Here is a 55918-nt window from a genome sequence, read left to right as displayed (position 1 = left end):
GCCGGCCGCGTCGGGTCGGACCCCGCCACGGCTTCGTTTTCGTTCTGAGGGCGAGCCGGCGGCGAAGCGCCAATCTCCCCCCGTGTGGGGGAGATGTCTGGCAGGACAGAGGGGGGCGCTGTCCCGCCAGCGTATCAGTCCACCGCGCCCAAGCCTGCCGCGATGACAATATGTTGGCAGACATTGTCGATGTCGCGGATAACATCGTCACTCCAGAACCGAAGGACTGTCCAGCCATCCGCTTCCAGGCGCTTTGTCCTGACTGTGTCGGCCACCGCAGGACCTGCGTCGCCGTGCTGCGACCCATCAACCTCCACGAAGAGCTTTTTGCCCGGGCAGGCAAAATCTACAATGTAGCCAGCGATCGGAAATTGCCCGCGAAAGCCTAGACCCATCAACCTATGCGCGTGAAGCTCGTTCCAGAGCTTCAACTCTGCATCGGTCATTATCTTGCGCATCGATCTGGCGTTTGCGCGGGTTCGCGGAGGCAATGGCGTATGAGGCATTGTCAGTGTTCGATGTTGAGGATTGTGCTCTACGGCGCCCCCCTCTGTCCTGCCGGACATCTCCCCCACGTGGGGGGAGATTGGCCGCTTCGCTGCTTTCGCCAATCTCCCTCCGTCGCGATTTGGCCGCGCTCAGCGCTGAGCCCGCTAAATCCCCGAGCCGTCCAACTGCTGGGCGTCGTCGCCTTGCCAGGGCGCCGGCATCGAGGCGCGGCTGAGGTTGGCCGTCGGCAGCGGCATCCAGCATTTCAGCTCCGGTTCGGCGTATTCGATGACGCGTCCGGGCGAGGAATCCGACGCGCGCCAGCCTTCGCTGGCGAACTGGTCGCCGCGCGACCAGTAGGCGAGATCGACTTCCGCCGGCCCCTGTTCGGACGGACGAACCGTGACCAGGATGCGGCTGCCATCCCTCGGCGCCGTCGACATGTGGCGCCACCGTTCGGGCTCGTCCATCGCAATTCCTCCTCGCGCCTGTGCGTCGGGCAAGTCCAGGCCAGCCATGGGCATCCCCGGAAGTGCTCTTCGGGTGAAGTGTCGCCTCGCGATCCGGGCCGGTCAACCCCGGCTTTGCGCCAGCATACGGGTTTCAGTTGGCGGATCCAGCGCCGGGGCTCGACAGGCACCGCGAAGCTGGCTGTTGCCGCGCGAGAAGAACCAGGGGTGGCGACCGGCGCATACTGAATGGAGAGAACTTGAAGGCGCCGGCCGCCATTGGGGGCGTTGGGGACGCATCACATTGGGGGGTGATGCAGGGTCAGGCTACGCGGATGCCGGATGCCTTCAATCGGAACGCGGGCCCATGGTGAACATCTGGTTACTATCCACAGGCCTTGCCCGGGCCGGCGTTGGCGTCCGGTTCATTTCGCCTGGGCGAGTTGCTGCTCCACGAGGTCGAGTTCCTTCCGGTAAAAGCCCTCGAAGCCGGATGAGTAATGCTGCTCGCGGAAGATGTCGCGGGCTGAGATGAAGGCGTCGCGGGCCGCCAGCAGGCTCGCTCTGTCGTGCGTTCTTGTGCCGATGGCGACATCGGCGCCGGCCGCGTCCTCGACGAAGTGTTTCAGGCCACGCGCCAGGCGGGGACCGTCGCCATTGGGGATCGAGCTGACCTCGAAGCCGAGACTGCCGAGCAACTGGGCGACGGCACGCGCGTCGTTGGCCGGGTTGGGAAGCGCGGGCAGGGACTGGTATCTGGACTCGCCGATGACCAGCGCCACGCCGCGCAGCGGCCTGGCGTCTTCAGCGGACGCCGGCCATGCCAGCAGCAGCTGCATCAGCAGCAACGCCGCGAAAGCGATGACGCGATGCCAGCCCGCCATCCACAACCCCGATAAGCCCAGCCCATGCTAACCGGCACAAAGTGGCGGCTCAATGACGGATGTGGGTTGCTTCCGATCGGCGGTACGAAGAGAGTTGGTCGGCCAAGAAAGCGAGGCGAGATCTTCCGAGAAGATCAAAGCAGAGACCATCCAGCACCGGCCCCGACATGAAACTGTATTTTAGCCGCAATCCCAATCCTCGCCTCGCGGTCGCTGTGGCGCGCACCCTGGAGGCGAAGGTCGAGTTTGAATTCGCCTCGCCGTTTGCGCCGGGGCAGGCCGACCGGTATCGCCCGCTCAATCCAAATCTCTCCTTGCCGATACTGGCAGGTCCAACGGGCAGCTTGTGGGAGGCTGACGCCATCGCGTGCCGGTTGTCACGTGACGCGCATTCGGATTTCTGGCGCACCGGCGACGATGAACCCGAGATGATCCGCTGGCTGAGCTGGGGCAAGGAGAACTTCGTGCGCGCCTGCGACACCGTGCATTTCGAGCGCGGGACCAAGCAGCGCTACGGGCTCGGGCCGATCGATCAGGAAAAGATCGGGGAGGGGCTGGGAGAGTTCGGCAGGGCCGCCGGGATCCTCGAGGCCGAGCTCGTCCACCGGCAATGGCTGGCCGGGAATGCTGTGTCCTATGCCGACTTCCGCATGGCGACGTTCCTGCCCTTCAACGATGTCGCCAGATTGCCGCTCGGCGACTACCCATCCGTCGCGCGCTGGTATCGCCAGCTCGAAGCCATCGACGCCTGGCACGACCCCTTCAAGGGACTGGACGCGCCGCCCTTGCCGCCGGTCAAGCCGGTATAGCCAGCTCTCCAGGCGGTCAGGCTGGCTGAAGTGTGGCGATTTGGCCGCATAGGTGTGGAACACCGGGTGGGCGGCGATGGCACGCTCGACGGGCCGCAGGCAGGTTGATAAGCCCTCTCCTCAAGGAGAGTCGAGACATGACCGTTGCGATCGAGATGGGACACACGACCGCCGGCGCCCCGGCGACCCTGGATCTCGAGGAACTGCTGGCGACTCGCCTTCTGGTGCAGGGCAATTCGGGATCCGGCAAATCGCATCTCTTGCGGCGTCTCCTGGAGCAGAGCGCGCCCTGGGTGCAGCAGACCATCATCGACCCCGAAGGCGACTTCGTCTCGCTGGGCGACCGTTACGGCCATCTGGTGATCGATGCCGAGGAGCATACCGAGCGCGGCCTGCAAAGCGCCGGCGAGCGGGCGCGCATCCATCGCGTCTCCACCGTGCTCAATCTCGAAGGGCTCGACGCCGAGAACCAGATGCGGCGCGCCGCCGCCTTCCTCGGCGGGCTGTTCGAGGTCGCGCGCGACCACTGGTACCCGATGCTGGTGGTGGTGGACGAGGCGCAGCTGTTCGCGCCGGCGGTGGCCGGCGAGGTTTCGGACGAAGCGCGCAAACTCTCGCTCGGCGCCATGACCAATCTGATGTGCCGCGGCCGCAAACGCGGGCTTGCCGGCATCATCGCCACCCAACGGCTGGCCAAGCTCGCCAAGAACGTCGCGGCCGAGGCTTCCAATTTCCTGATGGGCCGCACCTTCCTCGACATCGACATGGCGCGCGCCGCCGACCTTTTGGGCATGGAGCGGCGGCAGGCGGAGGCGTTTCGCGACCTGGAGCGCGGGCAGTTCATGGCGCTCGGCCCGGCGCTGTCGCGCCGTCCGCTGGGCTTGCGCATCGGCCCGACCGATACAAGCCCGCGCAATGGCACGCCGCGCCTGATGCCGTTGCCGGAGTCAGCGCTCGAGGACGCGCGCGCGATCATCCTGGCCGCGCCGCCGCCCGAGACCGTGCGGCCGCAGCGCCGGTCGTCGCCGGACCTGCTCGATCAGCTGATGGCGGCGAAATCGGCGGCGCTGGAGATCCGCCCCGAACCGGCGGAGCCGCAAATCAGCGCCGAGGACCTTGCGGAGCGGCGGGAGCGGGTGGACCGTGTGCTGCGCGCCATCCTGGCGCAGCCTGACGCGGGGTTCCGCGTCATCGGCGTGCTCTACCAGGAGTTCGTGGTCCGCTGCCGCATCGAGGGCCTCGCCTCGGTCGTGCCCGACCTGCCGGAGTTTCGCCGCATGCTGACGCGCGCCCGCGCCGGGCTGGGTTCCGACATGGCAGCGGGCGATGACGCCTGGCAGGATGTCTCGGTGCGCGCCTCGCTGCTGCCCGACGACATGCAGGGCGTGTTCATGATGATCGCGCGCGCGGCCAAGGAAGGCTGGCCATGCCCGAGCGACGCCGCCATCGCCCGCGCCTATGGCTCCCACTCGCTGCGCCGCGCCCGGCGTCTCTTGACCTATATCGAGGAGCAGGGCCTGATCGTCTGCCAACTCGACGGAACCGGAAGGCGCACCGTGACGCTGGTGGAACTCGCCTGGGCGACCGCGCCGGGCGACCCCAATGCGGGGGAGGTGGAGCAGGGGAGTTTGGCGCTGTGAGGGGGGCAATAAGAAATGCCCTCAAGCCGTGGCTATAGCCAAACGGCAAATGCAGCGCCAAAGTCTGCCTTGTGCCACGAGCGGACAGCCTGTGCACCGACTTCCAATGTCTTGTTTTGGGCCGACTGCCGACCGTCCGCTGCTAGTGGTATGCAACCCGAAAAGCGGACGCACGGCGACCCAGATGTCAAAGTGAACGCGTCTGCTGAGCCTCGGCTTCTGTACCGCTGGGCGATAATCGACCTGAAGGATAGCGGGCTGGAGAGCGTTGCGGTCGATGGAGCAAAGGTCGCCGAGGGCGATCCAGAGCTATTGCTTAGGGAAGTGCGGAAACGGCGAAGACGTTTGCATATGCCGAGCCGATAATGTCCACATCCGGCACGGCAGAATTGACACGCGCCTATGAAACTGCGGCTCGCGACACAGCCAGGACGCAAGCCGCATTGGCTGCGCAAAGGCTGCCGAATCTCCTAAACAAGACTTTCCCCTAGAAGCCAACGGTTTCGCGGGCGGCCAAAGTCTCAGCGAGGCTTCTGGAGGGGCATGGCGATCTCCGTCGACGGGTCGCCGCAACGCGTGCCACCCTAATGGGACGCGAGTCGACCAGGGACGGAACTCGGTCATCGATCGGATCCGGGAGGAATCTTCGACGCGGAGGGACTCCCACTGTGAGCGACAATGATTCATGGGCCGTCGCTATCGTGTCGAATTTGACCTTGGACAAATCTTTCGCTTCGACGACATGCGACAAGGGCTCTTTGTCAGTCAGGAGAAAGAACAAATGAAAACCATCATTGTCGCTTCGCTGGGGCTGGTACTTGCTGGCTGCGTCGGCGAAAGTCGCTACGTTTCCCTTCCTGGTTACGCCTTCAAGACCAAACCCGGGTGTAAGCGCCACGAACCTCCTTCAAAGTTCGATCCTAACTGCGATTGTCCCGCGAAGGGAATCAAGAACTTCACCCCCCCGCCGTGTCCCTTGTAACGCAGGATCCGCCACACGCTCTGCCGACACTCTTGAGGATCGAGCATCTGTTAGGCGTGCGGATTTCAGCTTCGCAAAGGCCGCGATGGTTACGGTTCGGAACCGCCTCTCGCGGGCAAGAACTAGTTTGGAAGGAGGAAGTCATGGGCAGCGATACCCCTCATCGGAGCGAAAGACCTGACGTCTCGCCGAGAAGTGAACTAGGTCGCCGGATCGATACGGCGGCGTGGGCAGCATTCCTAATCTGGTTCGGAGCCTCGATCCTCGCCAATGTCGGATGGGGATGGTTTCTCGCCGGCCTTGGCATCATCGTTCTTTCGGCTCAGGCGACCTTGCGGATAGCAAGCGAAAAGAATGACGGCCTTTGGCTGATCTGCGGGGCTGTGTTTATTGTCGCAGGCATCTGGGAAATCTTCAACTTGCAGTGGCCCCTGGCCCCGCTTCTCATAATCCTGCTTGGGGTCGGCCTTCTTTGGCGCGCGTTCTTCAGCGGGCCAAGATCAACACGCTGAGCAGTCGCGAGCAACCACGCCCCTCAGCCCTGTGCTTGGATGTCGGCTTTGGGGAAGCGGCAAAACTAATCTAAACGTCTGAATTGCGGCGCCTTGCTGTCTGTCCGCAACGGGCCATCTGCAGCCTGACTGCTTTCGGGGTACTGCCACAGATAAGCGGCCGTTCGGTTCGCGCCTGAGGAAGTTCAACTCTGGCTATTGCCGGATCGAACTTACCCTCATTGCGACGCTTCAGCCCGTTTAGCTGCTCGAATCAGGCGCCTGTTAGACGCAGGGCCTAAAGACGCCGACATCAACCATCATTGACTGGGATCGGCTTCAGCCGCACATTTAGTCTCGCCTGTCTCAGTGAGCTGTTTCACACCGGTGTCTTGCTGGTTGCAGTATTCAATGGCAACCAGGGCTGGAGAGTCATCGACTGGCATCTGGAACAACCGCGGCTGGGATTATGAGATGGCTAGACTTGCTGTTTCCGACTTGAGGCGAGGAGTTTCAATTCTCCAGGCGAATCCGTCCGATCCCCCGGCTGACGTGCCGGCGCCCGCTGGTTTCGGCCTTCCGTATGGCTTGGCCCGCATTCCGGACGGACGGTTGTTGACAGCCGACCGCAGCCAAAGCCGGATCATCGCCTGCGCCGAAGACGGCACGAATTGGGAAAGTTTCGGGTCGCAGGGTGCCGGGGTCGGCCAGTTTCAAAACCCGATGGGAGTTGCCGTCTCCGACGAGGGACGGATTTTCGTCGCCGATACCGGCAATTTCCGAATAGTCGCCATGGATGCCTTTGACGGAACCGGTTGGCAGACTTACGGCCAGAAAATTGCCGCAGGCTCCGTCGGGCCGGGCAGGTTCGCAGGTCCGGCCTGCATCCAGCACGGACCGGGTGGGCTGGTAGTGGCGGATCCAGCGGCGGCGCGTATCGTGCAGCTTGCTCAGCTCGACGATGCTTCTTGGGATGTGAGTTCGCAGGGCACGTTCCGAAATCCCGCCGCGGTCGCCGTGCTGCCCGACGGTACGATCATTGTGGGAGACCTGACACGCGAAGGACTTTCCATCATGGCCTCGCCGTCAGGCGGGATCACGGAGACGATCCTCGGGGATGTCCTGCGCTATCCGGCGGCACTTGCCGTGACAAGCGCGGATTCCTTGGCTGCATTCTTCCTTCCTACGCTTGCGCTCTGCTCTGTTGTTCGCGACGCCTCGGGCTGGAATGTGTCGCTCGACGCCAGGCTCGATCAGGTCGGCATCCGCCGGCCAACCGCCCTCTGCCAGCTGCCCTGAGGACAAGATGAGCGCGTCGATCAGAGTTCTGACCTACAATGTCCAGATGCGGTCGTGGGCCATGGAAGCCGGCGCACAAGGATCCCTGACGCCATACGAGAACGTCGAGGATCGCGCCAAGCTAATTTCGAAGAGGGTTCTCGGCAGCGAGTGGGACTACGACGTCTTGTGCTTCCAGGAAGTATTCGACGAGGACGGACGCGATGCATTGATCTCGCATCTCAAGGGCAAATACCCGTTCCGCGTCGAGAAGGCGCAAGGTGACTCGGTTTCAACCGTGTGCGCGACGCTTTTGGGTGTTGCCGGCTATGCGGCGACCATTCCCGGCGGCGCCGCGCTGTCGATTGTCGCAGGCGTCATCGGACTGATCCTGATCCCTTTCAGCAAGTTCGAAGACTCGGGTCTGATGATTTTCAGCCGCATTCCGTTCGACGGCATACCGGTCCCAGCCGAGTTGCAGGACATTGTTGGACAGGACAAGATCCCCATCGTCGCGTTCGTGGAATACGAAGACTCGGTTTGGGACGATTCCGCCGCCTCCAAGGGAGTGCTGTACGCCAAACTCGTGCAGGATGGGAAGGCATTCCATCTGCTGAACAGCCACACACAGGCCGACGCGACCGACAATGTCGAGGCACACAAGGACATACGCCGCAAGCAGCTCAACCAGGCCTTCGATCTCATCAAAACAATGACGGGCAACGTCGAGGATGCCGAGATCTTGATGTGCGGCGATCTCAACATCGACGGTATGAGCCATCCGACCACTGGTTTCCGGCAGGAGTGGACCGAGCGCTTCAACACGCCCGGCGCCCCTTTCACGAAGGTGCTGCACGACTCGTGGATGCACGAACAGTCGCCGGGCGACGTGCGCCTCGGCATGCTGACTTTGCCTGATTGGTTCGACCGGGGAATGACGGTGCACAACCAGCGGCTCGACTACGCGTTGCGCGGCCGTGGCCCACTGAACGGACGGCGGGCGATGCAGCATATGTGCATCGCCTATGACATTGCGACAGACGCGACGAATCCGACGTCCTATGTTAGCGACCATCTTCCGGTCCGCATCGATCTCGACCTTGACCGACCCTTCGCGTCGATCGCCACGTCCGAGCAGATCAACATGCCGATCGGAAGCGGCGACAAGATATTCGACGGCTTCCTCGTTGAAGGCCAGATGCACTGGATCTGCATCAAGGATCCCGGCGGCTATGCGATCGACCTTACGCTCGGCGGCCCCGACGTGAGGATGGACATCTTCACCGCCGACAATCTTTCGGTTCCGGTGAAACCATTCAGCATCCAGGACGAAGGTGGGCCGCGCCAGGAAAAGATGACGCGCTTCGCATTGCCACTTGCTCCCTTCCTCATCCGCATCGCCCATCCAAGTCGGCGCGGCGAACGACGCTACAGGGTGCGGGTCCATCGCTATGCTGGCACGAGCCGCCTGGACGCCATTCCCCTGCAGCGCAACGTGCCGTTTGTTGCCCAAGCCAAGGTCGGAGCACCGCACTCGCTAAATGACCCGTCCACGCCCGATTTCGATGAGATGGACACCGTCTGGTTCTGCGCGGCGCTCGACACCGAGCTGGATGGCAGCCTGAACGCCAACTCGACCATATCTATAAACAATTCGGACATGGATGCATTCGGTCTGCTCGTGGTCGCTTCCAAGCCCGGATCGACCGACTTGGCTCTATTGGACAAAGTGGATGCCGGCCCTGCCGTCGTCTCGCAGGTAGGCTATGACCGCCCGTTGAACGGCTATTTTCTGGCGCAACGTCGCGATCCAAGCTTTACTGCAGAGCGCTTCACCATCACGCTGAAGTCGAACGTCAGCTACCTCTACGGCAACCCGAACAACGCCGGCTCCCGCGCCCGGACGATGGCGCGCCTTTTCTGCCGCGACGAGACGGACGGCTTCCTGGGAAGCGAGGCTGGTTCCGATGACATCCAGATCAATGTCAGCGTTGGTGGTCAGCTTCGCGTTCATATCCCAAACAGCGACGAATTGGAGTTCGACGACGATTCGTTCCGCGATCTGCCTCAGATCAACATGGTTCGGTACATCGATTCGGCTGAATTCGAGTTGGTCGAACTGGACGACCTCAGCCCGGCTGACCGGACGTCAATCCAGATACCTTCCTTCGACATGCTGGCCAACACGGATAAAGTTCTGGAGGGAATAGGGGCCAGTCTCACAGTTCAGCTTTCCCTGGTCTTCAACCCGGCTGAAGACGACGATGACGACGATGACGGGGTATACGACCTTCAGATCACCGTATCGTGCGAGCCGCCCCCATAATTGGCGGCGAGTTTCCGTCTTTACCCCATAGACCGTCATCCCGCGGCAATCGCGGAGCGTTCGCTTCTGGGCGCGATCAAAGTTCAACCGAATGTCGGACTTGAGGCGCATTGCCGCCGGCACCATTGGGGCCGAGTGCAGACCGTCGGCTTCAAGACGCGAATTAGTCTGAAGCGGGTGTTGAGGCACCCCGCCTGCATAGCCGTGAATAACCCGAAGCGGTCATTGCGGATGCCAGTTTGCGTGCAGGGTGGCGAAAGAAGAATGGTTCAGTCGAAGAAGCCCGCATCCTCTTCCCTGAGATACTTCCTGGCGGCTTCGGCGTCGATGTCGAGGCCCAGCCCCGGCGCTTCCAGCAGGTCCACCATGCTGTCCTTCACGATCTGCGAAGGCAGGCCGATTACGAGGTCCTCCCACCAGGGGTCGGAGGCGCTCGGGTATTCGAAGGCGATGTAGTTGGCGGGCAAGGTGGCGCAGACATTGATCAGCGCGCCGAGGCCGAGCAGCCCGTTCGCGGTGCCATGCGGCGCCATCAGGATCGAGTGCATGTAGGCGTGCTCGGCGACCCATTTGAGCTCGGCGATGCCGCCAATATCGGCAGGATCGGGGCCGATGACGCGCACGGCCTGTGTCTCGATCAGCTCCTTGAAATTGTGCCGCAGGTAGATCTGCTCTCCCGTATGGATTGGCGTCGAGGTGGAGGTGGTCAGTTCCCGATAGGCCTGCGGATTGACCCACGGCACATAGTCGCCGGTCAGCATGTCCTCCAGCCACATCAGATTGTACTTCTCGACCGCGCGAGCGAACTTGATCGCATCGGGCAGCATCCAGCCCGGGCCGCAGTCGAGCGCCAGGCTGACCTTGTCGCCCAGCACTTCCTTCATCGCGATCACGCAGTCGAGCATGTGATTGAAGCCGCGCTCGCTGATCACGCCCTGATCCATGGCGCCGTGATAGCCGGCCTTCTTCTGCGTCACGCCGTAGTGGAAGCCATCGATGGTGTCCTTCATGTTGGAGTGGAACGAGATTCCTTGCTTGACCATGAAGAAGTTCTGCGGCTGCTCCATCATCCATTTGACGTCGGCGGCATAATCCTCCGGCCGGTCGCCCGTGCGCTTCTGGCGGATCGAGCCGTTGTAGACGCGCACCTTGTCGCGCACCTTGCCGCCGAGCAGTTTGTAGGCCGGAACGCCCGCCGCCTTGCCGGCGATGTCCCACAGCGCATGCTCGATGGCGGAGACGGCGGCGCCATAGGGCTTGAACGAACCGCGCTGGCGGATCTTCAGCATCACGCGCTCGACATCGGTCGGGTCCTCGCCGATCAGTGCCTCGCGGAAATGCAGCACGAAGGGCTTGAGGTAGGCCTTGGTGAACTCGACTTCCCCAAGGCCATAAAGGCCCTCGTCGGTGACGATGCGGACGATCGGGTGCTTGCCTATCACAGCGCAGCGCAGGTCGGTGATCTTCATGGCGCAGTCCTATTTCACAGACGAGAAAGCTGTCGGCGTGAGCAGCTGGCTGCTGATATTGGCAATGATCTGCCCGTCGCGCTCAGACTCGTCCCGGGCCCTGTGCCATGCCGGATCGGTGACGAAAGCCGCCCATTTCGCCTCACGCTCGGCCAGCGATTCCCAGGCGAGGAAATAGGTGAGGCGATTGCTGTTTTCGCCGATCGCCGTGGTGAAAAACCCGGCTTGGCGGATGCCATGCCTCTCCCAGATGACCAGCGTTTGGTCGGAAAAGCGCTTGAGCAAAGCCGGCAGCCTGCCCGGCAGGCAGTCATAGATACGCAGTTCGTAGATCATGGTTTCGTCCGTTTCTTTCTTCGCCTCTCCCTTGGGAGAGGTCGACACGAATGGTCGGTCGTTGGCCCTGTGAGCCTGGGGGAATGAGGGAAGGGGGGCTGGGCTAACTCCAGGTCCGGTCCCAGCTATATTCATTGTCCCAATGCTCGGTGGATTGCCATATCCCCGTGACACCCGGTTGCAGGTGCAGCGAGATTACCTCGTCGACCACGTCGTCGATCCCCAGGCCCGGCTTGTCCGGAACAGTGATGAAGCCGTCCTTCACGAGCGGCTTGGGCAGGCCGGTGACGATATCGTCCCACCAGTCGACGTCGGCGGAATGGTATTCGAGCGCCATGAAGTTTTCGGTCGCGGTCGCGACATGTGCGGCGGCCATTGCGGCGATCGGGCTTTCTGCCATGTGGATCGCCATGGCGACGCCGTGGTCCTGCGCCATATCGCCGATCTTTTTGGTCTCGAGGATGCCGCCGCTGGTGAGCAGGTCCGGGTGGATGACCGAGAGGCCGCGGCTCCTGAGCAAAGGCTCGAAAGCTTCCTTGAGGTAGATGTCCTCGCCGGTGCAGATCGGCACCGTGGTGGCGTCCTGCAACTGTCGGTACTGTTCGGTGTACTGCCAGGGGATCACGTCCTCCAGCCAGGCTGGCACGTATTTCTCGATACGGCGCGACAGGCGTATGCCGTCCTGCAGCGAGATGTGGCCGACATGGTCAATGGCGAGCGGGACCCCGTATCCGATGACCTCGCGAACCTCGTTGATATACTGCTCGAGCAGGTCGATCCCCTTTTCGGTGAAATGCAGGCCCGTGAACGGGTGCTGCACGTTCTGCGCATCGTAAGCGAGATTGCGAGCCTTGCGCTCCTCGAGCGCGCCGCCACGGCCGCGCGGATTGGCGCGAAACCTTTCGAGCGCGCCGGCGGGCGCGACCACGGCACCCGGGACATGGGCGATCTGCATCAAGCCCAGGTCCATCTTGAGGAAAGTAAAACCGCGGTTCATGCGCTCCTTGAGGCGCTTTCCGGTTTCGGTGCCGCTCGGTTTCTCGGCGTCGGTATCGCAATAGACGCGCACCTTGTCGCGAAACTTGCCGCCGAGCATCTGGTAGATGGGGACGCCATAAGCCTTGCCGGCGAGATCCCACAAGGCGATCTCGACCGCCGAGACGCCGCCGCCTTGCCGGCCATGCCCGCCGAACTGCTTGATTCGGCGAAACAGGCGATCGATGTCGCAAGGGTTCTCGCCAAGCAGCCGGCTCTTCAGCATCAGCGCGTAAGTGGCGCTGGCGCCGTCGCGCACCTCGCCAAGCCCGACGATGCCCTGGTTGGTGTAGATCTTGAGCAGCGCCGAGGTGAACGGCGCGCCGACGATCTCGGCTACCCGCATGTCCGTGATGCGAAGCTGGGATGGCTTGGAGTTCGTGTTCACCCGATTGAGCGCCGCGTCGGCTCCACCCGTCTTTGGCATGACTTATCCTCCTTCTGGTGGCTTCCGGTGGCGAGGCTTGTCGCCCGCACGCTGGCCGGCACAGAGCGTTGCTAGCCCAGTTCAATCTCGTGGGCTTGCAGGTACTCGCGGTTCATTTCAACGCCAAGACCAGGCTTCGACGTCAGCTTGAGGCTGCCGTTCGAAACGTCGAGTGGTGTGTCGATCAGGTGATCGTATTTGCCCAGGTTCCACTCCGACGTTTCGAGTTTGTAGAAGTTGGGAACGGTCATCATCACCTGCGCTCCCGCAACCACGTTGATCGGCCCCGCGGCGTCATGCGGCGAAACCGGGATGTAGTAGGCTTCGCACAGGGCGGAAATCTTCTTGAGTTCGGTAATGCCGCCGGTCCAGGTTACGTCCGGCATGATGTAGTCAGCGAGCCTGTTTTCGAGCACCGGCACGAAATCCCACTTCGTGTGACCGCGTTCGCCCCACGAGATTGCGGCACTGACCTTCTCGCGCACCTGCTTGAGGGCGTTCAGGCTCTCGGGCGGGCAGGGCTCCTCAAACCAGTCGATCTGGCCAGCTTCCTCGAGGCTCCGACAGAGGCGAATGGCGGTGGGAACGTCGAAGCGGCCATGCGCATCGATGAGAATGTCGACATCGGGCCCCGCCGTTTCGCGGATCAGAGCCGTGAGTTCGGCGGCTTCGCGCTCGTCCTTGCGGGTCATGCTGCCATCGAGGTAGCCGTCCCGCTGTTCGCGGGACAGGCCATCGGCGGTGCGGCCCTGGTGGGGGAAAGGATCGAACTTGAGCGCGGTGTGTCCGGACTCGACGATGTCCAGGATTTCGCGGACCACAGCCTCCTTGCTGGTGAACTTGGCCTGGTTGGGATGGGTGTAGAGCGCGATTTCGTCGCGTACCGGTCCGCCCAGCAGCTCGTAAATCGGCTGGCCGAGGACTTTGCCCCGGATGTCCCAGAGGGCTATATCGATGGCGCTCACGCATTCGACGGCGGCGCCGCGGCTGCCCATGTAGGTGAAGCTGCGGAAGATCTTGTGCCACAGATGCTCGATCCGCGCTGGATCCTCGCCGGTCACGGCGGCGCCGATCTGCCGCAGGATCGTGCAGAGCGCGCGGTTGGCGAGCCTGGTGGTGGTGGTGATCTCTCCCCAGCCACTCACCCCCTCATCGGTCGTCACTTCGACGAACAGGTACTCTCCCCAATAAGAAGCATCGGATTTGATCAGCCACGGCCGAATGCTCGTGATTTTCATCTCTCAACTACCTTTATCTGATGGTCAGGCTAACGATGTTCCAGATGGGAAATTCTATCCGGCCCGAGCGGCGTTGCGCGCGCGCATCTGTTCGAGAACATGCCGGCCGGAACCCTCGACATGGCGGGAGATGAGTTCGGCGGCCTTGTCTGCCTCGCCCGCCTTTACGAGGGCGATGAGCTCGCGGTGCTCGCGCAGGATCGCGGCACGCCGTGCGAGCGTGAAATTGAAACGACGGCTCACGGCTCGCAGCACTTCGCGATGCTTCCACCAAAGCTCGGCGGCATGGCGGTTATAGTGCCGCTGGTACATCACCGTGTGGAAGGCGGTATCCAGCTCGCTGTGCCTTGACGTGTCGGCGAAGTTGTTCTCTTCGATCAGGCCCTGGAGCCGTTCGAGTTCGGCGATGTCCTCGCTGGTGGCCATGTTCACGAACCATCGTGTCAGGGCCGGCTCGATCAGAACACCGATCTCGTAGATGTCGCGGACGAAATCCTGATCTATGGGCCGGACGCGCGCCCCGCGATTGGCGACAAAGGTGACAAAGCCTTCGCCCCGTAGCAACTGCAGAGCCTCTCGCACGGGGTTGGTCGAGGTGCCGTGACGCCGGGCGAGATCGGTGACCACAAGCCGTTCATTGGCGGCGAGCCGTCCCTCGATGATGTCTTCCCTGATCCGTTCATAAAGCGAGGCGCCCTCGCTGGAGGCCCCGATAGGGTCAATCCCCGCCGGCGGCTCGGCTTTAAAATCGCTCGTATCGGCCAAGGCCGGCTCCCCAATGTTAATACACGCTTTCCCCGATATCACACACGGTTTTCACAAACAATGTACGATCTAGTGCGTTGACAGGCAATCTACGATCTGAAAACGTATCAAGTGATCGAGGGGATACACTGTGTGCTGAAAAAAGCATCCTCGCGATCACAGGGCGGAGAACCAGGGAGGATACCTATGACGAGGATTATGCTCGGCAGTGCGGTCCTGCGCGGCACGGTCGTCGGTGTTTTGACGGCATCGCTGATGTCCACATCGGCGCTGGGTGCGCCGCCGGTCGACCTGAACAAGTGGTCGCCGGAATATGTGCGCTCCATCGCGGGAACACAGGATTTCGACACGGCCGCCGATTGCGGCAAAGTCACTCCGCTCGACTACAAGGGGCGGCTGACTTTCTGGTATCAGGGGGTGTTCGAGGGCGACCCCGACCTCCTGCGCCAGTACTACAAGGATTTCTTCGAGACCTTCCGCAAGACCTATCCGAACATCCAGCTCGAGGAGCAGGCGCTCACCTATAACGACCTTCTCGACAAGTTCCGCACGGCGCTCCTGGGCAATGCCGCGCCGATGGCGGTGCGCCTGCAAATCCTGGGTGGTACCGAGTTCGCCGCAAAGGGCTATCTGCAGCCGCTGAAGCCCGAGGACGTGGGGTATTCGACCGAGGACTTCTGGCCCGGCGCCTTGAAGGCCGTGACCTGGGACGGGGTGAGCTACGGCATTCCGACCAACAACGAGACGATGGCGTTCATCTGGAACGCCGACATCTTCAAGCGCGCGGGCCTCGATCCGGACAAGGCTCCGGCAACCTGGGACGACGTCGTCAAGTATTCCAAGCAGATCCACGACAAGCTCGGCATTGCCGGTTACGGCCTCGTGGCTCGCAAGAATGCCGGCAATACGCCGTATCGGTTCATGCCGCAGTTGTGGGCCTATGGCGGCGGCGTCTTCGACGAAGCCACCGCGAGTCCGACCTATAAGGAGGTTCAGCTCGATAGCCCGCAGAGCAAGGCGGCGCTGCAAGCCTCCTACGACATGTATGTTCGCGACAAGTCGGTTCCGGTTTCGGCACTCACCAACCAGCAGGCCGATAACCAGCCCCTGTTCCTCGCCGGCCAGCTCGGCATGATGATCTCGCACCCATCCGATTACAACGTCATGCTCGACCTGCAGAAGAAGGCGACGGGCACCGACAAGGACAAGGCGCAGACCGTCATCGACAACATGCGCTACGGCCTGATCCCGACCGGGCCCGACGGCAAGCGCGCCGTCGTCTTCGGCGGCTCGAACATTCACATCCTGAAGCCCGAATATGTCGAGGGCGGCAAGGTGGACGAGCCGGCTGCAAAGGCTATCATCTGCATGTGGACGAGCCCTGAATGGTCGCTGAAGATGGCCTACGCCGGCTCGAACCCGGGCAACCTCAACGGCTTCAAGACCAAGTGGATGAAGGAACGCCTGGACAGCATCAAGTTCCTTGATGTCACGACCTCGATGCTGCCATACGGCATCCCGTTCCCGGCGCTGCCGCAGTCTCCCGAGATCATGAACATCATCATCCCGGACATGCTGCAGAATGCCCTGACCGGAGCGATGACCGTCGATCAGGCAGCGGACGACGCGGCCCAGAAGGTAAAAGACCTGATGGGCGGACTCTAGTCCGAGCCGGACCTGCGATCTAACCGGCCGCGCCGATAGCGCGCGGCCGGTTCGTTCCGAAGAACAAGGGCACGCCACAGTGACGATCGTGACCGGCAAGACCGAGGCTCGCCGAAGATTGCATCCCGGTATGTCCGGCATGCTGCGGAAGATCTGGGAGCATCGCGCTGACTACGCGTATGTGCTTCCCGCGATCGCCATTATGCTCATCGTCATCGCATATCCGATCTACTACACGATCGAGCTCTCGTTCTTCAGTACGCCGCCCGGCCTGCAGCTCCGCGACAAGACCTTCATCGGCTTCGACAACTACACGGCCATCCTCACCAGTGCGGTTTTCTGGAAAGTCACCTGGAACACCCTGATCTGGACGGTGGGATCCACCTTGATCTCCTTCGTCCTGGGGTTTGCCGCCGCGCTGGCGCTCCATCGCGACTTCATCGGCCGTGGTGTCCTGCGCGCTATCCTGATCATTCCCTGGGTCATCAGCGCGGTCGCCGCCTCCTATATCTGGAAGTGGATCTACCACTCGGACTTCGGCATCATCGGCGCGGTACTGGTCGGCCTCGGACTGGCCGACCGACCGCCGAATTTCATAGACAGCGTCAGCACGGTGCTGCCCTCCCTGATCGTCGTCAATATCTGGCGCGAATTTCCGTTTGCCATGATCATGATGATGGCCGGCCTGCAGACGGTACCCGACCAGTTGCTGCGCGCCGCCAAGGTCGACGGGGCCAATGCGTGGCAGCGCTTCTGGCACGTCACCTTCCCACATTTGAGCAATGTCTCGACAGTGACGATCCTGCTGCTCGCAGTCGCCAACTTCAATTCCTTCATCATCCCCTGGATCATGACCGGCGGCGGGCCGTCGAACGCATCGCATATCTGGATCACCCACATTTATGAGCTCGCCTTCGGCCGGCAGCGCTGGGGGGTGGCATCGGCCTATTCGGTGCTCCTGTTCCTCATCCTGATGACGCTCGGCTACTTCTACGTCCGTGCGCTGAGCGGCAACGAGCGGAAAGAGCGGGGCGCATGAGCACGATTGCCGAGACAGCCCCGAGAGGCCAGACCCGCCGCCGCATGCGCGTCGACGGATGGCGGTGGGCCGGGCGCATCTTCCTCGTGTTCATGCTGCTTTACACCGCGTTGCCGATGATCTGGATGCTGATCACTTCGATCAAGTCCGGGTTCGCGGCGATGCAATTCCCGCCGCAATGGTGGCCTGACGAGCCTACCCTTGCCAGCTACCAGAAGCTGCTCGATCCGCAGAACAGCGTCGGCCAGGACTTCCTCCGCTTCTTCTGGAACAGCCTTTACGTCTCGACCGTCACGACAATCCTTTCGGTGATCGTGGCTGTCCCCGCGGCCTACGCGTTTTCGCGCTTCACTTTCCCGGGCCGGAACTTCCTGTTCTTCGCCGTGCTGCTGCGCAACATGTTCCCGGCGGTGATCTTTCTGGTGCCGCTCTTCATCCTGATGCGCGCGCTCGGGCTGGTGAACACGCATGGTTCGCTGATCTTGACCTATCTCACCTTCGGCCTGCCGCTGGCGATCTGGCTGCTCAAGGGCTTCTACGACAACATCCCGGTGCAGCTCGAGCAGGCGGCGCGCATCGATGGAGCAACGCGGTTCCAGGCCTTCATCCTGATCGTGATGCCGCTCTCGACGCCGGGAATCATCGCCACGGCGATCTATTCCTTCATCGGCGCGTGGAACGAGTACATCTACGCCTACACCTTCCTCTCCAAGAACGAACAGTTGACGCTGCCGGTCGGCATCCAGCGCTTCTTCTCGGAAAATACGACGGACTTTCCGGGCCTGATGGCGGCCAGCTTCATGATGAGCGTGCCCGTCGTGGTGCTGTTCCTCGTCCTGCAACGATACTTCGTACGCGCCCTTACAGAAGGCGCGGTCAAGCACTAGAGCCGGATGATTTCAGGTCAATTCGACCTGAAATCTGAATCCGCCTCTAAATCAAGGAGATAGAGCATGATGTCGTCCGAAAACCGCTTCACACTTTTCGGCATCATGCTCTAGGGAGTTGCCGATGGCCCACGTGGTCCTCAAAGATCTCGTCAAGACCTATGGCGGTTTCAAAGCTGTCAACAACGTCTCGCTGACGGTCAATGACGGCGAGTTCGTTGCGCTCGTCGGCCCTTCAGGCTGCGGCAAGACAACCACGCTCAATCTCGTCGCGGGACTGATCCCGATCACATCGGGCGACATCGTCATCGGGGACCGGGTGGTCAACGACCTCGATCCGAAGGACCGGGACATCGCGATGGTGTTCCAGAACTACGCGCTCTATCCGCAGAAATCGGTTTACAAGAACCTGGCGTTCCCGCTGCAGATGCGCAAACTGCCCAGGGACGAGATCGACAAGAAGGTCAGGGAAGCGGCGCGAGTGCTCGACATGACGCAGCTGCTCGAGCGCAAGCCACGCGAACTTTCGGGCGGGCAACAGCAGCGCGTGGCCCTGGGCCGCGCCCTGGTTCGAGATCCGGCGGTGTTCCTGATGGACGAACCGCTCTCCAATCTCGACGCAAAGCTGCGCGTGCAGATGCGGTCCGAAATCAAACGGTTCCATCAGGACCTCAAGGCGACCATCATCTATGTGACGCACGACCAGCTCGAGGCCGTGACCATGGCGGACAGGATGGCCGTGATGAACGGCGGCTACCTGCAGCAATACGATTCGCCGGCGCAAGTTTTCGCCCATCCCGTCAACATGTTCGTGGCGAGCTTCATAGGCAGCCCGGCGATGAGCCTTATTCCGCTGGAGGCATCGACGGCAAACGGCAACACCGTTCTGACGAGCGCGGAAGGCTGGAGCCTCGAGCTGTCTCAACGCAACGCGCGCAAGGTCCAGAAAGCGACCACCAGGAAGGTCGTGCTCGGCGCGCGACACTCGACGATCAAGCTGCACAAGAGCGCGGTCCCCGGTGCCATTCCGGCCAAGGCCTATACGGTGGAACCGACCGGAGACGTCACCTTCGTGCAGGCGTTCCTCTCCGGCGCCATCGTCAACATCAGCGTGTCCCCCAACATCGCCGTCAAACCCGACGAGCAGATCTGGCTCGAGTTCGACCAGGAGCGGATGCACCTGTTCGACGGCGAAACTGAAATGGCTCTCGAGGCCTCCTGAGACAGGGTGGATGCGTTTGGGACGGGGGCGTGAATGACGACGAGGCTCAAGATCACCGCGATCAAGCCCTATCCAGTGTGGGTAGGAACGCGCAACCAGATGCTGGTCAAGGTCGAGACCGACCAGGGCATCTTCGGCTGGGGCGAGAGCGGCTTGAGCGGCCGCGAGAGGGCCGTGGCCGGCGCGGTCGAGCACTATCGCGAGTTTCTCATCGGCCGCGACCCGATGCAGATCGGCCGGATCTGGCAGGAGCTCTATCGCAGCCAGTACTTCGAAGGCGGACGCGTTCTGCAGGCGGCGATTTCGGCCATCGACATCGCGCTGCACGACATCAAGGCCAAGGCGCTGGGGGTGCCGGTCTATGAACTGCTGGGCGGCAAGCAGCGCGACCGCATTCCCACCTTCGCCTCGACCGGTGACGAGGCCGAGGGCGATGTTGCCATCGAACGAGCCCGCGAGTTGCACGAACAGGGATGGCAGGCGATCCGCTTCTTTCCCTTTGGGCAAAACAGCAAGGACATCTTCGAGCCGCGCGAGTCGATCGGCGCTACCGCAAGGATGCTGAACAAAGCACGCGAAGCGCTGGGCGACGACGTGGTTCTCGGCCTCGATTATCATCATCGGCTGTCGGTGGCAGAGGCCGCGAGCTTCTGCAACAAGCTCGGCCGCGGCGTGCTTGATTTCCTTGAGGAGCCGATACGCGACGAGACACCGGAGGCCTATGAATCCCTGCGGACGATGACCGACGTTCCCTTTGCCATCGGCGAGGAATTTGCCAGCAAGTGGCAGTTCCTGCCCTACATCGAGCGCGGCATCCATCAGTTCAACCGGCTCGATGTCTGCAATGTCGGCGGGCTCACCGAGGCCATGAAGGTCGCCGGCTGGAGCGAGGCGCATTATGTGGACCTGATGCCGCACAATCCGCTCGGTCCAGTGTGCACGGCCGCGACCGTGCATCTCGCCGCCGCGGTACCCAACTTCGCGTGGCTCGAGACCAGGGCGCCCGAAACAAAGCTGGGCTTCGACAATTCCGACTTCTTCCCCGTGCAACCACGGCTCGACGGGACCGACTATCCGGTCGGCGATCTGCCGGGGCTCGGCGTCGAGGTCAACGAAGAGGCTGTCCAGGCGCAGAGCTTGCGTTTCTGGGAAGCGCCTCACCTGAAGCGCCGCGACGGTTCCGTCACGAACTGGTAGTTCCCTTTCAACCGGAGTCCGATAATGACGCATACCCCCGACATCACCCGTCCGCCCAAGGACCTGATCGACGCGCTAAGGGAGATCGGCGCCGCGACGGTTGCCGGCACGCTTGGCCACATGGGCTTCCGCAATCCGCACATGGTCGGTCCGGTGGCGCAGAACCACGGGAAGTCGATCGTCGGGCCGGCGCTGACGCTGCAGTTCCTGCCGCAGCGGCCGGACCTCTTTAGCGAGGGAGAATATGCCGATCCGGAGACGCAGCTGCACCGGCACGTGCTCTATCACGCGCGGGAGGGCGATGTGGTCGTGGTCGACGCGCGCGGCGACATGAGTTCGGGCGTCTTCGGGGATATGATGTCGACCTATTTCAAGGGCAGGGGCGGCGCGGGCATTGTGATCGATGGATGCATGCGCGACCGGCCCAATGTCGAAAAGCTCGATCTGCCCCTGTGGCTGCGCGGCTGGACGCCCAACTATCATGTGCAAACCAGCATCTATCCGAACGCCGTCAACGTTCCAATTGCCTGCGGCGGCGTCACGGTGATCCCCGGCGACATCATCGTCGCCGACGACGACGGGGTGGTCGTGCTTCCCGTCGCAATGGCCGCCAAGGTGATCGAAGAATCCCAGAAGCATCACGATTGGGAGGAATTCTCGCGAATGAAACTCATGCAGGGCGCGCCGCTGCAACGCTATTATCCGCTGCATGACGATGCCCGCGGGGAATACGAGGAGTGGCGCAAGACAAACCGCTTGGACAACCTAGGCTAGCGCACCCCGCCGTCGGGCGTTAGCTTTTTGATCTCGCGACCCCGCAGGGCCGTTTGCGGACTGTCCGTTTTCGGGCATAGCGAGATTGGAAAGCGGACCGACGCGTCCAGCCTATCGCGGACCGCAACGCGCCAGCGCCGGAGATAGCGCCTGGTGATCTCCAGTTGCTCTGAATGCGCGACTGGAACAGGCACTATTGGCTGGTTGGGTGGCAGGGCAACTTGCTGGCCGCCCCACCACCTGGAAGAACAGTCATCGACGCGGCCGGCTCAGCCCGCTTTGCCGAGTTGGAGTTCGTCGGCGAGCACGCGTTCGTTAGGATCGATCGGACCCAGGTTCTTGACGACCCGGAAGCGACCGCCCTGCGCCTGCGCGATGTACATGTTCATGCGAACATGGTGCTGGCCGGGAACCATTTCGGCCGGGCCACCCGGTCCCTCGCTGATCCGCGCGTGATCGAGCGCCCGGATGACCGTATCGCGCTCGACCGTGCCGGCCTCATTGACAGCCGCTTCCCACATCTTGATCGCCCGGTAGTGGCCGGTGCAGCCGCTGCCCGCGGTCAACATGGCGCTGCCGGGGAATCGGTCCTGGTAGCGACGCAAGAGCGCGCGGCCGAACGGATCCTCGAGTTCCTGATAGTAGTCGAGGCAGCTGTAGAGGCCTTCGATCTGCTCGGACGGCACGAGATTGAAGAAATTCTCGTCGAAGTAGGTGCAGATGATCTTGCCGCCGCGCTTGCCGAAACCGGCCTTATGCAGTTCGTCGAGGAACGGCGTCAGGCCCGGCGGGACGAGGGTGTTGAATACCACGTCGGTGCCGCTCGCCATGATCTGCTCGACCGTGCGCCGGAAATCGACTGTATCGAGCGGGAAATACTCCTCACCGACGATCTCGCCGCCGCTTGCGCGCACCACCCGGCTCGCCGCCTTGTTCAGCAGATGGGGCCAGATGTAGTCGGCCGACGGCAGGTAGAACTTCTTCGCCCCGGTGCTCTTCATGAACCATGGGATCAGCGGTTCGACCTGCTGCGCGGGCACCGGACCTGTGCAGAAGATCAGCGGATCGTTTTCCTGTCCCTCATACTGCTCGGTGTAGATGTAGAGCGTCCTGCCGCGCGCGACCGCCTCGCTCTTGATGGCTAGGCGGGTCGAGCTGTAGATGCCGCCGACGACCAGGTCGACCTTGTCGACATCTATCAGTTTCGCGGTCCTTGCCTTGGCGGCGCTGTCGTTGGTCTCGCCATCCTCGATGATGACTTTCACCGGCCGGCCCAGCAGGCCGCCTTTGGCGTTGATGTCGTCGACGAGCATGGTCGTCAGGTTTGCGTTGGCGACGCCCATGAAGGACAACGGGCCGGTGAGTTCGGCGATAAGGCCGATCTTGATGGGTTTCGGATCCATTTCATTTCTCCAAATCTGGGGGTTCGTCGGGGAGGCGCCGCCGCCGGTCGGCAGGCGGCGCGCAGTGCGGGACCTCAAGCCTCGTAGTGGCCGAGCAGCAGTGCCGCCTGTGGCTTGCCGACATGGCCGGCTTCCTGCAGGATCGCGGGCACCTCCGGATCCGACACGAAATTCTTCCAGCCCTCGGCGTCCCAGTCGAAGATCGCCCAGACGCGGTCGGGCTCGCTGGGGTCGCGGAAGACGGTTGCGCCGTTCGAGCCGTGCAGCCGGCGCTTGTCGGCGCCCTTGGTCGAAAAGATACGGATGAAGCGGTCGACGTCCGCCACCTTGGTTGTTGCGAGAAGCATCTGATTTCCTCCTGTCGGTCGCGGCCACCATCGGTCCGTCGACAGGATCACGATGCGCGCCCCGGAGCGGGCGCACATGGGGTGTATTCCCTATGCCTGCGTCTCGCCCGGCCGGACAAGGCCGTGCTCGACCGCGTAGAGTGCCGCGGCGGCGCGGGTGGTCACGCCGATCTTGGCATAGACGCTCTGGATATGGTGGTCCGCGGTCTTGGGCGAGATATCCAGCTTGCGCGCCGCTTCCTTCGCCGTGAGTCCAGCGGCGATCAGGCGCAGCACCTCGATCTCACGCGGCGTCATTCCGGCCAGCGGCCGGGGCGGCGCCCGGCGCGACGGCTGTCCGGCGAAGGACAGCACGGCCTCGGCGGCATCGGGGCAGATACAGCCCTCGCGAACGGCGGCGCGCAGCTGCGTTGCCGCCGCCTCGCTGGACAGCGCCTTGCGGTGCGGACGTTCCTCTCGCCACGTCTGGAAGGCTTCGGCAGCGGCCAGGATCCTTGCCGCCGGCGACAGGTCGGAGCCGTGAACCTTGCGGTGATAGCCCGAGCCATCCAGGCGTTCGTGATGGCGCAGCACGAGGGCGGCCATCGCATCGCCCTCGCGGCCGAACGAGGCCAGCGCCCGCTCGCCATAATAGGCGTGCAACTGCGCCGCGTCGCGCTCGCGGACCGACAGCGGACCGTTGCGCATCCAGGTCGCCACCGGCACCACGAGCTCGCCAATGTCATGGATGCAGCCCGACCAGCGCAGCGCGCGGACGTCAGGGTCGGGCAGCCCGATCCGCTTGCCCGCGCCCGTGGCCAGTTCCGACACCATCCTCGAATGGCCCTGCGTAAACGGCATGCGCATGTCGATCATGTCGGCGATGGCGAGGAACGCCTCGTCGCAAGCCTCCTCGTCCAGCGCCACCGGAGGATCGGGCTCGAGCGCCAGGATCGTCTCGCGGTCGACCGTCGCGCCGATGCCCTCCATCAGCGCCGCCGCGTTGGCCGAGACGAGCCGGGCCAGTTCCGCTTCGTATGGGCCATCGCCGCGGCTGGCGATGGTTTCGGCCATCCCGTCGATGCCGACCGCATCGCTGAGCGCAATGGCATCCTGCGCCAATGTGATCAGGCGCACGGCGGGGAGGACATCCTCGCCGCTCAGCCCACGCGGCAGGCCTTTGCCGTCCCAGCGTTCGTAGATCTGTCCAAGATTGCGCCGGATCTCGTCGGACAGGCCGAGCCGCTCGCCGATCCGCTGCGCGACCTCGCAATGCGCTGTGAGCACCGGGCGAGCCACGGCGATCGCCTGCGATAGCCCAGCCTCGATCGCGTTGGCCTGCGCGTCGGGCTCAAGATCGTAGTAGAGCCGCTTGAAAGCCTGGACGAAGACCCTGCCCAGCTCCGCCCGGTTGCCCATATCGAGACCGACAAGATCCTGGCGGAGCGCAATTTCGTCGCCAAAGGTGGCCGACAGGAGGTCCGTGTCGGCATTGCAACCGACATAGCGGAGCATGGACTGGTGGTAGGCGTTGCGCCGAACCTCATCGGAAACGCCAGCAAGATCGGCGATCCGCATCGCAAGCACGCAGGATTTCAGTGCGAAGTCGCGAGAATGGCCGGTGGCAAGGTCCGAAGCATAGGCGAGGACCATCATGAAATCCGCCCGGCGGATCGAGACGTCTGTCATCGCCCACCTCCCAGTGGCTCTACGCTAGCCCCGCCTGCCGTTAATGCCTAGGGAAAAATCCCACCCTGGTTGTGCTACCCGACGAGAAACAGAACGTTCCGTTTTTGGGCCGAGTGCAGGCCGTCAGCTTTGGGCCGCGAATCTTCAGGAGCGGATCTTCAAATTGGCGTGGGCATTGTCGCGGCCTGATCCCTGGCGATATTGACGGCGTGCCGACGGACACCGCGGTTCGCAACATCTACCGCTCTGTGAAAGCGCGAGCGAAGGAATCGAGCATCGGCCGTGCGAGATACTCGAAGAAAGTTCGGTCATCGGTGCTGATGAACGCCTCGACCGGCATTCCAGGGTAAAGCTGCTCCGCTTTCACGCCGGGCGGCAGGTCGGGGGCAATCTTCAGCTTGGCGCGGAAATAGGGTTCATGCGTGGCCTCGTCGATCAGCCGGTCCGCGGAAACCTGTGTCACCGTGGCTGAAATCTCAGGCGTGAGCCGCATGTTCAACGCGGACAATCGCAGTTTTGCCGGCTGGCCGACACGAACCTGATCGATGTCCCTCGTCCGCAGCCGTGCATCGACGATCAGGCCCGATGCCGTGGGCAGGATCTCCATGATCTTCTGTCCGGGGGCAATCACGCTTCCCTTGGAATTGTAGGTCGACGACACCACGATGCCCGCGGCCGGCGCCTTGATCGTTGTCCGCCTCAGCACCGCCTCGGCTGCACGAATCTGTTCCTCTATGTCGGCCAGGTTGGTGCGGACGTCGTCCAGCTTGGTCAGCGCTTCCTCCACGCGTTGCGTGGTCGCACGCTCGATCTGCGCCTGCGCTTCGACGATCTGGGTGGCGGTCGCCGCAACATCCGCCTCCAGCGCGCCGGCCTGCCCGACCAGATCGGCCTCGCTGCGCAAAAGCTGCGAATATTCGCTGCGATTGGTGAGGCCCTTGTCCAACAGGCTGGTCTTGATGCCGAGCTCTTTCTTCACGATTTCGGCCTGTTGCTGGATGGCGAGTTTCTGGGCCTGCAATCCCACGACCGACTGGCGATGCATGGCAACCCGTTGCGTCAGGATCGATTGTTCCGATCGAAAGCGGGCGAGCCTGGCGTCGAATTCCTTCTGCTGTTCTCGAACCAGAGTCTCGAAATCGTGCTGGAACGGTGCTGGCGCGGTCCCCGTGACTGGCGCAAGCCGGTCCAATCCGTCGCGTTCCGCCTCGAGCCGCGAGGCGCTCGCCCTGAGCGCGATCGACTGTCTCGTCAGCCGGTTGAACTCGGCCTGCGCGGCTGTTCGATCGAGCAGGATCAGATCCTGGGCTTTTTGCACGCGATCCCCTTCATGGACCAGCAACTCCTGGATGATGCCGCCTTCGGGATGCTGGATGAGAATGTTTCCGCCCGCCGCCGAGATCGTGCCTTGCGTGATCACCGCTCCGGACAGGGGCACGCTGACGGCCCAATAGCCGAAACACCCCGCCAGCAGTGCTATTGCGGCGTAGCCAGTGAAGGCCACCCGTCGGATGTCGGTGCGTGGTCTGCCTTCCCAGGCTAGGCTCTGCACTGCCATCTTCACGATCCAAAGCGGACGTTATGCGAGGTGCCGCGGATCGTCGTGGCGAACGATCCTGTCACCACCGTGTTGCGCTGTGGAGGAAGGCCCTTGCCGGCGGTCGACTGCCGCAACACGTCGCCGCCTGGACCGAAGGCTTCGACCACTCCGCCGCGCAGAAGCATCACGCGGTCGCAGGCCGCGGCGATCGAAGGGCGGTGCGTTATCACGATTGTCGTGACGCCCGCCGCCTTGGCGGCGGAAAGCACCGCTTCGAGCGCCGTTTCGCCGCTGCCGTCGAGATGGGTACTGGGCTCGTCCAGAACGAGAATGCGCGGATTACCGTAGAAGGCGCGCGCCAGCCCGATCCGCTGGCGCTCGCCACCCGACAGCGTCGTGCCGGATGGACCGATGGTGGCCTGGTAGCCGTCGCGCTGCGCCAGGATCAGCTCGTGCGCCTCGGCGCGCCTGGCGGCTTCGACGATCGCGGGGTCATCGGCATCCGGGTCGAAGCGGGCGACGTTCTGCGCGATCGATCCGGGAAAAAGCTCCACTTCCTGCGCGAGGTAGCCGATGTGCTTTCCGAGCTGGTTTTCGTCCCAGGTCCTGAGGTCGGCGCCGTCGATCCTGACCGAGCCGCCGGTCGGCTGGAGCGCGCCGACAAGCAATTTCGCCAGCGTGGATTTGCCGGCGCCGCTCGGGCCGATAATTGCCACCGCCTCGCCGGCGCCGATCACAAAGTTCAGCCGCTTGAGGATGGGTTCCGTGCCGAAGGAGGCATTCGGCGCGATGAAGAAAAGGTCCTGCGCGGCGATCGCGCCGGAGGGGTCCGGCAATGTCAGCTTCCGCGCATCCGCCGGACGGGCCGCAAGCGCGGTGGCCAGCCGCTTCCACGAACGCCTGGCGTCGACGATCTGCCGCCAGGATCCGATCAGCTGGTCGAGTGGCTGCAGCGCGCGCGACGACACCAGCGAGGACGCGAAGATCATGCCGGCTGTCATCTGCCCCTGCAGCACCAGCCATGCCCCGGCGCCCAGTATTGCCAGTTGCAGCATCATGCGCAGCGCCCGCGACGCCGCGCTGAAGATGGCGTTGGCGCTCGATGAACGGTCATGCAGGGTGAGCGCTTCCGCGACGTGCCCGCCCCATACCTCGGCGGCGGCTCGCACCATGCCCATGGCGCGCAGCGTTTCGGCATTGCGGGCAAAGGCCTGCTCGGCCTGGCTGGCGGCGGCCGAGCGTTCCGCCGACAGGGCATCGTTCCTGCCAATGGCAAGCTGATTGGCCACGACCAGAAGAAACAAAAGCACCGCGCCGGCAAGCGTCAGCCAGAACAGCACCGGATGGATGAGATAGAGCAGGGCGAGAAAGACAGGAGCAAAGGGCAGGTCGAACAGTACCGCCACGCCGCGCGACCTGATGAAGGCGCAGACCGAGGCAAGGTCGCGCAGCGGCGACAGGCCGCCGCCGGCATGTTTGGCGCCAAGCGAGGCGGCGAATGTCGCCGCGCCCAGTTTCTGATCGACCGTGGCGGCGACGCGCTGCGTGTAAATGGCGCGGACCGCGTCCAGCAAGCCGAGGAAAGCGAGCGCGACAACCGCCATCGCCGACAGATAAAGCAGCGTCTCGACGCTGGAGGATGGCAGCACGCGATCATACACCTGCAGCAGATAGAGCGGGATCACCAGCAGCAGGATGTTGATCAGCAGCGAGAAGACGCCGATATCGGCAATGGCGCGCATGAACACCGACCGCAGGCCCTGCTGCCTCGTCGCATCGCTCAACGGCGCATGATCCCGCAACATCGCACTGGTCGCCTAGACCGTGTGCTCGCCTGTTATGCTCAGATGACTCTGCTGCACATCATCCAGCGTATAGGCGCGGATATAGTCGATCTTCATTTGCGCCGGCGTCGCCAGATGGTCGGGAGGCGCGCCGGCCAAACCGCCGACCGCGAGATCGACCAGCATATACATCGGGGTATGCATGTCCGACGGCGTCGCGACTTCAGCGACCTTGACGCCATCGTAGGTCCAGATCAGCTGGTCCGGCGTCCACAGCAGGCCATAGGTGTGGAAGCCGTCGGTGTTCGAAACATTCACCGAGGACGAAATCTTGGTGTGCTGTCCCGTCTCGTTCGTGTGCGCCGTCATGACAAGTGTGTTCGGGTCCTGGCCGCGCATTTCGAGCACGTCAAGTTCCGGCGGCCACGAGCCGTCTTCCGGCAGCAGCCAGAAGGCCGGCCATGCTCCGGCCGTTTCGGGCAGGTCGGCGCGCATTTCGAAATAGCCATAGGTCTGCGAGAAGGTGTCGTGGGTCGTCAGGATCCCCGAGGTGTATTCGTAGTTGTTGATCAGAGGCTTGATGTCTTCCGGGGCCTGCGCCGCGGTGATGGTGAGAACGCCGTTTGCCACGCTGAACGGATGGACCGAGCTCGTCGGGCCGTAACTGGCGTCGATGTACCATTGCAGCTCGCCGTTCTGGGTCAGCGTGCTGCCGTTCGGAGCGCCCCACCAGAAGTTGGAATCCCAGGTGCCGCTCTGGCCGTTCCAGAGGCTCAGCGTGTTGAAGTAGTCGGCGAAGGACACCGTCATGCCTGATTTGTCGATCGGCAGTTCGAACTGGGCGGGCTGAAACTTGTCGATCGTGGTGTTGTTGAACACCAGCATCTCGCTGGAGCCGAGGTTGAGCTGCACATTCGCCCCCGCCTGGACCATGTTGGCCTGTACGGCCTCGAACGAGGTGAGGGCGTAGCCATTGAGACGCACGGTGTCCGTCGCGCCGAAATCGAAGATCAGGTCGCTTCCGTTGCCCTTCGAGACGATGAAGACGTCGGCGCCGTCGCCGCCGATCAGGACATCATTGCCCTTGCCGCCATCCAGCGTCTGATGGCCGGACCCGCCCTTGATGATGTTGTCCAAAGCGTTTCCGAACGCATAGCGATTGTCACCGGTAACGACGAGGTTCTCGAAATTGGCGGGCAGCTTGTAGCTCATCCAGGTGTCGATCGTGTCGACACCCGCCCCAGGATCCTCGACCGCCCTGTTGATCGTGGAATAGAGATGATAGTAGTCGTCGCCCGCACCACCATACATCGTGACATTGACACTGCTGTCTCCCCAGAAGGAGTCGTTGCCGGGCGTGCCGTACAGTTCCGGTCCGGACCCGGTCGCCGAGAACCAATGGGTGGAAGCACCGGTGTAGGGAAGAGGGATGCCTTTGGCGTTCATGACGGTGCTCATCAGAATTCCTTCCTCGTGGTGCCTGGCCGCTCAGATCATTCGATAAGAGTCCCGGCGACCGCTTTCCCGGGCAACGTTGCGACGAACAATATCGTTCCAGGGAATCGTCACCCAATCCACCATAACATCGACCATTCGGAAGACATACCCTGAATAAGTGGCAAAGATTCCGCTCCGGGGATGATAGTAAGACATGATGACCAGAAAAAAATTGATTAAAATTTTGTATATGTGCCAAAATTATAGGCATATTTGCTTTAGTGATTCCGATTAATATTAGTTTATGCTAACGCTTTGAGGCGCGCGAATCTGAGGACAGGGGCTGCGGGGTGCAACTAGACCAGGCGAGTCGCGAGCCGTCCTTCCTGCGGCCATTCCGGAGCGAACGGCAGTTTGCAGGCGCATTGCCGCCCGTGGGCCGATAGCGGCCCGGCAGCTTCTAGGCACCTCAATGCGTAAGCGGACAGCAAGAAATGACCAATTGCGCGCAACGCGCCAACGCACCCCGATCCCGCTGCGTCAATGCATCAATCAAAGATCGCGCGGGCTTCCGTGAACGCCTGTATGCCAGGTATCTGCTTGGGTAACTTTATATCTCCTCGCTCCGCCGCCGAAGCCGGCTGGCCTGTCCCGGCAGCCGGAGTGGGGCGTCCATCTGACCGTGTGCGTTACTCTAGAGAGTCGTTGTCATTGGAGGGCCGCCCAGCGATCGGCGTCGGCCCGCGTCTGGTTAGGAGAGTAAGCCCTGAGGAAGGCTAAATCTATGGGAGGAAACGCGACGTCCGACGGCCGATATAGAGCAGGCCGGTGATGCCGGCGAGCACGCTGGAGATGATGTAGAGCGCTGATATCACTTGCCAGTAGCGCACGCCGGACAGGCGCGTTGCGCGTTCATTGTCGCCGACGGCGTGGAGCAGGCGGCCGAAGCCGGTGCGGTTCAAGGTGAAGACGGTGAGGGCCGCCAGCGGCACGAACAGCAGCGACGGGAGGCCGGCCACGCAAGGCCGGTCCGAGTGTTTCCGGCGATGCGGAAGCCGCGCTCACCGGTTCGCCCCGATCACCGACTGCTCCTGGTCGATCACCGCGCCGGTCATCGGCCCGGCTGCATCGGACAGCAGGAAGACGGCGAGGTTGGCGATATCGTCTGGGATCAGCAGCCTGCCAAAAGGCTGCGCGGCGTTTGCCGCATCGAGCCAGCCGGGACCGTTGCCCAGCGTCTCGGCCTGCATGACGCGTTCGGCCGGGGTGTCGGTCCAGCCGACATTGATGCCGTTGACGCGGATGCGGTCGAAGCGGTGGGCGTTGGCGGCATTCTTGGTCAGCGTGGCGAGCGCGCCCTTGGTGGCGGAATAGACGGCGAGCTCGGGCGAGCCGCAATGGGCGTTGATCGACAGGATGTTGACGATGGAACCGCCCTGGCCGCGCTTCTTCATGTCGGCAATTGCCGCCTGCATGAGGAAAAACGGCGCGCGTGCGTTGACGGCGAACAGCGACGCCCAGTCGTCGAGGCTGGCATCGAGGAAGGACGCGCGATCGGTCAGGCCGGCGGCGTTGACCAGAGCGTCGATACGGCCGAAGCGGTTGATGCAGGCTTGCGCCAGCAGGGCGGGAGCATCCGGATCGGACAGGTCGGCGGCGACGAAGACGGCCGGCGTGCCCAGTTGCGAAAGCCCGGCCGCCACGGCGTCGCCGCGCGTCTTCTCGCGGCCGGTGACCAACAAGCCAGCGGCGCCGGAACGCGCCAGCGTCTCGGCGGTGGCGCGGCCGATGCCTTGCGTCGCGCCGGTGACCAGCACCACCTTGCCGTCGAGCCTGGCCTCCATTCCTCCTCCGGAACAAAGCTTCTATTTTCTTGAAAGATTGAACAGCAATTCCCGATAGTCAATTGTGCCACGCGGGCGGGGCGTGGGCGCCGGCGCGGTTTGCCGGATAACATTACGATCCAGCAGCGCCGACTGTCCCCGCAAATCCTTTGGCGTGGGCTTGCGCCGGGTGACTGCGATGCTATGTCAGGTGCACCTGCATTGCTCCTCAGCCGCCGGGCTGGCAATCTGATGCCATCTTCTGTTGGCGGCACCGAAAGCTAGGTGAGGCGTCTCGGATGCAACTCGGTCTTATTGGCTACTACAGCGACTTCGTGGTCTATCCGCTGGTGATCGCCGTGCTGGCGGTGGCCGGCCTGATCGAGGCCGGCGAAGAGAGTGCGCCAGGCTGGATGGGCACGGTCCTCGCCTGTCTTGGCCTGTGGACGTTGATCGAATACCTGCTGCACAGGTTCGTCCTTCATCACATTCCCTACATCAGCGACTTGCATGACCGCCACCATGTCGAGGAGCGCAGTTCGGTGGGGACGCCGACCTGGCTCAGCCTCGGGGTGCATGCGCTGGTGGCGTTTTTGCCGGTATGGATGGTGTCGGGTTTCGCTACCGCGAGCGCGGCCAGTTGCGGGCTGATGCTGGGCTACCTCTGGTACATCAGCATCCACCACATGATCCATCACTGGCATCCCAACCATCCGAGCTATCTCTACACGCTCAAGCGCCGCCACGCGGTGCACCACCATGTCGACGAAACGGCCAATTTCGGCGTGACGTCAGCCTTGTGGGATCGGGTTTTCGGCACGGCGCGACTTTGAGGGCAGTAGGCAGTAGGCAGTAGGCAGTAGGCAGTAGGCAGTAGGACGGTCGTTCAGCGCCTCTTTCCGCGCACGGCGGGAGACTTGCCGCCACGCGGCCCACTCTGGACCGGCGTGTTGTGCTGGTTTTCGTCAGACAGTTTTCGCCAGCGCGCAAGGCGCTCGGGATCGAGCGTACCAGCCTTAAGGGCAGCCTGCACCGCGCAGCCCGGTTCATGGACGTGCGTGCAGTCGCGGAACTTGCACAGCGGGGCAAGCTCGGTGATTTCGGCGAACAGCGTGTCGATGCCGGAGGCGACATCGCTGACATGCAGCGTGCGCATTCCCGGCGTGTCGATCACCCAGCCGCCACCGGCAATGGCGTGCAGCGATCGCGCCGTGGTGGTGTGGCGTCCCTTGGCGTCATGTTCGCGGATGCCCGCGGTCTGTTGCGGCAGTTGCTGCGCCGATCCTGCCAGCGTGTTTACCAGCGTCGATTTGCCGACGCCGGAGGAACCGACCAGCGCGACCGTCTGTCCCGGGCCGCACCAGGCGGCCAGCGCGGCCGCGGCATCCGATGTGCGCGGATTCAGCGTCACGACGGGCAATCCGCGCTGCAGCGCGCTCGCCTGCTTGTGGTACGCCTCGGAGTCTTCAGCGGTATCGGCCTTGGTCAGCAGGATCACCGGGGTCGTTCCAGCCTCGTTGGCCAGCGCCAGATAGCGTTCGAGCCGGGCGATGTTGAAATCGGCGTTGCAGGAGGTGACGATGAACAGCGTGTCGACATTGGCCGCGGCAAGCTGCGGCACCCTGCCGCCCTGGGTGCGGCGCTCCAGCACCGTCTTGCGGGTCAGGCGGCGCCGCAGCAGGTGGCTATGCGGCTCAACCAGCACCCAGTCGCCGACGGCATAGTCGCCGGTGTTGGCTTGCGGCGGCAGTGTCAGGTCCGTTTGCCCGGTCTGAGACAGGCCGCTCAGGCGGTCACGATGCACCATGGCAATGCGTGTCGGGACGAGGTTCGCCTCATCCGGATCGAGCTGATCGCCGAAAAAATCCGACCATCCAAGGCTTGCAAGCGACAGTGACGGGGTGTCGGGAGAAGGCTTCACGGCTTTGACCAAGGGTAGGGCGTCGCAGACATCGGACAGTATCCCCGGCGAAATGAGAGAGGGCGCGGACCTCTCGGGACAGGCGATCCGCCCGAGAGGCTGTATGGGCGGCATGACGGGATTTGGCAAGCATTGCTGGCGAGAAGGGTCGGCTCGGATGCACTCCACTATTCAACCGGCGGCGAAGTGCTTTGCCGCCGCTTTACTGACGGATGGATGAATGACGGAGCCGCTATACATATATTAAACATGATACGGGTTCGTCGTTGTCAAGAATGTCACCCGGCCGTATCCGTTGAGAACAATGCGCAACGTATATCTTTTCCTTGCCGCCAGTCTCGGGTGCCTTCTCCTCGCGGCCGCTTCTCTCGGGGCGCCGGAAGCCGTGGTCGGAACTTTGTTTCCGAATGTGAGGGCGATCAAAGTGGCACAATGCTCACGCCTCATTCAAAGCTACCACGAAGACGACAAGGCAATGCCGGAACGCGGCACTCCTGAACGCACCCGCTACGTTGACTGCTATTATCTGATATGCGGAATCAGACTGGAGGGGTGAGCGCGCCAGGTAACCTCCTACGGAGGGGTGTTGCCTGCTCGATGGTTCGTCGATCGGCGGGATTGGCGCGCTCCTCCGCTCACAGTTCCTTCTCCGCCAGTTCCCTGAATTCGTCGGGCACCGAGCGCGCTGCCTCCAGCGCCACGGTGCCGTAGCCGACCGCCTGTTTGCCGAAGCGCTCGCGGATCTTGTCGATGGCGCGGTCGGCGCCGAAGCGCGCCAGGCCCTTGCGCGTACCGGGCCGGCGCTTCTCGTCGGCGAGGCCGAGCGGCAGTTCGAGCTGCAGCTCGGCGCTTTCCTCGAGATGCGACACCGAGATCGCCAGCAGCGAGATCGTTTTCTCCTGGCGGTGGTCGGCGAGCACACCGCGCACCAGATCGCCGGCGATCTCGGCCAGCATCGTTGTTGCCGAGATCGGCTGGTCGAGCGTGATCGAGCGGGTAACGGCGCTGAGATCGGCGAAGCGTACGCGCACGGTCACCGTGCGGCCCGGCCGCGCCTTGGCGCGCAGCCGGCTGGCGACGCGATCGGCCAGATGCAGCAGAGTGGGCACGTAGACGTCGGCGACGGCCGGTTTGCGGCCGAGCGCCGACTGGGCGCCCGCGGAGCGCGCCCGGCGCTTCGTCTCCAGCTTTCGCGGGTCGCGGTTCCACGACAGCGCGGCGAGCTTTTCGCCGACGGCCGGACCGAGCAGCCGGGTCAGCGCGCCGCTGTGCGTCCGGGCCAGCTGGCCGATGGTCTCGACGCCGATGTCGGCCAGCCGTGCCTTGGTCGCCGGGCCGACGCCCCACATCAGCCCGACCGGCAGATCGTGCAGGAAGGCGATCTCGGTGCCGGGCTCGACGACGACCAGCCCATCCGGCTTGGCCACTTGCGAGGCGATCTTGGCCAGATGCTTGGTGCGCGCCACGCCAATCGATATCGGCAGGCCGAGCTCGGCGCGGACGCGGCGGCGGACAGTCGTGGCGATCTCCTGCGGTGAGCCGAACAGATGCGTGCAGCCGGCGACATCGGCAAAGGCCTCGTCGATGGAGATGCGCTCGACCACGGGCGTGAAATCGTCGAGCACCTTGATCGCCGCGTCGCCGAGCCGCTGGTAGTCGCCGAAATGACCGCCGACGAAGATCAGTTGCGGGCAGAGCTCGCGGGCCTTGCGCCCCGGCATGCCGCCGCGCACGCCGAAGGCGCGCGCCTCGTACGAGGCCGCGAGCACGACGCCGCCACCCACCGCGATCGGTTCGCCGCGCAGCGACGGATCGAGCAACTGCTCGACCGAGGCATAGAAGGCGTCGAGATCGGCATGCAGGATGGTGGCTGTCGTTTCCATCCCGACCATTCGCTCGCGGCGTACCGGCCGCATATCCGGAGTTGCTTATGAATTCGAACAAATAGAGAACAAAGATAGCTCGATGTCAAGCAGATGAGACCAGTGTGGCCGGCTCGGCGCCTCATTTCCTCCGCGAGGGGAGGCGCAGCCTCAGCCTGTCGCCTGGCCGATATGCTCGGTCCGCAACGCCATCTTCATGCGATCGAGCGCTGCCTCGCCACCCGCCGCCATGTCGTCGGCGATCCGCGAGAGCTTGTCGTCGGCCCTGCGGTGCTTGCTACCCCAGGCGCCGAGCGTCGCCAGCACGGGCAGGAGGTCGATGCCGGCCTCGGTCAGCCGGTAGACCGTCTTCAGCCCATGTGTCGGATCGTCGCTTCTGGTGAGGATGCCTTCGTCCTGAAGCGTCTGCAGCCGCTCGGCCAGCGTGCGCGACGAGATGCCCTCGTCGGACTGCAGGAATTCGCGAAAATGCTTTTTCCCGGCGAAGACCAGGTCGCGGATGATGAGCAGCGTCCAGCGGTCGCCGAGCAGTTCGAGCGACAGGTTGATCGGGCAGCCGGACTTTCCCCTGGTCGACATCGCTATACTTCCATTTGTAAATCACTTTACTATTGACACCATTCTCGGCATGGGTCAACGGTTCCAAATGTAAACCATTTGCGCTGGCATGACGGTTCGCCGGGCGCGGGATTTCGGCAGCGCCGCTCGATCCCAAACCGAACGAGGAGAATGACGATGAGAAAGCTCATCCTTCAGATGCAGATGTCGGTCGACGGCTTTGTCGGCGCCTTCGAGAACCATCACTGGCAGCTGTGGGAATGGGGCGACGACAGCGCCTGGGATGACGAGCTGAAAAAGGACTTCAACGCCATCTTCGCCGGCATCGACACCATCCTGCTGAGCCGCAAGATGGTCGAGGAGGGCTATCTGATCCATTGGGGCAACGCGGCAAGGAATTATCCGCGAGACCCCTTCTATGCCTTTGCGCAACGTGTCGTCGATGTCGACAAGGTGGTGCTGAGCGACAGGCTCAAAACCTCGCGGTGGGAACGCACCACGGTCGCCAGCGGCGGCCTGCCGCGCGAGGTCAACGCGCTGAAGAAGGCCGGGGGCGGCGATATCGCGGTGTTCGGCGGGGCAGGGTTTGCGTCGGCGCTGATCGCGGCCGGGCTGGTGGACGAGTTCCAGCTGTTCATCAACCCGGCGGTGCTGGGCGAGGGGCGCCGGATCTTCGACCTGGGCGGTTTCCAGAGGCTGCGCCTGCTCGGGTCGAGGGCCTATGCCTGCGGCATGGTGGTCAACCGCTACGCGGCGGCCGGCTGATGCGGAGTGCCGCGCGGAGGCATCGAATCGGCGGAAAATAGCGTTTGGGTGGAATCGCTTGCCCGCTTTCCTTCGTTTTCAAGATGCGGTCGCCGTAAGGGCGGCCGCATCGGATCGCGGAGGTCACTTACCTCGCATCGTGAAAGATGATGCCCACGGTGTGGCGCATGCCTGAGCGCAGCCGGCTGACGCCGTGGCGCAAATTGACACGGTAATTGCCTTTCGTTCCCTGCACCGGCCGGTTGTGGACGGCGAAGGCAACGGCATCGCCCTGGCGCAGCGGCACCACTTCGACCCGGCTCTGCATGCGCGGCCGCTGCTCGGTCAGCGCGAATTCGCCGCCGGTGAAATCCTTGCCCGGCTCGGAGAGCAGGATCGCCACCTGCAGCGGGAAGGCGAGGTCGCCATAAAGGTCCTGGTGCAGGCAGTTGAAGTCGCCGGGGACATATTGCAGCAGCAGCGGCGTCGGCCGCGTCTGGCCGGCGGTGTGGCATTGTTCGAGAAACTCGGCATGCGCCGCGGGGTAGCGCATGGCGAGGCCCATGCGTTCGTTCCACCGGTTGGCGACCTCGGCCAGCCTGGGATAGAGCGCGCTGCGCAGGCCGCCGAGCAAGTCAGGCAAGGGATAGCGGAAATAGCGGTACTCGCCCTGGCCGAAGCCGTGCCTGGCCATATGGATGTGGCTGCGGAAATGTTCTTCCTCGCGATAGAGGCCGGCGATCCGACGGCATTCCTGCGGTGAGAGCAGCTTTTCCATCACCGCGCAGCCGAAGCCGTCGAGTTCGGCGGTCAATGCCGGCCAGTCGTAGCCGGCGACGCGTGTTTCCGCTGCCTCGACCACGGATGCGGCAACCTTGGCGTGGGCGTTCATAGTGCGGCCTCCTTGTCGAGCAAAGCGCGCTTGCGTTCGACACCCCAGCGGTAGCCGGCCAGCGTGCCGTCGGTGCGCAGGACACGGTGGCACGGAATGCCAAGCGCGATCGCGTTGGCGGCGCAAGCCGTCGCCACGGCGCGGGCGCTGTTCGGCTGGCCGAGACGCCGGGCAAGTGCCGTGTAGGTGATGGTGGTGCCGCACGGGATGGCGCGCAGCACGTCCCACACACGCTGCTGGAACGGCGTGCCGTGGCGCATGTCGAGAGGCAGGTCGAGACCGACGCCGGGCGTTTCGATGAAGCGGGCTATTGCCGCGAGATCCTCGCTCAAGGTTGCCTCGTCCTCGACCAGCATCCTGCCGGGGAAGTGGTTGGCGAGGTCTTGCTCCAGCGTGTCGGCGTCGGAGCCGATCAGGATGGCGCAGACGCCGATATGGCTGCGTGCCGCCAGCACTTTTCCGATCTCGGATTCGCCGATGGCATAGGTGATGGTGTCGATGGCGATAGCGTTGGAGGCCGCCGCCGTCCCATTGGTTTGCATGAGGTTCATTGCCTTCACTCCTTTGTCTGTGCCTGAACCCTAGCCAGGTGCCGGCCGGCCCTCACTCCGGTGCTTGCTTTCAAATTCAAATCTCAGGATCTAAGGCTGAACGGCAATGTAGGCGCTCTACGGCGCCCCCTCTGTCCTGCCGGACATCTCCCCCACAAGGAGGGAGATTGGCCGTCACCACGGCGTTCGCCAATCTTCGACGTTGCAAGACGAGAGCCGGCGCCCGAACTGTCGATCTCCCCCCGCGTGGGGGAGATGTCCGGCAGGACAGAGGGGGGGCGCCGTAGAGCGCCGATTTTGAACCGCTCGCACGTCGCCCAAGGTGGTTCACGCGACACGAATGACGGAGACCTCGCCGACCAGGAACACTTCGCCGGTCAACAGCCGCAGCTCGATCTCGCCGGTCGCGGTGCGGTTCCACTCGGCTTTGCCGTCATCGACAAGCTCGCCGATGCTGGCCATCACCAGTGACTTCGCGTCGGGGGCGCGCCGGCTGCCGGCGGCTCGGGTCTGGCCGGTCGCATCGGTGCTGCTCTCGGGAGACCTTGCCATCGCGCGCATTGCCGCCAGGTCCTCCTTCAGGCCCGTGAGGAGCGGTATGCGTCGGCGGGTGCCTTCACCGCCCCGCCGGGCGCGGCCTCGCGGTCGAGCAGCGCGCGCTTGCGCTCCGCTCCCCAGGCGTAGCCCGACAGCGCGCCGTCCTTGCGGATCACCCGGTGGCAGGGAATGGCCACGGCAAGGTTGTTGGCGGCGCAAGCGGCGGCGATGGCGCGTGTCGCCCTTGGCGATCCGATGCGCTGCGCGATCTCGGCATAGGAGACTGTCCGGCCGGCCGGGATATCCTGCAAGGCTTGCCAGACACGCTCCTGGAACGCGGTGCCGCGCACGTCGAACGGCAGGTCGAGACCGAGCGCCGGCGCCTCGACGAAACCGACGACGCGAGCGACCAGCGCTTCGTAGTCGCGGTCGCCGCCGATCAGACGCGCCTTGGGGAAACGGTCCTGCAGGTCGCGCACCAGCGCGTCGGGATCGTCGCCGAGCAGAATCGAGGCGACGCCCTTCTGGCTCGACGCGACCAGGATGGCGCCAAGCGAGGATTCACCGACGGCGAAGCGGATCTCCTCGTTGGCGCCGCCGGCGCGATAGCGTGTCGGCGTCATGCCGAGCATGCCGGTCGATTTCTCGTAAAAACGCCCGCTCGAATTGAAGCCGGCATCGTAGATCGCCGTCGTCACGCTGGCGCCGTCTTGCAGGCCTTGGCGGACCCGGGCGGCGCGATGGGCGGCGGCATAGTCCTTCGGCGTCAGCCCGGTGACGGCTTTGAAGATGCGATGGAAATAGCCGGCGCTGCGGCCGGCGGCGGCCGCCAGTTCGCCAAGCGATGGTTCTTCCTCGCTCTGTTCGATGAAGCGGCAGGCATCGGCGACCATCGCGGCGTTGCCGGCCTCGAGCGAAGGGCCATCCGGATTGCAGCGCCGGCACGGGCGAAAGCCGGTCGCCCTGGCCTGATCCAGCGTGTCGTGCAGATGCACGTTCCTGGGGTTGGCCTGCCGCGACGGGCAGGATGGCCGGCAATAGATGCCGGTCGTCGCCACCGAATACCAGAATTCTCCGTCGGCCGACTTGTCGCGCGCGACGATGCGCGCCCAGCGCGAATCGTCGGCAACCGGCAGCGGTGTGGATTTCAGATCTCTGGCCAGGGTGATGAACATGGCCGTATTGAAGCCGCCAGAAGCCGGCCTCGCCACCCGTTTCCTGACAAGTGTCAGGATTGGGCAAGCTTCCGCCCGCCTATCCTCAAGCCCTCGGCTCTCCTACGCCGCGCGCTTGGGCTCGATCGCGAAGGGGCTGAGGCCGAGCCAGGTCTGCATCTTCTTGCCGATAGCTTGGTCGCCGGTCAGGGAGACCTTCGCCCCGGCCTTCTCGACCGTAAGCAACCCCATCCAGATCGCCGTCATCGTGTGCAGGTCGGTCGAGACGTAGAGGTCGACATCGAAGCCCGGATCGTACCAGCACAGATCGACCTCGCCGTGCTTTTCGACGATCAGCCACCACGACCGTTTGGACGCCGGTAGATCCTGATACAGAAATTGTATCACCGTGCGCCCCTCGGGCAGCGGCGAGGGGTTCAAGTTGCGCCGCATGTCCCACATAAGCAGCGACGGATCGAGGTTCTTGAGCGACAGCCGGGACTCGACCCATTTCTGCCCCCAGAAGCCCATCGCCTCGACGACCGGGCGCAAATCCCGGCCGGCCTCGGTCAGCCGATACTCGGAAATGCCTTTCTCGCCCGGCACTTCCTTGCGCTCGATGATCCCCGCCAGTTCGAGCTCCTTCAGCCGTTGCGACAGAAGGGTCGGCGACATTTTGGGCACGCCGCGGCGCAGGTCGTTGAAGCGGGTCGAACCCGCCACCAGCTCGCGCAGCAGGACCATCGTCCAGCGTGTGCACAGCACCTCGGCGGCCATCGATAGCGGGCAGAACTGTTTGTATCCGTGCTGGGCCATGCTTTGTATTCCCTCCCTCGAAGCTGGGCCGAACATTAGCCCTTCATGATTGAGGCGGCGAGTACAGAAACTGTACCAGCCCAGTACAGTTCGCGGACTGGTTGGCGCGGGCCCTGCCATGCGAGCCCTTTGGCCGGTGCACGGGATCCCCCTGTGCGCCGCAACCAGGAGACTACCCATGACCACTTACGTTATCGCAGACATCAAGGTGAAGGATCCCAAGTGGATGCCGTCCTATGCCGCCTCGGTGCACGACCTCGTCCACAAGCACGGCGGCAAATATCTGTCGCGCAGCGGCAATGTGAAGACGCTTGAAGGCAAGCCGCTCGACACCACGCTGATCGCCCTGATGGCATTCCCGTCGGAAGCGGCGGCGCGCGCCTTCACCAACGATCCTGCCTATGCGCCTTTCGTTTCGGCCCGTCAGGATGGTAGCGACAGCCGTTTCCAGATGATCGACAACACCGATCTGGCCGGAACGATCCCGTATCTGCCGAAGGGATGATCGGCAGTCGTCGCATCGGGATATCCAAGCAACAACAGCCACGGCGCTTGCCTGCCGGGCCTCCGTATTTTCGGCGGCCGGCCCGCTGTGCTTTTTCAAGAAGAATGGAATGAACATGATAACAAACTCTCGCAGCAGACTTCTCATGGCGGGGGCCATGCTGGCGGTCTGCACCACCTTCGCTCAGGCGCATCAGGAAGCAATTGCGCCCGCGGCCGGCGCCAGTCCGCTGGCCGACAAGGTGCGTGCCGCCAACAGCCGGTTTGTCGACGTCAAGGCCGCGACGGCTGAGGGCTATGCGCCCATTCCCTGCGCCAGCGGCATCACCGGCGGCGCCATGGGCATCCATTACGTCAACGGCCAGTATCTGAAGGATGACAAGATCGACATCGCCCGTCCCGAAGCGGTGATGTACGAGCCGATGGCCGACGGCACGCTGCAGCTGGTGGCGGTCGAATACATCACCTCGAAGGGGCCGGCGTCGCTGGAGGGGCAGCTGTTCAACTTCAACAGCGCGCCCAACCGTTACGGCCTGGGTGAATTCTACGAACTGCATGTCTGGGCCTGGAAGGGCAACCCGACCGGTACTTTCGCCGACATGAACCCAAAAGTGTCGTGCGAGCACACGATGGCGCCGAGCCAGTAGCCGGCAAGGCCAGGCGGCCAATGCCGTCTGGCCACTCTTCCACAGCCAACGGCGTCAGCTGAGCTCGCTCACCGCGGCGCCGGGGTCGGAAGCGCCAATCTCGCGTCGGCGGCGCCCCGGCTCGCTTGCGGCAGAACGAAACGCCCGGTCAGGTACCAGAGCAACGACACGACAGAAATCGAGAGGTAGCCATCCACGGCATAGTGCCAGCCGGCGTAAACCGAGCCGAACAGGATGAGCGCCGCGAAGGACCAGCCGGCCATGGCCCATCGGCGCCCGAAACCGGTCAGGAACAATGCGTTGAGCGTGACGAAGGCGACATGCATGCTCGGCACAGGACGATGACCGGTGCGGCGCCCAGCCAACGCTGCGAGAGCGTGTCGAGCATGAACCTTGTCGGAGCATCCCGGGCAATATCAGCGCCGCCACGCCAAGGCCAGCCGCCAGCAGCAAGAAGAAGACGAACGGCTCGGCATAGGACTGCGCCAGATGCAGGTAGCGATGTGGCTGCAGACAAAGAGCGGCCACGGCATAGGTCAGACACAGAGCAACCAGCAGCCAACCGCCACTGGTTGCCGCAACGTCAAGATCAAGAATGGAGGCTGAGCGGCCATTGCCACCCCGCTGCTCGCCATGCGCACTCATCGAAGGACATCCCGCCAGCTGTCCAGAAGACTGTTATGGGTATTTCACAGGCAATGTATTACCATCTGGTTACACTTGAAGTTTTGTTAAATTTCTAATATTTTTAGTCGATAATATTTTGTTTGACACCAACGAACCGTTGATGAAGAGGTTGCGTGGCAACGCAACAGCAACATTCGTGGCCGCCGCGATTTTCAACTGTAGAGCGGCCTTGTCATCGGGCTTCGACCGCGATTGAAAGTGGGCCATCGCCTGGACGGCGATGGCCCCGCAATCACGCGGCCTTGATCAGGCCGAGCTGGGTGAGGGCGGCAACGCCGTCGTCGAGGCCGATCTCCTCGACGATCCGGCCGTCGACAAGCTTCAGCACGGTGGTGCCGGTGAAGCGCATGGTGCGGCCGGTGGCGGCGGGCAGCGAGCCGACGAGGAAATCGCTGAACGCCGGGCCGGTATGCGTGCCGCCACCTTCCCACTGGCCGACGACATGGTCGCCCTCGGCGATGAGGTCGGCGGTGGCCCAGAAGTTGAGGTCCGGGAAGGCGGCGCGAAAGTCGGTCATGAAGGCCTTGATGTCGTCGCGGCCACGGCGCGGCTCATGCAGCGAGTATTTCAGCAGCATGTCGGGCGCGGCGATGTCGTCGACCACCGACAGGTCGCAGGTTTCACCCCAGAAGTCGGTGAACCATCTGACGACGACGGCCTTGTTGTCTTCTTGTTTGGTCATTGGGAGGTCCTCTTTTTGCTGTCAGGGATCGCCGGCTGGCCGGCGACCTCGGGATCACCGGCTGGCCGGAGACCCCGGGATCACCGGATTTTCCGATGACCCGGGGCAAGCAGTAGGACGATCCGGCGGCCGCAAAACTCCGGTTCTTGCCGGCCAATCGAAAGGCGAACGGTGAGGGCTGGTAGGGAGGCGGCGGCGGGTCTGCCGTCCGCCTCCGACCAAGTAACGCTTTCTTCTCTGGTTTGCTGCAGATTGCCGCGTGGTGGAGGTAAGCGAAACAGAAGATGACGGGTCAGGACAAGAAAAGTCGCAATGGGGCCTTCTGGGCGAAGGCGCTGGAACGCGCCCATCTCGGCGTCTGGGATTGGGATCTTCGGACCGGCGACTGCTTCTATTCCGCGACCTGGGCGCGGATGCTGGGCTATGATGAAACCGAACTTGCCAACACCAGCGACCTGTGGCTGCAACTGACCCATCCCGATGATCGCGAGCGGGCGCTGGCCAGCGGCGACCGCCACATCGCCGGACAGACCGACGCCATCGAGACCGAACTGCGGCTGCGGCACAAAGCCGGTCACTGGGTGTGGGTGCTCGATCGCGGTGGCATCGTCGAGCGCGACGCGTCCGGAAAACCCGTCAGGCTGATGGGCGTGCAGACCGACATCTCCAAGCAGAAAGCCGCCGAAGCCGAGCTCGAGCAGGTCAATGTGCGCTTCCGCCTGGCGCTCGCCGCCAGCGGCACCGGCATCTGGCATCACGACCTAGACACCAATAAAAGCTACTGGGACCAGCGCACGCGCGACATCTTCGGGCTGGTCTCCGATACCGACGAGGTGACCGACGACCTCTGGCATACGTTCCTGCATCCCGAGGACAAGGCGGTGACCGAGCAGGCGCATCTGGCACCGATCGGCACGCAGGACGTCGTCGCCGTGCAATACCGCATCATCAAGCGCGACGGTGAGATCCGCCATGTCGAATCGCTGGTGCGGTTCATCGCCGACACACAGTCGGCGGGCCAGATCCTCGGCACGGTGCGCGACATCACCGAGGAAAAACTGCGCGAGATGGAACTTGCCTATGCGGCCCGTCATGATGCACTGACCGGCCTGTGGAACCGCTCCGCCTTCGATCGGCTGCTCGCCGACCATATCGCGGCGGGCGCACCGCTGGCGGTGTTCTATGTCGATCTCGACTACTTCAAGGCGCTCAACGACTTTGCCGGCCATGCCGCTGGCGACCAGGCCTTGAAGAGCGTCGCCGCCGGCATCCGCGCCTGCCTGCCGCGGACGGCGCACGCGGCACGGCTGGGCGGCGACGAATTCGCGCTGCTGGTGCCGCATTGCGATGCCTCGCAGGCCGAGCGGATCGCAACCGCCGTGCTCGGCGCGGTGCGTGAGGCCGACCTCGGCACGGCCGCGTCGGCGCGCAAGCTGGCGGCCTCGATCGGCATCGCCTTCATCGACGACGCCACCACCACGGTCGCTGACGCACTGGCTTGCGCCGACGACGCCTGCTATGCGGCGAAGGCTGCCGGGCGCAATCGTTTCGCGGTGTTCTCCGCGACGGTGGAATCGGGGTCCGGCGGCCTCAACGCGGCGCGGGTCGCCGCCGACACGGTCGACGCCATGGAAGACGGACGGCTGAAACTGTTCGGCCAGGAAATCCATCTGCTCGGCAAGCCCTGGCAAGAGAGCCGCCATGTCGAAGTGCTGGCCAGGCTCGTCGGGCGCAACGGGCGGCTGGTGCCACCAGGCGAGTTCATTCCAGTTGCCGAGCGGTTCGGCATCGCCTCCAGGCTCGATCGCTGGATCATCCGCACCGTTCTGTCGCGGCATGGCGCGGCCCTGCGCTCGGGTGCGCTGACGCTCGGCTTCAACCTGTCGGCGCAGACGCTGAGCGATCCACAACTCTGGGAGTTCGTCGACAGCGTCATCGACGAGACCGGCGCCCCGCATTCGGCCATCGGCTTCGAGATCACCGAGACCGCCGCCGTCACCAATTTCGACGCCGCCGAGCAGTTCGTGCGCAAGGCGCGCGAGCGCCGCTGCCGGGTCAGCCTCGACGATTTCGGCGCCGGCATGAGTTCGTTCGAATATCTCCGGCGCTTCCCTGTCGACACGATCAAGATCGATGGCTCCTTCATCCAGCACATCACGGAAAGTCGCTTCGACCGTGAGATCGTGCTGGCCATCACCAGCATCGCCCGCAGCCTCGGCTGCAATGTGGTGGGCGAGAAGATCGAACGGCACGACACACTGACGATGCTCAGCGACATGGGCGTCGCCTTCGGCCAGGGATTTTTTCTGCACCGGCCGGAGCCGCTGGAGCAAATTGTCGCGCGCGCGACCGGGGTGCGACGGCGCGCAAGGCCTCGTGATCCGTGGCGTGTCGAGGTTCAGGTGAGGCCGGCCTCACCTGAACACGTTTCAGCCGGCTTGCCGCGCCGGCGATAGCGGAAACTCCAGCACACCAGCCTTGGGTCGCATGTGCTGGGCTTCCGTCACCGTTTCGATCAACAGATCGAGGGTGTCACATGCCGCGCGGCTCGTTTCGTCGTCGCCACGCAGATAGTAGTAGGCTCGTTCGAGGTGGACACGGGCTGCCGAAAAATCGCTGTTCAAGGGTCCCTCCATGATCCCGCCCTAATATAGGTTGCCGGACGGGGCGGAACGCGAGGTAAATATCCACTGGCGGCTTTTATTCAAATGCCGCCAAATCTTGCCAGGCCTGTCAGGAGTGACGCCACCCAACTCTTTGCCGTGCCTTGCCGCGCGGCTAGGGTGCGGTCACTCTTGACTGAGGCGAGATCAATGATTGTCCAGGCCTGCATCAACGGCGCGCGCCCGCGTGATTTCCACCCGAGGCTGCCGCTCGACGCACAGGCGATGGCGAGCGACGCGGCGGCCTGCGTCGCCGCGGGAGCGGCAGAACTGCACATCCATCCGCGCGGCGCCGATGGGCGCGAAAGCCTGGCGGCTGTCGATGCGACGGTCCTCGCTGTGCGCCAGGCCTGCCCGGGCACGCTCATCGGCGTGTCGACCGGCGCCCGGATCGAGAACGATGTCGAGCGGACCCGCGCGGCGATCGCCGGCTGGCGGGAACTGCCCGACTACGCCTCGGTCAATCTGTCGGAGGCCGACGCGCCCGGGGTGATGGAACTGCTGCGGCAGCGCGGCGTCGGTATCGAGGCCGGGCTTGCTTCCGTTGCCGATACCGAGCGTTTCGTCGGCCTTGCCGGCCACGACCGGGTGCTGCGCATCCTGATCGAGATCGACATTCAGGACCTGCCGGCCGCGCTGGACGAGGCGCGCGGCATCGCCGCCGTCCTCGAACGCGCCGGGGTGCGGCGGCCGATCCTGCTGCATGGCGTCGACGCCACGGTCTGGCGGTTCGTCGAACTTGCGCACCACAAGCGCTGGTCGACGCGCGTCGGGCTGGAGGACGGCAAGACGCTCGCCGATGGCGGGACGGCGAGAGACAATGCTGCAATCGTCGAGGCGGCCGCGGCGATTTTTCGCGGCGCGCCGGCGGGCTGAATGGTGGTCTGCTTCAGTTGTGCCCGCTGGCTGGTGCTGTCCAGGTGTGCAAAATGTGTTTCTGGATCTTGCCGGATGCGGTGCGCGGCAGGACATCCGTGATCAGGAATTCCTTCGGCACTTTGTAGCGGGCGATGCGGGCGCCGCAATGGCTGACCAGCGCCGCCGGATCGACAACACGACCTGGCTTCAGCACGACGAAGGCGCGCCCGACTTCGCCCCAGCGCCGATCGGCGACACCGATCACGGCTGCCTCGGCGATGTCGGGATGGTCGAGCAGCACCATCTCGATTTCGACCGGATAGACGTTCTCGCCACCGGAAATGAACATGTCCTTGCGGCGGTCCACAAGGGTGACGAAGCCTTCGTCGTCCTGCCGCGCGATGTCGCCGGTGCGAAACCAGCCATCGGCAGTGAAGGCGGAGGCCGTCTCTTCCGGCCGGTTCCAGTAGCCTGATGTGATGGAGGGACCGGACAGCCATATCTCGCCTGGCTCGCCGGCGGCGACGTCGCGGCCATCCTCGTCGACGATGCGCAGGCCGATCGTTGGCGCCGGCAGGCCGGCCGAGCCCGCCTTGCGGGCGATCCGGTCGGCCTCGACCGGCATGCCAAGCACCGTGCCTGCTTCCGTCATGCCGAAGCCGTCGACCATGCACACGCCCTGTTCCAGCCACCAGTTGATATTGGCGGCCGGATTTGGCGCGCCGCCGGTGAAGATGGCGGTGAGCGATGTCCAGCGCGCCGGCGCAAAGTCCGGGTGTTCACGCAGCATCCTGGCCATCTGCGGGACACAGAAATAGTGGGTGACGCCAAGGGTCGGATCGGCGAGGCGACGGTTGGTGAGGCCGGCATCGAAGCCGGGTGAGATCAGCAGCGTGCCGCCCTGCAGCAGCGGCGGACGCAGGCTGGTGATGAGGCCGATGACATGGAACATCGGCGCGTCGCAGAGAAAGATGCTGGCATTGCCGACCCGTCCCAGCACGCCGAAATTGACCGCGGTCGCCAACGCATTGCCTTCCGTGACGATGACGCCCTTTGGCTGGCCCGACGTGCCCGATGTGTAGAGGATGATCGACGGCGCGTCGCTGGCCGACAAGGGACGGCGCGGCGCCGGTGCCCGCGCCGCGACCGCTTCAGCGAAGGCCGGGACTTCGATTGGCATGCAGCCCCTGGGCAACGCCATTTCGGGCGCGGCGTCATGCAGCAGCAATACCGGATCGCAGTCCTCGAGGATCGCCCGCTGTTCCGCACTGGCGAGCCGCCAGTTGAGCGGCACGAAGATGGCGCCAAGCCGCATGGCTGCCTGTTGCAGGATCAGGAGATCGGCGCTGTTGCGGGCAAGCGTGGCGATCCGCTGCCCCGGTTCGATGCCGTGGCCGGTTTCAAGGACGCCGACGGTGCGCTGGATGGCTGCGTCTAGCGCGGCATAGGTCCATTTTCGGCCCGATGCCAGGTCGACGCAGGCGACACGATCCGGCTGCGTCCGGGCGTGCAGGGCCACGGGATCTGGCGTCGTCCAGGCCGGCATTTCGCATCTCCTCCCAGATTGCGGCGATGGGTTTATCGTGGCGTCATCTGGCCTTGTCGTAAGCGCCGAGGCCCGGCTTGTAGCTCTTTTCGTCGATGAACTGGCGGATGCCTTCCTTGCGGCCCGAATTGTCATGGAAATTGGCCGCCTCCTGCGCCCGCACCAGATAATCCTCGGCATTGTCGTAGGTCATCTCGGCGACGCGACGGATGGCATCCTTGGTCGCCTTGAGCGCAATCGGGTTCTTCTTCAGCAAGATGTTCGCGACCTCGGTGACGCGCGCCTTCAGGTCGGCCAGAGGCAGGCTTTCATTGACCAGCTTCCAGGCGGCGGCCTTCCTGCCGTCGATGAGTTCGCCGGTCAGCGCGTGGTACATGGCATCGCGCATCGACAGCAGGTCGACAACCACCTTGGTGGCGCCGCCGCCCGGCAGGATGCCCCAGTTGATCTCGGACAGGGCGAACTGCGCCTCGTCGGCGGCGAAGGCGAGGTCGCAGGCGAAGAGTGGGCCATAGCCGCCGCCGAAACACCAGCCATTGACCATGGCGATGGTTGGCTTGCCGTACCAGCGCAGGCGCCGCCACCAGCCATAGGCTTCGGACTGCGCCTTGCGGACGGCGCCGAGACCCTTGGCTTCGGTCTCGCGGAAATACTCCTTGAGGTCCATGCCCGCCGACCAGGCGCTGCCTTCGCCCGACAGTACGAGCACGCCGACATCGTCACGGAATTCCAGTTCGTCGAGAACCTCCATCATGCGCCGGTTGAGCGCCGGGTTCATGCAATTGCGCTTGTCCGGCCGGTTGAAGCGCACCCAGGCGATGCCGTTCTCGACATCGAAGGCAACGGTCTCTTCGGTCATGGTCAGTGTCCTCCCGTTTCGCATCGACATTGATGAAAATCGCTATGCAGCATAGCTATCACGATTGCTATGTCGCATAGTCTTTTTCGCTTGACAAGAGGAGGCGATCGCGGTGATCGATTATACCATGGATGACACTGAGGTTCACGCCAGTACAGCCGCGCGGGGTGCGATGGCCGAGGACGCGCTCGACGCGCAGATCGGTTACAATCTGAGGCGCGCCTCGGCCTTCGCCTTGAATGATTTCGCGGTCGAGCTGGCCGATGCGGCGCTGCGCCCGGTCACTTATGGCATGCTGGCGCTGATCGACGAGAGGCCCGGCATCCGCGCCGCCGAACTGTGCCGCCTGCTCGGCATGAAGAGCGCCAACATGGCGCCGCTGCTGGCCGAGCTCGAGGAGCGCGGGCTGGTCGAGCGCGACGACCATGCCGAGGACAAGCGCGTACGGGTGCTGACCCTGACGCCGGCCGCGAGGGAGGCTATGCCCAGATGGCGGCAACAGGTTCGCCGGCACGAGGACCGGTTCCTGCATCGGCTGACGAAAAAGGATCGGGCAACGCTGCTGCGCATGCTGCGCCTGATCTGGACGGACGAAGACTGAGGAGCTGCCGCATCGCCTTCGATGTCGCTTGAGGAACGATTGAAATGGGGGCACGGTGCGGAGAGATTGTCCGCCGCTGCGTTCAGGAGTTCTTGCATGTCGCTATCTGGTACCGCAACCCGCTACGGAAGCCTCGCCCAGGCGCTTCACTGGCTGACGGCGCTGTTCGTGCTCATCGCCTTCCTGGTCTCGGAAGGTGGTCCTCCCACGCGCGTCTATTCAGCCGCCAACGCCTCGACGCTGCTGCTTCACGAGTCGCTCGGCTTCGCCGTTTTCTGGCTGCTGGTCATCCGCCTGATCTGGCGTCTGTTCGACCGCATTCCGGACGCTCCTCCCATGCCCGGGTGGATGGACCTCGCCTCGAGGGCAACACACTGGGCGCTCTATGCGCTCCTGTTCGCGGTTCCGGCGACCGCCATGCTCGGCGCATGGTTTGGCGGCCACCCGGTGACGGTCTACGGCCTGGGAGCGATCGGCCCGTTCTCCGGCACATGGGGCACGTCGCTGGCGGAAATCCATGGCACGCTTGGCGACATCATCCTGTGGCTCGCAGGACTGCACGCCGCGGCTGCCATCTACCACCATGTCATCCTTCGCGATCGCGTGCTGAGCCAGATGGTGCCGGGCCTGCCCAATCCGTCGTCCGGGCTGGGACGGCAAGCGCGGCCCTGATGCCTGCTCCATAATGTCTGGAAGTGCCGGAACGGATAATCCGGCACCTCCATCTCTTTGTCCTGACGCAATTCCGGACGGAAAACCGCTCACGCTTTTGCTGGGATTGCCTAGGCCACGGCCACGATTACGTGTGCCTGAATCTTGGCGGCAACCTCGCCGCTGCCATGTCTGTCCGCAATCGCGGAGGCGGCATAGTCGGTTGCAGCTTCCAGCTTTCCCGGGTCCCTGGCCTCGATTTCGCTTCGAAGAACAGTTCCCTGACAGTAAGCAACGGCCGGAAGGCGTGGCGAGGATGCTCGGCTTTGTTCGGCTCTCGTTTCGATCACCACGCGCGAGAAACCCGCGTCTTCCAGATCGCTGCGGATCAGTGCCGTATCGTGGTAGCCGTGCGGCGTGCGTGCCAGAAAGCGCGGCGGATCGTCCGGAAAAATCCTTGCGAGAGCATTCGTCACATCGTCCGCAAAGACATTCTCCTCGATGCGGTCCCATACGTTGAACAAAAGATGTCCTCCGGGCTTCAGGACTCGCTTTGCCTCGCGGTAGGCGGATGTGCGGTTGGGAAAGAACATCGCGCCGAACTGACAACAGACGAGATCGAAGGCCGCATCGTCAAACGGCAGCGCCATGGCGTCCGCCTGGCGCCATTCGATGCGACTGTCGGGCGCTTGTCGCGAAGCGGCGTAGTCGAGCATCGGCTGGTTGAGGTCGGTTACGACATAGGTTGCGCCAGGGGACAGTCTTGGCGCCAGTGCGCGGGTGACAACCCCGGTGCCCGCGGCGATTTCCAGGACGGCGCCGGGCGACAGGGACGCTGCTCGCTGTGCAAGATCCGCGGCGAACGGCTCGAAAATCAACGGCACCATATAGCGGTCGTAATTTTCCGGAATCGAGCCGGCAAACACCTTGTCCGTTTCCAACATTGCTACCTCCCGCCGTTCGTTCGATGGCTCGCGAGACTAGCATATAATTGTCTGCCTTGGGTCGCTTTCGACCGAGAGGCATCCAACAGCATAGGCGGCCATGTCGGCGATAACTCCGCGAAGGCGTCCGGGAGACCTACGCATCGATCGCCCATGTGAAGCCGGACGCCTTGCCGCCGATCCAGCCAGAGCATGACCCCGAAAGTGGGTGCCGGTTTTCGGAAAAGCTCAAACAGACAGAGAGAGCAGGGGCTCACGACAAAGGCTGTTTCTCTCCCGCATCGAGCAGCCATTGCCGCACGGCCTGCGTTGGCTCGGGATGCCGCTGTTTTCTTGGCACCACGACGTGGAAATCCTGCGTGCCGCGCATTTCGCCGCTCACCGGCTGGACCAGCCGGCCGGCGGCGAGATCGGCGGCGACGAGAAAGCGGCTGGCCAGCGCGATGCCCTGGCCGGCGATGGCGGCGTCGATGGCCAGGCTCGTCTGGTTGAAGCGCATGCGTTTCAGTTCGGTCGTCATCTTCAGGCCGACCGCCTTTTCCATGAATTCCGGCCACAGATTGTGCGCGTCGTGCAGCAGAACATGATGCTGGATTTCGGCCGCCGCGATCTCGACGGCGCCGTGCGGCAGCAGGGCCGGGCTGCAAACGGCGATGATCTGCTGCGCGAACAACAGGTCGACGATCAGGCCGGGGCCGAAGGGCGGGCGGCCCTGCCGCACCGCGATGTCGACGCCATCGGCCTGAAAACTCGACAGGCTTTCGCTGGCCAGGACACGCAAGTCGACCAGCGGATTGTGCGCCATGAAGTCCTGCAGCCTGGGGATCAGCCATTTGGTGGCGAAGCTCGGCGTCACGCTGATCGTCAGCCGCGCCGGCTCGGGGCGCAACAGCAGCGTCGCCTCCGAGATCAGGTCGAAGGCGCGACGGATGTTGGGCACATAGGCGCGGCCCTCGTCGGTGAGAGCCAGGCCGCGCGGCAGCCGCTCGAACAGTTTTGTGCCGAGATCAGCCTCCAGCCCGCGAATGTGCTGGGCCACCGCGCCTTGCGTGACGTTCAATTCCTCGGCGGCGATGCGGAAATTGAGATGGCGCGCCGAGGCCTCGAAGGCGCGCAGCGCATTCAACGGTGGCAGGCTCAGGAAGGCTTCGGGCATGCAGGAGCTTTTCTACAGGCTGATTTCAGGCATTCTGGTTCGAACCGGGCGAGAAAACCAGCTATATCACCGCGCGGATCCCGAAAAAACTGCTTGCTGAGTCCTGCCAACCCCGAGAGGAAAATCCAATGAGTGTAGAAAAAGTGGCTGTTGTGGTGGCCGGCGGCAGCGGCATGGGTGCGGCGGCGGCGAAGCGGCTGGCGGCGGACGGCTTCAAGATTGCCATCCTGTCTTCCTCGGGCAAGGGCGAGGCGCTGGCCAAGGAGTTGGGCGGGCTCGGCGTCACCGGCTCCAACCAGTCGAACGACGATCTGCAGCGTCTCGTCGACCTGACGCTCGAGCGCCATGGCCGCATCGACGTGCTGGTCAACAGCGGCGGCCACGGGCCGCGCGCGCCGATCCTCGAAATATCAGACGAGCAATGGCACACCGGCCTCGATGTCTATCTGATGAACGTCATCCGACCGGTGCGCATCGTGGCACCCCACATGGTCAAGCAGAAGGGCGGCGCCATCATCAACATCTCGACGGCCTGGGTGGTCGAGCCGAGCCCGATGTTCCCGACCTCTGCGGTGTTCCGCGCCGGGCTTGCCGCCTACACCAAGATCTTCGCCAATACCTATGCCGCCGACAATGTGCGCATGAACAACGTGCTGCCCGGCTGGATCGACAGCCTGCCCGCCACCGAGGAGCGTCGCGACAGCGTGCCGATGCAGCGCTACGGCACGAGCGAGGAGATCGCCGCGACCATCGCCTTCCTGGCCTCCGAAGGCGCCGGCTACATCACCGGCCAGAACATTCGTGTCGACGGTGGTATCATCCGCGCTATTTGACGCTTCGACCGCGAGGAGGAGCCATGTCCCTGGGGCGAAGCGATGACCCAGGCCGCGGCACGGGTTCGCCGCCGAAGGGGGCTGGCAGCACTCCCAAGGCGGCCGATTCTGACATCTCGCGCAGGGAGCAACAAATGCGGCTTTTGATACTCGGCACCGGCTGGATGGCGCAGGAACATGCGCGGCGCTTCAGTGCCATCGAGGGCATCGATATCGTCGGCGCCGTCGATGTCGATGCGGCGCGCGTCGGCGAATTCGCCGACAGCTTTGAGATTCCCAACCGCTTCACTTCGCTCGAGGAGGCGTTGAAATGGGGTGCCTTCGACGCGGTGGCCAATGTCACGCCGGACCGCATCCACCACCCGACCACCATGGCGCTGATCGCCGCCGGCAAGCCGGTGCTGTGCGAAAAGCCGCTGGCCGAAAACTTTGGCAAGGCCACCGAGATGGCCGATGCCGCCGAGGCCGCCGGCATCGTCAACATGGTGAACCTCACCTATCGCAATGTCGCGGCGCTGCAGAAGGCCCGCCAGATGGTGCAGGCGGGCGAAATCGGCACGGTCCGGCATGTCGAGGCGTCCTATCTGCAAAGCTGGCTGGTGTCGAAATTCTGGGGCGACTGGCGCACCGATCCGAAATGGCTGTGGCGCCTGTCGCGCGGGCATGGGTCGAACGGCGTGCTCGGCGATGTCGGCATCCATATCCTCGATTTCGCCAGCTACGGTGCTGCTCTCGACATCGACCATGTCTTCTGCCGGCTGCGCGCCTTCGACAAGGCACCCGGCAACCGCATCGGCGAATACGGGCTCGACGCCAATGACAGCTTCGCCATGACGCTGGATTTTTCCAACGGCGCCTTCGGCGTGGTGCATGCCAGCCGCTGGGCGACCGGGCATCTCAACGAACTTCGCCTGCGCATCTATGGCGACAAGGGCGGCGTCGAGGTGGTGCACAATCTCGACGGTTCGGTGCTCAAGGCCTGCGTCGGCGAGAATGTCGAGAACGCCAAATGGGAAGTGCTCGACGCCGGCGCGGTGGCGACCAACTACCAGCGTTTCGTCGAGGCGGTGAAGAGCGGCGTCCAGGCCGAGCCGTCCTTCCGCCATGCCGCCGGGCTGCAGAAGGTGCTGGACCTGGCGGTGGTGTCGGACGAGAAGCGGACGGAACTGAGGGCCAACGCGGATACGCAGTAATTTCTAACGAGGGGAGGAGCCTGTCATGGTTACGCGACGCGCCACATGTTCCTGCGGCCAGCTTTCAGCCGTCTGCTCGGGCGAGCCGGCGCGCATCTCCGTTTGCCATTGCCTGGACTGCAAGCGGCGCACTGGCAGTGCCTTCAGCTACAATGTCCGGTTCGCGGAAGGCGGCGTATCGATCCAGGGACGGGCAGCGCAATTCACCCGCGTCGGCGACCAGGGCGGCCGCGTCATCTACAGCTTCTGCCCTGATTGCGGGACCACCGTCCACTACCGAATAGATACCCAGCCCGGTGTGATTGCCATCCCGGTCGGCGCCTTCGCGGACCCGTCGTTCCCACCGCCCTTCCAGTCCTTCTACCACGACAGCCGGCGCTGCGACTGGGTCGAGATCCACGCCAAGCCTCTGGCGACGTTTGGCTGACCTTCGGTCGTTTCGGTAGTCCTTGGGAACGGTCCCCCTAATCTTGCAGGCCGTTCCGCTTCGGCGCGCCGTGCGCAATTCTTTCAATCATTTCTTGAAACGGGGGCCGGTCGTTTCATGATTTGATGACGCTTGCCAATATGGGAGGCGTCATTGACCGATTTCATCGGACTGCCGAAAGCCGAAGTGCACATCCACGTCGAGGGCTGCTTCGAGGCCGCCGATGTGATCAGGAACTGCGAGGAAGCCGGCATTCCGCTGCGTGCACCGCACGACAGGCTGTTCGAAGCCCATGACCTCAAGAGCTTCCTCGAGATGCTCGACTGGTTGTGCGGCACATTCCGGACGCGCGAGCAACTCGCCACCACTGCCTACAAGTTCGCGCAGCGCATGGGCCGAAGCGGCGTGCGTTATGCCGACGTCATCGTCAATCCGACGCATTGGCCGCATTGGCACAAGAACATCCCCGGGATGATCGACGCATTCGATGCCGGTTTCGCGGCCGCCGAGCAGGACGGGCACCCGCCGGTCGGACTTTGCGTCAGCCTGCTCCGCACCCAGTCGGCGGCGGAAGCGATCGAACTGGTGGAGTTGCTGAGTGCGATCAGGCACAAGCGCGTCGTTGCGCTGTCGATCGACGGCAACGAAGCGGCTGCCGGCCGCACCGGCCCGCGCTTCGCCGAGGCGTTTCGCCGTGCCGGCGCGGCGGGCCTGCGGCGCACCGTTCATGCGGGCGAGTCGAGCGGCCCGGAAGGTGTTCGCGACGCAATCGAACTACTGGGCGCCGACCGCATCGACCATGGCGTGCGGTCGATCGAGGATCCGGAGCTCGTCGACTTGCTGGCACGGAGGCAGATTCCCCTGGGCGTCTGTCCGATCTCCAATTTGGCGCTTGGCGTCTATCCATCGCTTGCCGAACATCCGCTCGACGCCCTGCGCAAGGCCGGTGTCCCCGTCTCGATCAACACCGATGATCCGTCGCTGCTCGACACCACGCTTGAAGCCTCCTATGCCGCCTGCGCCGAGGCCTTCGCCTGGGACAGCGAAACCATCCGCCAGCTCGCCGCGACGTCGGTGCAGGCGAGCTACGCCGACCCAGCGTTGAAGGCGCGGATCCTGGCCGATCTGGCGGCCTGGCGGAGCTAGGGGGCCGCTACCGGTTCCGGTCCCTGGCCATTCCGGCAGGAAGGTCCCTGCCGTTCTTCCA

At 63.7% G+C, this 55918-nt stretch carries 56 protein-coding genes and 1 pseudogene (1 of these 57 running past the window's edge); 26 read left to right on the top strand and 31 right to left on the bottom strand.

All coding sequences use genetic code 11. The annotated features are described in order from the left end of the window. Positions 1-48 carry the end of an aldo/keto reductase gene (locus tag BLS48_RS21085; protein WP_091581517.1) on the top strand. The gene continues 783 nt to the left of window position 1, outside the view, so only the last 48 of its 831 coding nucleotides appear in the window; its start codon lies beyond the left edge, outside the window; the stop codon is at positions 46-48. Positions 49-134: 86 nt separating this feature from the next. On the opposite strand, the gene BLS48_RS21080 is transcribed toward BLS48_RS21085, so the two are convergent. The 3 genes from BLS48_RS21080 to BLS48_RS21070 form a co-directional block, all read right to left on the bottom strand. Then, positions 135-506: an endonuclease domain-containing protein gene (locus BLS48_RS21080; protein WP_091581514.1), complete on the bottom strand. Its 372-nt coding sequence runs from the start codon at positions 504-506 to the stop codon at positions 135-137. Between the two features lie 147 nt (positions 507-653). Then, the gene (locus tag BLS48_RS21075; protein WP_091581511.1) at positions 654-959 is read right to left on the bottom strand and encodes a hypothetical protein; all 306 of its coding nucleotides are present in this window, start codon (positions 957-959) and stop codon (positions 654-656) included. Between the two features lie 404 nt (positions 960-1363). Beyond that, positions 1364-1822, bottom strand: coding sequence for a caspase family protein (locus BLS48_RS21070; protein WP_091581508.1), 459 nt, complete (start codon positions 1820-1822; stop codon positions 1364-1366). 167 nt (positions 1823-1989) lie between these two features. On the opposite strand from BLS48_RS21070, the gene BLS48_RS21065 reads away from it, so the two are divergent. From BLS48_RS21065 to BLS48_RS21040, 6 genes are all read left to right on the top strand, one after another. Then, the gene (locus tag BLS48_RS21065; RefSeq protein WP_091581505.1) at positions 1990-2631 is read left to right on the top strand and encodes a glutathione S-transferase family protein; all 642 of its coding nucleotides are present in this window, start codon (positions 1990-1992) and stop codon (positions 2629-2631) included. 137 nt (positions 2632-2768) lie between these two features. Beyond that, positions 2769-4271 (top strand): helicase HerA domain-containing protein, encoded by a 1503-nt coding sequence (locus tag BLS48_RS21060; RefSeq protein WP_091581501.1) that lies wholly within the window; start codon positions 2769-2771, stop codon positions 4269-4271. 685 nt (positions 4272-4956) lie between these two features. After that, positions 4957-5253, top strand: a complete 297-nt coding sequence (locus BLS48_RS21055) for a hypothetical protein (protein ID WP_244529733.1) — start codon at positions 4957-4959, stop codon at positions 5251-5253. Between the two features lie 143 nt (positions 5254-5396). After that, positions 5397-5765 carry a hypothetical protein gene (locus BLS48_RS21050; protein ID WP_091581500.1) on the top strand — a complete coding sequence of 123 codons (369 nt, stop codon included), beginning with the start codon at positions 5397-5399 and terminating at the stop codon, positions 5763-5765. A 390-nt stretch (positions 5766-6155) separates the two neighbouring features. Next, positions 6156-7043, top strand: a complete 888-nt coding sequence (locus BLS48_RS21045; RefSeq protein WP_091581499.1) for an NHL repeat-containing protein — start codon at positions 6156-6158, stop codon at positions 7041-7043. Positions 7044-7050: 7 nt separating this feature from the next. Then, positions 7051-9348: an endonuclease/exonuclease/phosphatase family protein gene (locus BLS48_RS21040; protein ID WP_091581498.1), complete on the top strand. Its 2298-nt coding sequence runs from the start codon at positions 7051-7053 to the stop codon at positions 9346-9348. A 269-nt stretch (positions 9349-9617) separates the two neighbouring features. On the opposite strand, the gene BLS48_RS21035 is transcribed toward BLS48_RS21040, so the two are convergent. The 5 genes from BLS48_RS21035 to BLS48_RS21015 form a co-directional block, all read right to left on the bottom strand. Beyond that, the gene (locus BLS48_RS21035) at positions 9618-10817 is read right to left on the bottom strand and encodes a mandelate racemase/muconate lactonizing enzyme family protein (protein WP_091581496.1); all 1200 of its coding nucleotides are present in this window, start codon (positions 10815-10817) and stop codon (positions 9618-9620) included. A 9-nt stretch (positions 10818-10826) separates the two neighbouring features. Beyond that, positions 10827-11153 (bottom strand): NIPSNAP family protein, encoded by a 327-nt coding sequence (locus BLS48_RS21030; protein WP_091581658.1) that lies wholly within the window; start codon positions 11151-11153, stop codon positions 10827-10829. 103 nt (positions 11154-11256) lie between these two features. Beyond that, positions 11257-12615, bottom strand: coding sequence for a mandelate racemase/muconate lactonizing enzyme family protein (locus BLS48_RS21025; RefSeq protein ID WP_091581493.1), 1359 nt, complete (start codon positions 12613-12615; stop codon positions 11257-11259). Positions 12616-12686: 71 nt separating this feature from the next. Beyond that, on the bottom strand, positions 12687-13853 hold the full coding sequence (locus BLS48_RS21020) for a mandelate racemase/muconate lactonizing enzyme family protein (protein ID WP_091581490.1): 1167 nt from the start codon (positions 13851-13853) through the stop codon (positions 12687-12689). Positions 13854-13907: 54 nt separating this feature from the next. After that, the gene (locus BLS48_RS21015; RefSeq protein ID WP_091581489.1) at positions 13908-14618 is read right to left on the bottom strand and encodes a GntR family transcriptional regulator; all 711 of its coding nucleotides are present in this window, start codon (positions 14616-14618) and stop codon (positions 13908-13910) included. Between the two features lie 186 nt (positions 14619-14804). Between BLS48_RS21015 and BLS48_RS21010 the strand changes: the two genes are divergently transcribed. The 6 genes from BLS48_RS21010 (at position 14805) to BLS48_RS20985 (ending at position 21402) form a co-directional block, all read left to right on the top strand. Continuing rightward, the gene (locus BLS48_RS21010; protein ID WP_091581486.1) at positions 14805-16283 is read left to right on the top strand and encodes an ABC transporter substrate-binding protein; all 1479 of its coding nucleotides are present in this window, start codon (positions 14805-14807) and stop codon (positions 16281-16283) included. 79 nt (positions 16284-16362) lie between these two features. Then, complete coding sequence (locus tag BLS48_RS21005) at positions 16363-17322, top strand: carbohydrate ABC transporter permease (protein ID WP_091581484.1); 960 nt, start codon at positions 16363-16365, stop codon at positions 17320-17322. Then, positions 17319-18209: a carbohydrate ABC transporter permease gene (locus BLS48_RS21000; RefSeq protein ID WP_091581481.1), complete on the top strand. Its 891-nt coding sequence runs from the start codon at positions 17319-17321 to the stop codon at positions 18207-18209. The genes BLS48_RS21005 and BLS48_RS21000 overlap by 4 nt, the downstream gene beginning before the upstream one ends. Positions 18210-18333: 124 nt before the next feature. Continuing rightward, entirely contained in the window at positions 18334-19431 is a 1098-nt protein-coding gene (locus BLS48_RS20995; protein ID WP_091581477.1) for an ABC transporter ATP-binding protein, read from the top strand. 33 nt (positions 19432-19464) lie between these two features. Next, positions 19465-20628 carry a mandelate racemase/muconate lactonizing enzyme family protein gene (locus BLS48_RS20990; RefSeq protein WP_091581474.1) on the top strand — a complete coding sequence of 388 codons (1164 nt, stop codon included), beginning with the start codon at positions 19465-19467 and terminating at the stop codon, positions 20626-20628. Positions 20629-20652: 24 nt separating this feature from the next. Continuing rightward, positions 20653-21402 carry a ribonuclease activity regulator RraA gene (locus BLS48_RS20985; RefSeq protein WP_091581471.1) on the top strand — a complete coding sequence of 250 codons (750 nt, stop codon included), beginning with the start codon at positions 20653-20655 and terminating at the stop codon, positions 21400-21402. A gap of 269 nt (positions 21403-21671) precedes the next feature. On the opposite strand, the gene BLS48_RS20980 is transcribed toward BLS48_RS20985, so the two are convergent. From BLS48_RS20980 to BLS48_RS20945, 8 genes and pseudogenes are all read right to left on the bottom strand, one after another. Continuing rightward, entirely contained in the window at positions 21672-22805 is a 1134-nt protein-coding gene (locus tag BLS48_RS20980; protein WP_091581469.1) for a substrate-binding protein, read from the bottom strand. Between the two features lie 74 nt (positions 22806-22879). Next, on the bottom strand, positions 22880-23152 hold the full coding sequence (locus BLS48_RS20975; protein WP_091581466.1) for a hypothetical protein: 273 nt from the start codon (positions 23150-23152) through the stop codon (positions 22880-22882). A 90-nt stretch (positions 23153-23242) separates the two neighbouring features. Then, the gene (locus BLS48_RS20970; RefSeq protein ID WP_091581463.1) at positions 23243-24820 is read right to left on the bottom strand and encodes an HD domain-containing phosphohydrolase; all 1578 of its coding nucleotides are present in this window, start codon (positions 24818-24820) and stop codon (positions 23243-23245) included. Positions 24821-25058: 238 nt separating this feature from the next. Next, complete coding sequence (locus tag BLS48_RS20965; RefSeq protein WP_091581461.1) at positions 25059-26378, bottom strand: HlyD family type I secretion periplasmic adaptor subunit; 1320 nt, start codon at positions 26376-26378, stop codon at positions 25059-25061. A gap of 2 nt (positions 26379-26380) precedes the next feature. Continuing rightward, positions 26381-28144 (bottom strand): type I secretion system permease/ATPase, encoded by a 1764-nt coding sequence (locus tag BLS48_RS20960; RefSeq protein ID WP_244529732.1) that lies wholly within the window; start codon positions 28142-28144, stop codon positions 26381-26383. Between the two features lie 33 nt (positions 28145-28177). Next, positions 28178-29602, bottom strand: a complete 1425-nt coding sequence (eglC, locus tag BLS48_RS20955) for an endo-1,3-1,4-beta-glycanase EglC (RefSeq protein WP_091581456.1) — start codon at positions 29600-29602, stop codon at positions 28178-28180. 788 nt (positions 29603-30390) lie between these two features. After that, a pseudogene (locus BLS48_RS20950) lies at positions 30391-30588 on the bottom strand (ABC transporter permease subunit); the annotation flags it as partial. Between the two features lie 54 nt (positions 30589-30642). After that, on the bottom strand, positions 30643-31425 hold the full coding sequence (locus BLS48_RS20945; protein ID WP_091581453.1) for an SDR family oxidoreductase: 783 nt from the start codon (positions 31423-31425) through the stop codon (positions 30643-30645). Positions 31426-31703: 278 nt separating this feature from the next. Here BLS48_RS20945 and BLS48_RS20940 point away from each other — a divergent pair, with 278 nt between their 5' ends. Beyond that, a complete protein-coding gene (locus tag BLS48_RS20940; protein WP_091581450.1) occupies positions 31704-32237 on the top strand; it encodes a sterol desaturase family protein in 534 nt (177 codons plus the stop codon). Positions 32238-32290: 53 nt separating this feature from the next. Here the strand turns inward: BLS48_RS20940 and rsgA are convergent, their stop codons facing one another. The 3 genes from rsgA to BLS48_RS20920 all read right to left on the bottom strand — a co-directional run bounded on the left by rsgA (position 32291) and on the right by BLS48_RS20920 (position 35787). Beyond that, positions 32291-33325 (bottom strand): ribosome small subunit-dependent GTPase A, encoded by a 1035-nt coding sequence (gene rsgA / locus BLS48_RS20935; RefSeq protein WP_244529731.1) that lies wholly within the window; start codon positions 33323-33325, stop codon positions 32291-32293. Between the two features lie 635 nt (positions 33326-33960). Continuing rightward, positions 33961-35208, bottom strand: a complete 1248-nt coding sequence (dinB, locus tag BLS48_RS20925) for a DNA polymerase IV (protein ID WP_091581656.1) — start codon at positions 35206-35208, stop codon at positions 33961-33963. Between the two features lie 150 nt (positions 35209-35358). Beyond that, positions 35359-35787, bottom strand: a complete 429-nt coding sequence (locus BLS48_RS20920; RefSeq protein ID WP_091581444.1) for a winged helix-turn-helix transcriptional regulator — start codon at positions 35785-35787, stop codon at positions 35359-35361. Between the two features lie 156 nt (positions 35788-35943). On the opposite strand from BLS48_RS20920, the gene BLS48_RS20915 reads away from it, so the two are divergent. After that, positions 35944-36531, top strand: a complete 588-nt coding sequence (locus tag BLS48_RS20915) for a dihydrofolate reductase family protein (RefSeq protein ID WP_091581653.1) — start codon at positions 35944-35946, stop codon at positions 36529-36531. 127 nt (positions 36532-36658) lie between these two features. On the opposite strand, the gene BLS48_RS20910 is transcribed toward BLS48_RS20915, so the two are convergent. The 5 genes from BLS48_RS20910 to BLS48_RS20890 form a co-directional block, all read right to left on the bottom strand. Continuing rightward, entirely contained in the window at positions 36659-37402 is a 744-nt protein-coding gene (locus tag BLS48_RS20910; protein WP_091581441.1) for a 2OG-Fe(II) oxygenase, read from the bottom strand. Continuing rightward, on the bottom strand, positions 37399-37953 hold the full coding sequence (locus BLS48_RS20905) for a methylated-DNA--[protein]-cysteine S-methyltransferase (protein ID WP_091581439.1): 555 nt from the start codon (positions 37951-37953) through the stop codon (positions 37399-37401). Before BLS48_RS20905 ends, BLS48_RS20910 begins: the two co-directional genes overlap by 4 nt. A 327-nt stretch (positions 37954-38280) precedes the next feature. Further along, positions 38281-38514, bottom strand: a complete 234-nt coding sequence (locus BLS48_RS20900; RefSeq protein WP_091581436.1) for a hypothetical protein — start codon at positions 38512-38514, stop codon at positions 38281-38283. A gap of 17 nt (positions 38515-38531) precedes the next feature. Further along, the gene (gene ada, locus BLS48_RS20895; protein ID WP_167365174.1) at positions 38532-39665 is read right to left on the bottom strand and encodes a bifunctional DNA-binding transcriptional regulator/O6-methylguanine-DNA methyltransferase Ada; all 1134 of its coding nucleotides are present in this window, start codon (positions 39663-39665) and stop codon (positions 38532-38534) included. Positions 39666-39767: 102 nt separating this feature from the next. Beyond that, a complete protein-coding gene (locus tag BLS48_RS20890; RefSeq protein WP_091581431.1) occupies positions 39768-40460 on the bottom strand; it encodes a winged helix-turn-helix transcriptional regulator in 693 nt (230 codons plus the stop codon). A gap of 178 nt (positions 40461-40638) precedes the next feature. Between BLS48_RS20890 and BLS48_RS20885 the strand changes: the two genes are divergently transcribed. Both BLS48_RS20885 and BLS48_RS20880 read left to right on the top strand, forming a co-directional pair. Further along, positions 40639-40965: a DUF1330 domain-containing protein gene (locus BLS48_RS20885; protein ID WP_091581428.1), complete on the top strand. Its 327-nt coding sequence runs from the start codon at positions 40639-40641 to the stop codon at positions 40963-40965. Positions 40966-41074: 109 nt separating this feature from the next. Then, positions 41075-41611, top strand: coding sequence for a hypothetical protein (locus BLS48_RS20880; protein ID WP_208604649.1), 537 nt, complete (start codon positions 41075-41077; stop codon positions 41609-41611). A 68-nt stretch (positions 41612-41679) separates the two neighbouring features. On the opposite strand, the gene BLS48_RS36240 is transcribed toward BLS48_RS20880, so the two are convergent. Next, positions 41680-41937 (bottom strand): phosphatase PAP2 family protein, encoded by a 258-nt coding sequence (locus tag BLS48_RS36240; protein ID WP_244529730.1) that lies wholly within the window; start codon positions 41935-41937, stop codon positions 41680-41682. A gap of 67 nt (positions 41938-42004) precedes the next feature. Between BLS48_RS36240 and BLS48_RS36235 the strand changes: the two genes are divergently transcribed. Further along, positions 42005-42217 carry a hypothetical protein gene (locus tag BLS48_RS36235; RefSeq protein WP_244529729.1) on the top strand — a complete coding sequence of 71 codons (213 nt, stop codon included), beginning with the start codon at positions 42005-42007 and terminating at the stop codon, positions 42215-42217. A 313-nt stretch (positions 42218-42530) separates the two neighbouring features. On the opposite strand, the gene BLS48_RS20870 is transcribed toward BLS48_RS36235, so the two are convergent. Beyond that, entirely contained in the window at positions 42531-42980 is a 450-nt protein-coding gene (locus BLS48_RS20870) for an ester cyclase (RefSeq protein ID WP_091581423.1), read from the bottom strand. Between the two features lie 284 nt (positions 42981-43264). Between BLS48_RS20870 and BLS48_RS20865 the strand changes: the two genes are divergently transcribed. Beyond that, positions 43265-45436 (top strand): EAL domain-containing protein, encoded by a 2172-nt coding sequence (locus tag BLS48_RS20865; RefSeq protein ID WP_143019451.1) that lies wholly within the window; start codon positions 43265-43267, stop codon positions 45434-45436. Here the strand turns inward: BLS48_RS20865 and BLS48_RS20860 are convergent. Further along, a complete protein-coding gene (locus BLS48_RS20860; RefSeq protein WP_167365173.1) occupies positions 45410-45604 on the bottom strand; it encodes a hypothetical protein in 195 nt (64 codons plus the stop codon). The genes BLS48_RS20865 and BLS48_RS20860 overlap by 27 nt on opposite strands. A gap of 189 nt (positions 45605-45793) precedes the next feature. Here BLS48_RS20860 and BLS48_RS20855 point away from each other — a divergent pair, with 189 nt between their 5' ends. Continuing rightward, positions 45794-46519: a 3-keto-5-aminohexanoate cleavage protein gene (locus BLS48_RS20855; RefSeq protein ID WP_091581418.1), complete on the top strand. Its 726-nt coding sequence runs from the start codon at positions 45794-45796 to the stop codon at positions 46517-46519. Between the two features lie 13 nt (positions 46520-46532). Here BLS48_RS20855 and BLS48_RS20850 read toward each other — a convergent pair whose 3' ends face one another. Next, entirely contained in the window at positions 46533-48047 is a 1515-nt protein-coding gene (locus BLS48_RS20850; protein WP_091581416.1) for an AMP-binding protein, read from the bottom strand. A 43-nt stretch (positions 48048-48090) separates the two neighbouring features. Then, positions 48091-48906, bottom strand: a complete 816-nt coding sequence (locus BLS48_RS20845; protein WP_091581651.1) for a p-hydroxycinnamoyl CoA hydratase/lyase — start codon at positions 48904-48906, stop codon at positions 48091-48093. A gap of 112 nt (positions 48907-49018) precedes the next feature. On the opposite strand from BLS48_RS20845, the gene BLS48_RS20840 reads away from it, so the two are divergent. Together BLS48_RS20840 and BLS48_RS20835 are read left to right on the top strand one after the other, a co-directional pair. Then, the gene (locus tag BLS48_RS20840) at positions 49019-49507 is read left to right on the top strand and encodes a MarR family winged helix-turn-helix transcriptional regulator (protein WP_244529728.1); all 489 of its coding nucleotides are present in this window, start codon (positions 49019-49021) and stop codon (positions 49505-49507) included. Positions 49508-49603: 96 nt separating this feature from the next. Then, positions 49604-50179, top strand: coding sequence for a cytochrome b (locus BLS48_RS20835; protein WP_091581410.1), 576 nt, complete (start codon positions 49604-49606; stop codon positions 50177-50179). A gap of 110 nt (positions 50180-50289) precedes the next feature. Here the strand turns inward: BLS48_RS20835 and BLS48_RS20830 are convergent, their stop codons facing one another. Then, positions 50290-51102, bottom strand: a complete 813-nt coding sequence (locus BLS48_RS20830) for a class I SAM-dependent methyltransferase (protein WP_091581407.1) — start codon at positions 51100-51102, stop codon at positions 50290-50292. Between the two features lie 253 nt (positions 51103-51355). Beyond that, a complete protein-coding gene (gene gcvA, locus BLS48_RS20825; protein WP_091581404.1) occupies positions 51356-52258 on the bottom strand; it encodes a transcriptional regulator GcvA in 903 nt (300 codons plus the stop codon). Positions 52259-52386: 128 nt separating this feature from the next. On the opposite strand from gcvA, the gene BLS48_RS20820 reads away from it, so the two are divergent. The 4 genes from BLS48_RS20820 (at position 52387) to add (ending at position 55857) form a co-directional block, all read left to right on the top strand. After that, a complete protein-coding gene (locus BLS48_RS20820; RefSeq protein WP_091581401.1) occupies positions 52387-53091 on the top strand; it encodes an SDR family oxidoreductase in 705 nt (234 codons plus the stop codon). Between the two features lie 134 nt (positions 53092-53225). Next, entirely contained in the window at positions 53226-54284 is a 1059-nt protein-coding gene (locus tag BLS48_RS20815; protein ID WP_091581399.1) for a Gfo/Idh/MocA family protein, read from the top strand. 25 nt (positions 54285-54309) lie between these two features. After that, complete coding sequence (locus BLS48_RS20810; RefSeq protein ID WP_091581396.1) at positions 54310-54711, top strand: GFA family protein; 402 nt, start codon at positions 54310-54312, stop codon at positions 54709-54711. A gap of 153 nt (positions 54712-54864) precedes the next feature. After that, positions 54865-55857 (top strand): adenosine deaminase, encoded by a 993-nt coding sequence (gene add, locus BLS48_RS20805; protein ID WP_091581394.1) that lies wholly within the window; start codon positions 54865-54867, stop codon positions 55855-55857. Positions 55858-55918: the final 61 nt, after the last annotated feature.

It is taken from the genome of Mesorhizobium qingshengii, assembly GCF_900103325.1.
GTDB classification, from domain to species: Bacteria; Pseudomonadota; Alphaproteobacteria; order Rhizobiales; family Rhizobiaceae; genus Mesorhizobium; species Mesorhizobium qingshengii.
This window is presented reverse-complemented; position numbering and strand designations above follow the sequence as displayed.

Excerpts from the sequence above, each read along its gene's own strand:
- BLS48_RS20990 (WP_091581474.1), top strand. The coding sequence starts at position 19,465 with ATGACGACGAGGCTCAAGATCACCGCGATCAAGCCCTATCCAGTGTGG.
- BLS48_RS20835 (WP_091581410.1), top strand. The coding sequence starts at position 49,604 with ATGTCGCTATCTGGTACCGCAACCCGCTACGGAAGCCTCGCCCAGGCG.
- BLS48_RS21065 (WP_091581505.1), top strand. The coding sequence starts at position 1,990 with ATGAAACTGTATTTTAGCCGCAATCCCAATCCTCGCCTCGCGGTCGCT.
- BLS48_RS20880 (WP_208604649.1), top strand. The coding sequence starts at position 41,075 with ATGAACATGATAACAAACTCTCGCAGCAGACTTCTCATGGCGGGGGCC.
- BLS48_RS21040 (WP_091581498.1), top strand. The coding sequence starts at position 7,051 with ATGAGCGCGTCGATCAGAGTTCTGACCTACAATGTCCAGATGCGGTCG.
- BLS48_RS21000 (WP_091581481.1), top strand. The coding sequence starts at position 17,319 with ATGAGCACGATTGCCGAGACAGCCCCGAGAGGCCAGACCCGCCGCCGC.
- BLS48_RS20915 (WP_091581653.1), top strand. The coding sequence starts at position 35,944 with ATGAGAAAGCTCATCCTTCAGATGCAGATGTCGGTCGACGGCTTTGTC.
- BLS48_RS20845 (WP_091581651.1), bottom strand. The coding sequence starts at position 48,906 with ATGACCGAAGAGACCGTTGCCTTCGATGTCGAGAACGGCATCGCCTGG.
- gcvA (WP_091581404.1), bottom strand. The coding sequence starts at position 52,258 with ATGCCCGAAGCCTTCCTGAGCCTGCCACCGTTGAATGCGCTGCGCGCC.
- BLS48_RS20900 (WP_091581436.1), bottom strand. The coding sequence starts at position 38,514 with ATGCGCGCGATGGCAAGGTCTCCCGAGAGCAGCACCGATGCGACCGGC.
- BLS48_RS20975 (WP_091581466.1), bottom strand. The coding sequence starts at position 23,152 with ATGCTTCTCGCAACAACCAAGGTGGCGGACGTCGACCGCTTCATCCGT.
- BLS48_RS20830 (WP_091581407.1), bottom strand. The coding sequence starts at position 51,102 with ATGTTGGAAACGGACAAGGTGTTTGCCGGCTCGATTCCGGAAAATTAC.
- BLS48_RS21080 (WP_091581514.1), bottom strand. The coding sequence starts at position 506 with ATGCCTCATACGCCATTGCCTCCGCGAACCCGCGCAAACGCCAGATCG.
- BLS48_RS20885 (WP_091581428.1), top strand. The coding sequence starts at position 40,639 with ATGACCACTTACGTTATCGCAGACATCAAGGTGAAGGATCCCAAGTGG.
- BLS48_RS21025 (WP_091581493.1), bottom strand. The coding sequence starts at position 12,615 with ATGCCAAAGACGGGTGGAGCCGACGCGGCGCTCAATCGGGTGAACACG.
- BLS48_RS20940 (WP_091581450.1), top strand. The coding sequence starts at position 31,704 with ATGCAACTCGGTCTTATTGGCTACTACAGCGACTTCGTGGTCTATCCG.
- BLS48_RS20995 (WP_091581477.1), top strand. The coding sequence starts at position 18,334 with ATGGCCCACGTGGTCCTCAAAGATCTCGTCAAGACCTATGGCGGTTTC.
- BLS48_RS20905 (WP_091581439.1), bottom strand. The coding sequence starts at position 37,953 with ATGAACCTCATGCAAACCAATGGGACGGCGGCGGCCTCCAACGCTATC.
- BLS48_RS21035 (WP_091581496.1), bottom strand. The coding sequence starts at position 10,817 with ATGAAGATCACCGACCTGCGCTGCGCTGTGATAGGCAAGCACCCGATC.
- BLS48_RS20865 (WP_143019451.1), top strand. The coding sequence starts at position 43,265 with ATGACGGGTCAGGACAAGAAAAGTCGCAATGGGGCCTTCTGGGCGAAG.
- BLS48_RS20815 (WP_091581399.1), top strand. The coding sequence starts at position 53,226 with ATGCGGCTTTTGATACTCGGCACCGGCTGGATGGCGCAGGAACATGCG.
- BLS48_RS21060 (WP_091581501.1), top strand. The coding sequence starts at position 2,769 with ATGACCGTTGCGATCGAGATGGGACACACGACCGCCGGCGCCCCGGCG.
- BLS48_RS20980 (WP_091581469.1), bottom strand. The coding sequence starts at position 22,805 with ATGGATCCGAAACCCATCAAGATCGGCCTTATCGCCGAACTCACCGGC.
- BLS48_RS21020 (WP_091581490.1), bottom strand. The coding sequence starts at position 13,853 with ATGAAAATCACGAGCATTCGGCCGTGGCTGATCAAATCCGATGCTTCT.
- BLS48_RS21055 (WP_244529733.1), top strand. The coding sequence starts at position 4,957 with ATGGGCCGTCGCTATCGTGTCGAATTTGACCTTGGACAAATCTTTCGC.
- BLS48_RS20945 (WP_091581453.1), bottom strand. The coding sequence starts at position 31,425 with ATGGAGGCCAGGCTCGACGGCAAGGTGGTGCTGGTCACCGGCGCGACG.
- BLS48_RS21030 (WP_091581658.1), bottom strand. The coding sequence starts at position 11,153 with ATGATCTACGAACTGCGTATCTATGACTGCCTGCCGGGCAGGCTGCCG.
- BLS48_RS21075 (WP_091581511.1), bottom strand. The coding sequence starts at position 959 with ATGGACGAGCCCGAACGGTGGCGCCACATGTCGACGGCGCCGAGGGAT.
- BLS48_RS20985 (WP_091581471.1), top strand. The coding sequence starts at position 20,653 with ATGACGCATACCCCCGACATCACCCGTCCGCCCAAGGACCTGATCGAC.
- eglC (WP_091581456.1), bottom strand. The coding sequence starts at position 29,602 with ATGAGCACCGTCATGAACGCCAAAGGCATCCCTCTTCCCTACACCGGT.
- BLS48_RS20855 (WP_091581418.1), top strand. The coding sequence starts at position 45,794 with ATGATTGTCCAGGCCTGCATCAACGGCGCGCGCCCGCGTGATTTCCAC.
- BLS48_RS20810 (WP_091581396.1), top strand. The coding sequence starts at position 54,310 with ATGGTTACGCGACGCGCCACATGTTCCTGCGGCCAGCTTTCAGCCGTC.
- BLS48_RS20850 (WP_091581416.1), bottom strand. The coding sequence starts at position 48,047 with ATGCCGGCCTGGACGACGCCAGATCCCGTGGCCCTGCACGCCCGGACG.
- BLS48_RS21050 (WP_091581500.1), top strand. The coding sequence starts at position 5,397 with ATGGGCAGCGATACCCCTCATCGGAGCGAAAGACCTGACGTCTCGCCG.
- ada (WP_167365174.1), bottom strand. The coding sequence starts at position 39,665 with ATGTTCATCACCCTGGCCAGAGATCTGAAATCCACACCGCTGCCGGTT.
- BLS48_RS21070 (WP_091581508.1), bottom strand. The coding sequence starts at position 1,822 with ATGGCGGGCTGGCATCGCGTCATCGCTTTCGCGGCGTTGCTGCTGATG.
- BLS48_RS20820 (WP_091581401.1), top strand. The coding sequence starts at position 52,387 with ATGAGTGTAGAAAAAGTGGCTGTTGTGGTGGCCGGCGGCAGCGGCATG.
- BLS48_RS21010 (WP_091581486.1), top strand. The coding sequence starts at position 14,805 with ATGACGAGGATTATGCTCGGCAGTGCGGTCCTGCGCGGCACGGTCGTC.
- BLS48_RS20870 (WP_091581423.1), bottom strand. The coding sequence starts at position 42,980 with ATGACCAAACAAGAAGACAACAAGGCCGTCGTCGTCAGATGGTTCACC.
- BLS48_RS20970 (WP_091581463.1), bottom strand. The coding sequence starts at position 24,820 with ATGACAGACGTCTCGATCCGCCGGGCGGATTTCATGATGGTCCTCGCC.
- BLS48_RS20910 (WP_091581441.1), bottom strand. The coding sequence starts at position 37,402 with ATGAACGCCCACGCCAAGGTTGCCGCATCCGTGGTCGAGGCAGCGGAA.
- BLS48_RS20920 (WP_091581444.1), bottom strand. The coding sequence starts at position 35,787 with ATGTCGACCAGGGGAAAGTCCGGCTGCCCGATCAACCTGTCGCTCGAA.
- BLS48_RS36240 (WP_244529730.1), bottom strand. The coding sequence starts at position 41,937 with ATGCATGTCGCCTTCGTCACGCTCAACGCATTGTTCCTGACCGGTTTC.
- dinB (WP_091581656.1), bottom strand. The coding sequence starts at position 35,208 with ATGGAAACGACAGCCACCATCCTGCATGCCGATCTCGACGCCTTCTAT.
- BLS48_RS21045 (WP_091581499.1), top strand. The coding sequence starts at position 6,156 with ATGGCAACCAGGGCTGGAGAGTCATCGACTGGCATCTGGAACAACCGC.
- BLS48_RS20890 (WP_091581431.1), bottom strand. The coding sequence starts at position 40,460 with ATGGCCCAGCACGGATACAAACAGTTCTGCCCGCTATCGATGGCCGCC.
- BLS48_RS20965 (WP_091581461.1), bottom strand. The coding sequence starts at position 26,378 with ATGGCAGTGCAGAGCCTAGCCTGGGAAGGCAGACCACGCACCGACATC.